The sequence below is a fragment of the Streptomyces sp. NPDC022910 genome (assembly GCF_055561075.1).
The window spans coordinates 1-51,742 of sequence record NZ_JBVHHL010000057.1 but is presented as its reverse complement, the minus strand read 5'-3'; the positions used below and the strand labels follow the sequence as shown (position 1 = coordinate 51,742).

Here is a 51,742-nt window from a genome sequence, read left to right as displayed (position 1 = left end):
CCCCCCGGGCGAAGTGCACGCCGAGTTCCAGGAATTGCAACTCACGGCATGAATTGCTCGGCCAGACCCTGTCCGAAAAACGCGAGGCCCCTCACTTGACCGTGCGGGAAAGTCTCGCGGTGATCCTGAGGGGAACCGGCAAGGTGAGTGGTGCGGGCAATGGCCTGGGCAAGGTCGAGGTACGGCTCAAGTGGGACCCGAGCCCTCTCGGGGAAACACCCCGGCATCTCGATATCATCGCCGCGACCTACTCGGCAGACGATCCCTACGGGCGGCCGGTCTATGTCGTGCACTACGACAGCCGGTCGCCGGACGGCACCATCAACATGACCCGGCACAGCCAGACCGGCATGGGTTTCGGGTTCGTCGAGGCGATGGTCCTGGAGTTCGACCGGCTGGCGCCCGTGTACGGGCGTGTGGTGGTCGGGGTGGCCATCCACCAGGACGGTACACCCCGCAGGTTCGGGGAGATCTCCCACGCCGGGGTGGTCGTTGTCCAGGGATACCAGCAGTTGCTGGCGGACGACTTCTCACAGGTCGCCGATGCCACGGCTGCGACGGTTGCCGAGTTCACCCGAAGTGCATCTGGGGTGTGGGGTATGCGCGAGATGATCCGGGGCTTCGAGAGTGACCCGGTGCTCTTCACCGCGGAGATGGGCAGTTCGCAGCGATAACCGCTGCCCAGGTCTTTCGATCAGCGGCCGGTTTCCTTACGGTTCCGGACAACACCACGGAAGGGCGCTGGTGCTCGTAAGGGGGGTGTCCGCTCATGGCAACGAGGTGGGGACGGCGCGGGACGCTCCGCAGGAGGCTGTGGCGGTGGCGGCGCAGTCCGCTTCGACGGACCAGTGATCTGATCGAGGCGTGGCTGCTACTCGTCGCGTGGGTCGTGGGCGTGCTGGGTGGCGCGACCGCGGGCATGGTGGCCGCGGTGGCCGCCGACCAGGGCTTCGAAGAGGACCGCTCCAGCCGCCGACAGGTCGTGGCGGTCCTCCTGGAGCGCGCCAGGGAAGCGGCTGCCACGCACGCGGACGTGCGCACCAACGCCAGCGCGACGGTCCGATGGACGACGCCAGACGGCCGGATGCGCACCGGCCGGGCCGCGGTGCCCGCGCACACTCCTGTAGGGACACGCGTGCGGCTATGGACCAGTGCCCGGGGGGACCTGGCGTCCCAGCCTCTGGGCCGATCGGACGCGGTGCTGAAGTCCTCTCTCATCGGCGCGGGCGCGGCCATGCTCGCGGGAGGCGCGGTCTGGGGTTTCGCACGAGCCGTACGCGCTCTTTGGGGACGGCACCGGATGAGACAGTGGGCGCTGGAGTGGGAGCGCGCCGACACCCAGCGGGGTGGTGCGACGGCATGATGCGCCAGCCTCGCCGAGCCCGGCCCCCGGTTCGGCCCGGTTCGGAAGGCCACATGGCGAAGAGCGGCATTGACAGATGACATGCCAGGCGAGCTGCGGTTCGGATGATCAGGTCAGGGGGCAGTGGAGAGCTGTTCGCGCACCCATGCGGGATCAGGGTTGGTGTGGGGCCGGCCTCCCACGACGACGGTCGGCACGGTCTCGTTGCCGTCGTTGGCTGCCCGTACTGCTGCTGCCCCGGCCGGGTCGCGCCAGATGTCGACCCAGTGCAACCGGTGAGCGGTGCGGCCCAGCCGCATGCGTAGCCGCAGGCAGTACGTGCAGCCCGGCCGCCAGTAGACGACCGGCCGGCCGTCGACCGCGCTGCGGCGTTGTGCCTCCACCGCACCGATCGGCCTCGGGAAGATCAGGGGGGAGTTCACGAAGGCGAGCATCACGAACACCAGCAGGAATGCCAAGGCTGAGCCGGGTTCCTTCCTGAGGGCCAGACCGGTCGCAACGGCTGAGCCGCACAGCACGAGCATCAGGGGCAGGAACCAAGCTCGCGTCATGGTGACGCAGGCTATCGCTGCGCAAGTGGCTGCTCGAACTGTTCCCGCGCCCTTGCGCGTTCAGACCAGTGATCGTCGAGCGTTTCGGAAACGAGTTGCAGATGCACGGGGTCGGTTGCGGAACTCAGTAGATGGCGCTGACTGTCGCTGACGATGAGCATGCGCGAGAACTCATGACGATGTGCTGCTTGCGCAATGGTGAGGTTGGACGGTTGCACGTCACACATCTGCCCATGCGACTGGCGCGCCGTCAGGAAAGTCAGCAACAGGTCAGTGTGAGTCCTCAAACACCCGGCGACAGCTGACCACACATGCGAAACGATGTAGCCTCCGAACATCGCCCTTGACCTGCAAAAAGCAGGCAGGGAGCAGAGAAATCGGGAGTTTCTACGTGTTTCGTACGATGTTCAAGTCCAAGATCCACCGCGCCACCGTCACCCAGGCCGACCTGCACTACGTCGGATCGGTGACGATTGACGCCGACCTCCTCGACGCCGCCGATCTGCTGCCCGGGGAGCTCGTCCACATCGTCGACGTCACCAACGGGTCCCGGCTGGAGACTTATGTCATCGCGGGGGAGCGGGGCTCCGGCGTCATCGGCATCAACGGGGCCGCGGCCCATCTCGTCCATCCCGGCGACCTGGTGATCATCATCAGCTACGCCCAGGTTACCGACGCCGAGGCGCGGACCCTGCGGCCGCGCGTCGTGCACGTGGACGGTGACAACCGGATCGTGGCCGTGGGTGCGGACCCGTCCGCGCCGGTACCGGGCTCCGAGCAGCAGCGCAGCCCGCAGGCCGTCACGGGCTGACCGGCGGATCGGGGCATGCCCGTGAGCGACGGCACGACCCGAGGCCCCCTCGCCCTGCTGCACACCTCACCCGTCCACGTTCCCGTCTTCGAGGCCTTGCGCGACCGGTCCCACCCTGGGCTCGAACTGACGCACCTCGTTGCCCAGGAGCTGCTGGACCGTGCCCGCGCGCAGGGTCCGGACGCCGTGGCCGACGACCTCCGGGAGCTTCTCGGCAAGGCCGTCGCGGCGGGTGCGCGCGCCGTGCTCTGCACTTGCTCGACGATCGGTGCGGTTTCCGAGCGTGTGCGCGTGGGTGTGCCTGTGCTGCGCGTGGACCGGCCGATGGCCGCCGCCGCGGTGGCGGCCGGCCCCCGCGTGGTCGTCATCGCCGCGCTGGAGAGCACTCTGGAGCCGACCGCCGCCCTGATCCGGGAGGAGGCGGCGGGGCGGGCGATCGAAGTGCGCACCCTGGTCGTCGAGGGCGCGTGGGACCGTTTCGAGGCGGGCGACGCCGACGGATACGTCCGCCTGGTGGCTGACGCCGCCGACACGGTCACCGGCGCCGACGTGATCGTCCTGGCTCAGGCGTCCATGGCCCCGGCGCGGTCCCTGGCCAGGACCGCCGTCCCGGTCCTGTCGAGCCCCGGCCCCGGGCTCGCGGCGGCGGCCGCAGCAGCGACTCGCGGCCGCGGATAGCCGGCCGTACCCGGCCAGTCATGCCCGCCTGCCTTGCCGCTCGGCGGCTGTCTCCTGTGGTGTGTGGCTCGTCGGTGGGCTGGCTGCCTCTGATGGTGTGTGGCTCGTCGGGTGGGCAGGTGGTCCCGGTGGAGTGCGGCCCGCCTCGTGCTCCGACCGTCCCCTGGGGCAATGACCCGCTCGCTCCCTGGTCGTCCCGGCGGGCCGTGACCCCCTTGGGCGCCCCGCCGTCCCGCGAGGGGGCGAGTGTCCGCTGGGGCCCCGGGTACCCGGGGGACAAGTCCATGGCCGATGTATCGAATGGCTGGAGGACACCATGACGCATCCGTTCCCCGATCCCGCACGGCCGGGACCGCCGCCCGGACCGGGACCGACGCCGGGACCGGGACCGACGCCGGGACCGGATCCGACCCCCGAACCGGGCCCCGCGCCGGGCCCGGAACCGGTACCGCCCGGACCTGAACCCGTGCCCCCCGGACCGTCTCCCACGCCGCCACCGGGGCCGATGCCGCCCGGACCGGGGCCCGACCGTCCGCAGCCCGGCCCCGAACCCGTGCCCGGCCCGGAGCCCCGGCCCACACCCGAGCCGCCCCCTTCCCCGATCCCCGAGCCGCCGGGACCGGACCCCGTTCCCCGGCCCGAACCGGGGCCTCCCCTGAAGTGAGGGCGGCTCCGGCGGGAAGGCGGACGTTCCTGCGGGAAACAGAAGAGGCCCGGCGCGGAGGAATGCCTCCACGCCGGGCCACCGTCATGCCGTACGCGCGACCGCTACGCCTTGACCTCGGACCGGTCCCCGCCCCACAGCGTGTGGAACGAGCCCTCGCCGTCCGTCCGCCGGTACGTGTGCGCCCCGAAGAAGTCACGCTGCCCCTGGGTGAGCGCGGCGGGCAGCCGCTCGGCGCGCAGGGCGTCGTAGTAGGCGAGCGCGGCGGAGAAACCGGGCGCCGGGACCCCCTGGCGGGTCGCGGCGACGAGGACCTCGCGCCAGTCGTCCTGCGCCGACGCGATCTCCTGGGCGAAGGTCTCGTCCGACAGCAGGCTCGGCAGGTCCGGGCGGGCGTCGTACGCGGCGCGGATGCGGTCCAGGAAGGCCGCGCGGATGATGCAGCCCCCGCGCCAGATGGAGGCGACCTTGCCGAGGTCGATGCTCCAGTCGTACTCATCGCTGCCCGCGGCGATCTCGTGGAAGCCCTGCGTGTAGGACACGATCTTCGATGCGTACAGCGCCTGCTCCACGCGGTCCGCGAAGGCCCCCGCCTCAGCCTCGCCCAGCGGCTCGGCCTTCGGCCCGGCCAGGCCCCGCGAGGCCTCGCGCAGCGCCGTGTGCCCGGACAGCGACCGGGCGAAGACGGCCTCCGCGATGCCCGACACCGGCACCCCGAGGTCGAGCGCGATCTGCACGGTCCAGCGGCCGGTGCCCTTCTGCTCGGCCTGGTCCTGGACCACGTCCACGAACGGCTTGCCCGTCGCCGCGTCCACGTGGGAGAGCACCTCTGCCGTGATCTCGATCAGGTACGAGTCCAGGCGGCCGGTGTTCCAGGTGCGGAAGATCTCCGCGATCTGCGCGGGGGAGTAGCCGGCGACGTCGCGCAGCAGCTGGTACGCCTCGCCGATCAGCTGCATGTCGGCGTACTCGATGCCGTTGTGGACCATCTTCACGAAGTGGCCGGCACCATCGGCCCCGACGTGCGTCACGCATGGCGCGCCGTCCTTCGCCTTCGCGGAGATCTTCTCCAGCATCGGGCCGAGGGTTTCGTACGACTCCTTCGAGCCGCCCGGCATGATGCTCGGCCCGTGCAGCGCGCCCTCCTCGCCGCCCGAGACGCCGGTGCCGACGAAGTGGATGCCCTGCTCGCGCAGCTCCTTCTCCCGGCGGCGGGTGTCCGCGAAGTGCGCGTTGCCGCCGTCGATGATCATATCGCCGGGCTCCAGGAGCGGGGCGAACTCCTCGATCACCGCGTCGGTCGGCGCACCCGCCTTCACCATGATCATCAGGCGCCGGGGCCGCTCCAGCGCCGCCACGAACTCCTCCGGAGTCTCGGTCGGGGCGAAGTCGCCCTCATGTCCGAATTCCTTCACGAGGTCGTGCGTCCGTGACGCGGTCCGGTTGTGCAGGGCGACCGTATAGCCGTTGCGGGCGAAGTTGCGGGCGAGGTTGCGGCCCATGACCGCGAGACCCGTGACGCCGATCTGGGCTGAAGTTGTCATGACGGTTGGCTCCTAAAGGTCCTGGAATCGGCGGTGCCGGTTCGGTCCTGCAGACATCCTCAAGGGGTGGTGCCGGTCGTGCTCGTCAGTATCGCCCGGTGACCATCCTGACGTGCCGGTACGGCCACCGCACATCCGCGTGTCCCGGTGAGGGGTACGCATACCGCTTCCGCCCGACTCAGCCGCCCGCGCCTGCCGGGGCAAGAAAGGGCGATCACTGGTCAGTTGGCGCGTCGGAGCGGCCGATTGCCGTCTTGTCATGGCCTGTTCGCAGCCCTTAGTTTTGCCCCTCCTGACGCATGTCGAGGGGGTCTCCATGGCCGTACGCGGCCGGCACCGCCGGTATCAGCCGACAAGGATCAACCGGGCCTCGCTCACCGTCACGGCGGGCGGCGCCGGCATCGCGATCCCGCTCATCGGCACCGGCCTCGCGCACGCGGCCGACGTGGACACCTGGAACAAGGTCGCCGCCTGCGAGGCGAGCGACAACTGGAGCATCAACACGGGCAACGGCTACTACGGCGGTCTGCAGTTCACCCAGTCCACGTGGGAGGCCTACGGGGGCACGGCGTACGCCCGGCGGGCGGATCTCGCCACCAGGGACCAGCAGATCGCCGTGGCCGAGAAGGTCCTCAAGGGCCAGGGCCCCGGCGCCTGGCCGGTCTGCTCCGTCCGGGCCGGTCTCGACCGCGGCGGCGCCACCCCCGGCCTCGACACCTCCGGCACGACGACGCGCAGCGCCAAGCGTTCCGTCCGCGACGTGAAACCGCAGACCACGCCGCAGTCGCAGGCGGGCACCGCCGAGATGTACACGGTGGTGCGCGGCGACACGCTCTCCGGCATCGCCGACACCCACCACGTCCAGGGCGGTTGGCAGCGTTTGTACGCGGCCAACCGCGGCACCGTCGGCGCCGACCCGGACCTGATCCTGCCCGGCCAGCGGTTGAACCTGCGGGCCACGTCCCCCGCACACCGGGAGCCGGCGCCGCCGCGGCCCCACAAGTCGTCCACCGGCAAGACCACTTCCGAGCGCACCGTCACCATCCACGCCATGGCCGCCCCGGTCAACGCGGCCCTGGGGACGCCGTACCACGCCGCCGGTTCGGAATGGTCGAAGGGCTATCACACGGGCGTCGACTTCCCCGTGCCCACTGGTACCTCCGTGAAGGCGGTGGCGGCCGGGCACGTTGTCAGCGCGGGCTGGGGCGGCTCCTTCGGCTACCAGGTGGTCATCCGGCACGCCGACGGCCGCTACACGCAGTACGCCCATCTGTCCGCGATCTCCGTGAAGGACGGGCAGAGCGTGGGGGCGGGCCAACGCATCGGCCGGTCGGGCTCCACGGGCAACAGCACGGGCCCGCATCTGCACTTCGAGGTGCGGACGGGGCCCGGGTTCGGCAGTGACATCGACCCGGTCGCCTATCTCCGGGCGGGCGGCGTCAGGATCTGACGCCCACGGGGACGGCGACCCAGCCGGGACTCGGCACCCGCCACGGCGGCGGGAGCCGGTGAGGCTTCGGCGCCTGCAGGTCGACGGAATGCGGCCGGGTTCCGGTGCCTGCCGTGGTGACGTCGTCGGCGGGCCGGGATGGGGCGCCTGCCGTGGCGGTGCTGAGCGGTGCGGTCGCGACCGGGCGCCAGCCATGACGGCGGGGGTCGTCCGGTCGGGCCTCGGTGCCTGTCGTGGTGGCGTCGGCACTCGATCACGACGCGGCGCCCGCGTCCGCCATGACCGCAGCGGGTTCCCCTCGGGGCCCGGGACCGTCGCGACCACGCGGTGCCGGTCAGGATTTGACGCGCGGGTTGCGCCGGTCCACGGCAGGCACCGGCACGAACGGGCCGCCGTAGAAGGGGGCGTAGGGGCAGGACGGCTCGCCGTGGGGCGTCGGCTCCCAGGCCCCGTACGTGCCTTCCTGGACCTCCTGGACCGGTGGGGGCAGGAACACGTTCTCCGCGGCCGGTACGGGCGCCTGCGCGGGCAGCGAGGCGAGCAGCTCCAGGAGCGGCTCCGGCTCCGCGAGCGTCGTGGCCGGGACGGGCTCGACGGCCTTCGGCGCACGCTGCTCGCCGCTGATCCGCTCCGTGGTCAGCAGGATCAGGCCGCCCGAGGCCACCACACCGCAGCCGAGGGCGAGCACGGTGCCCATCGTGTCGTAGCGGAAGGTCTCCCCGAACATGGTGATGCCGACCGCGGCCGCCACCACCGGGTTCACCACCGTGAGCGTGGCGAGCGGCGCCGCGAGGCCCGCGCCCCGGTAGGACGCCTGCGACAGCAGCATGCCGGCCGTCGCGAACACGCCTATCACCGCCAGACTCGGCACATCCGCCAGGGAGACGCCACCCGACCAGTCCACCGCGACCGTCTTCGTGAACACCGACGACATGCCGAACGCGACACCGGACGCGACGGCCAACAGCACACTGCGCACCGCCGGATGACGGTGCGCCGCACGGGCCGCGACCATCAGCGCCAGCACGCCCCCGGCGGTGACCAGGGCCACCATCACACGCTGGGCGCCGCTCAGGGTCTGCGCGTCGGAGGCGCCGACCAGGGACAACAGACCCGCCAGGCCCACGGTCGCCATGACGGCGCCCCGCCAGGCGGTCGCGCCGGCCCGGCGGCCGACGAACAGGGCCGCCATCGGCAGCGCGAACACGATGGTCAGCGCGCCCAGCGGCTGGACCAGGCTCAAAGGACCGTACGCGAGCGCCGCCACGTGCAGCAGCCCGCCGAGACCGTTCAGTGCGACGGCGGCCCACCAGACCGGCCGGCGCAGTGGCGCGTACGGCTGACCCGGCGAGGACACGGCGACCCGCTCCTGCACGATCGCCCCACCCGCGTACGCAACGGCGGAAACGAGCGACAGCAGCACGGACAACGCGAGGGCGCTCATCAGCGGCTCCTCTGCGTGGGGCCGGGACGGGGGGCCCGGCGCGGCGAACGGTCGGCTTCCATGGTGAACACGATGCCGCGCGAAGCTCTTCCCGTCGTCGTACCTGAGCACGCATTGGGTCATACTGCCGATGGAGTACGATCTCGTTTCTCTCCTCCCCAAGAGGGGTGACACCGGGTGCGTCCCCCCTGGTGAGAGCACCTAGGGGCCTTGGTACTACTGACCTTCGTGGACCTCGACCCCGAACTGTCCGCGCTGGATGCCCTCGGCGGCTTTTTCGTACTACGCACCGGAGCACCGCCGCGTGGCGCGCTGCCGACCCTCGCACAGGCGTACGCGCCCGTCGCATCCGACGCCCCCTCCGATATTCACGGTGATCCGCTGACTTTCCGCGTCCGCAAGGTCGCCCGGAGTCTTCGTGCGCCCGAAATCCGGGTCGCCGCCTCCATCGCCCACCAGGGCCTGGTGGCCCGGCTCTGGTCGGTCGCCGTCGGCTGCGCCGCGCTGTACGAGCGGGTGCCCGACCTCGATCCCCGGATACTGCGCTGGGATCCGGACGGCAGCGCAGCGGACGACCTGTGGCTCAGCGAAGTACGCCCGCTGTCCGTCGAGTCGCTCGACGCGGTCGTACGCGAGGGACACCTCGTCCCGCTCGCCGCCGCCCTGAGCTCGCGCCACCGCCTCTCCGCACCGCTGCTGTGGGGCAACGCGGGGTCCGCCCTCGCGGGCAGTGTGCGCATGATCGACCACTGGGCGCGGGCGTGCGGCCGTACGGACGTGGCGGAGCGGGCCCGCGCGCTGGGCGCCGCGCTGCTCGCGCACCCCGACCTGGCCGGAACCCTCGACCCGGCCACCGGCCGGCGGCGCAGCTGCTGCCTGTACTACCGGCTGCCCGGCGGCGGACTGTGCGGCGACTGCTGCTTCGACCGACCGCCGGGCCGAGGCTGATACACGGGTGGTCTTCCGCAACCGCCGTATCTGGGTGACCATGTGGGAACCAGCCGCTGAGACAGGGGGTTCCGGGTGCGTGTGGGGCTTCTGACCCGGGAGTACCCGCCGGACGTGTACGGCGGCGCGGGCGTTCATGTCGAGTTCCTGGCACGGGAGTTGCGCTCCCTCACGGACCTGGACGTGCACTGCTGGGGCGAGGGCGGGGCGGGCGGTGTCATACGTCACCGGCCGTGGCCGGTCCTCGACACCGCGAACGACGCGCTGCGTACCTTCTCCGTGGACCTTTCCATCGCCGCCGCCCTCCAGGGGCGCGAACTGGTCCACTCGCACACCTGGTACGCCAATCTCGCCGGCCACCTGGGCAAACTGCTGTACGGCATTCCGCATGTGATGACCGCCCATTCTCTGGAGCCGCTGCGTCCCTGGAAGGCGGAGCAGCTCGGCGGCGGATACGCCCTCTCCAGCTGGGCCGAGCGCACCGCGATCGAGGCCGCGGACGCCGTGATCGCCGTCTCCGGGGCCATGCGCGACGACATCATCGGCTGCTACCCGGCGCTCGACCCCGCGCGGGTCCACGTCGTGCACAACGGCATCGACGCCTCGCTGTACCAACCCGACCACGACACCGACGTCCTCGCCCGCCTCGGCCTCGACCCGGGCCGCCCGTACGTCCTGTTCGTCGGCCGTATCACCCGCCAGAAGGGCGTGCCGCATCTGCTGCGCGCGGTGCGGCACATCGATCCCGAGGCCCAGGTCGTGCTGTGTGCGGGCGCCCCCGACACGGCCGAGATCGACCGCGAGTTCCGGGACCTGTTCGAGGAGTTGAGCAGGAGCCGCGAGGGCGTGCACTGGATCCCGAAGATGCTGCCGCGTCCGGAGGTGATCCAGCTCCTCACGCACGCCGCCGTGTTCGCCTGCCCGTCGGTGTACGAACCGCTCGGCATCGTCAACCTCGAGGCCATGGCGTGCGGTACGGCCGTGGTGGCCTCGCGCACCGGCGGTATCCCCGAGGTCGTGGACGACGGTCGCACCGGTCTGCTGGTCGACGTGGGCGACGACTTCGAGGAGCACCTCGCACGCGCTCTCGACTCCGTCCTCGCCGATCCGGTGGCGGCGAAGCGCATGGGCGAGGCCGGCCGGGAGCGCGCGGTAGGGGAGTTCGGCTGGGACACGGTGGCCCGCCGCACGGTTCGCCTGTACGAGAAAGTCCTCGAACAGGGGTAGTCAATGACCAGAGTGCAGCACAACCGGGCGTAGAGGGGCGGCGGCATGCGGCGGGGTGGACCTTCGGTGCTGGGAATCGTACTGGCTGGTGGCGAGGGGAAGCGGTTGATGCCGCTGACCGCGGACCGCGCGAAACCAGCCGTGACCTTCGGCGGTACCTACCGCCTCGTCGACTTCGTCCTCTCCAACCTCGTCAACGGCGACATCCTGCGCATCTGCGTGCTCACGCAGTACAAGTCGCACTCGCTGGACCGGCACATCACCACGACGTGGCGGATGTCCAGCCTGCTCGGCAACTACATCACGCCGGTTCCGGCGCAGCAGCGCCTCGGTCCGCGCTGGTACCTGGGCAGCGCCGACGCGATCCTGCAGTCGCTGAACCTGATCTACGACGAACGGCCCGAGTACGTGGCGGTGTTCGGCGCCGACCACGTCTACCGCATGGACCCGCGCCAGATGCTCGCCCAGCACATCGACAGCGGCGCGGGTGTGACCGTCGCGGGGATACGCGTGCCGCGCGGCGAGTCCTCGTCCTTCGGGGTGATCAGCCCCGGGTCGGACGGCCAGACCGTGGAGCGCTTCCTGGAGAAGCCCGCCGATCCGCCCGGGCTGCCGGACGACCCCGAGTGCGTCTTCGCCTCGATGGGCAACTACATCTTCACCACCAAGGCGCTGATCGAGGCGCTTCAGCGGGACGCCGAGGACCCCAACTCGGTGCATGACATGGGCGGTTCGATCCTGCCCGCCCTCACCGACCGCGGCGAGGCCCAGCTGTACGACTTCAGCGCCAACCACGTGCCCGGCGAGACCAGCCGCGACCGGGGCTACTGGCGGGACGTCGGCACACTGGACGCGTACTACGAGGCGCACATGGACCTGATCGCGGAGCGACCGGCGTTCAACCTCTTCAACCGCAGCTGGCCGATCTACACCCACTCCGGCCAGCTCTCACCGGCCCGCTTCAACGCGGGCGGCATCGCCAGCGAGTCCATCATCAGCGCCGGGTGCCTGATCCGGGGGCAGGTGACGCGGTCGGTCCTGTCACCGGGTGTCGTGGTGGACCCGGGAGCGGTCGTCCAGGGTTCGGTTCTGCACGACAACGTGCACGTCGGGCGGGGCGCGATCGTACGCGGCGCCGTCCTCGACAAGAACGTCGAGGTGCCGCCGGGCGCGACGATCGGCGTCAACCCGGAGCGGGACTCGGATCTGTACACGGTGTCGAAGGGCGGGGTGATCGCGCTGGGCAAGGGGCAGCACGTGTCGTAGCCGCCCTCAGCCGGGCCGCGAGCTTTCCGGAAGGCGCGGTAGGACCTCCGCGACGGTGGACTCGCAGGATCCGGCACGGCCACCCGAATGGCGCTCGCGGCAGGCGGGGTCCACGCCAGGGCGCCTATCGTCACCGGTAAGCACAAGCCGACCGGCCCGGAAGCGCGGGCCTGCCTCGGCGCGCCGCAAACGGCACAGGGGGGCAGAAGACGAAAGCGGGTCGTGGCCATGGCCGACGCAACCGTGCACCCTCCACCACCAGGGCGCGCGCCCGGCGCCGGCCGCGCAGAGGATCCGGGCCGTCGGATGTGCGGGCCCGGCCAGGTCGATCATCGGATCGACCAACCGGTCTGCGCCCACGCCGAAACCATCCGCTTCACGAAGACACCACGACAAGCGAGTTACGACGTCGCCCCCGGGCAAGGCTGCTGCTGATCCTCGCCGCCTCACACAACTCTTCGTGCTGTGCGTCCCACAGCGTTCTCTACGCGACGCGCCCCCGGTCAACGCCTCCGGTTCCTCAGGAAACCGACATACCGCCACCACCATGTGGGACAACGATGTCGATCCTTCGGAGGTCTTCCGAGATGAGATGGACCCGGCGCCTGCGCCTCGCCGCCGCGGGCGCAGTTGCGGCCTCGGCCCTGTTCTCCCTGCCGGCCACCCACGCCGCCCAGCCGCCGGTCGGCAGGCTCACCGACCTGGTCAACCCCTTCATCGGCACCCAGAACGAAGGCAACACCTTCCCTGGCGCCGCCGTACCCTTCGGCATGGTGCAGTTCTCGCCGGACACCGGGCACAGAACCGGCTACGACTACACCCGGCACCGGATCCGCGGTTTCTCCCTGGTCCATCTCTCCGGCGTCGGCTGCGCCATCGGAGGGGACCTGCCGGTGCTGCCGACGACCGGGGACGTCACCGAGACGGACTACGCCAAGTACGCGGCCACGTTCAGCCATGACAACGAGCAGGCGAGTCCCGGCTACTACCGGGTCGGCCTCGACAGCGGAATCCAGGCCGAACTGACGGCGACCGCGCGCACCGGCGTACAGCGCTACACGTTCCCGGCCACCGCCAAGGCCAACGTGCTGCTCAACGCTGGCCAGTCGCTGCACAAGAACGTCTCCTCCAAGGTCGAGGTCCTCGACGACCGCACCGTGCGCACCCAGATCACGGGCAGCGGCTTCTGCCGTTCCACCCGGCCCTACACGGTCTACACGGTCACCCGTTTCAACCGGCCTTTCACCGCGCACGGCACGTGGTACCAGGACTCGATCACCCCGGGTGCGGCGAAGTCGTCGGGTCCCGGGCGCAACGGCGCCTACGTCACGTTCGACACGACGAAGGACCGCACGGTGGAGGCGACCACTGCGCTGTCGTACGTCGACGCGCGCGGCGCGGATGTCAATCTCGGTGCAAGGAACGCCGGTTCGTTCGCGGAGGTACGGGAGGCCGCACGGCGAGCCTGGGAGGACCGCCTCGACGACGTCCGGGTGCGGGGCGGCAGCCCCACCCTGCACACCACCTTCTACTCGTCCCTGTACCGGTCCTTCCTGGCGCCGAACATCGGCAGCGACGCCGACGGCCGCTACAGGGGCTGGGACCAGCGGATCCACCGCGCCAAGGGGTTCACGTACTACCAGAACTGGTCCCTGTGGGACACCTACCGGACCCAGTCCCAGCTCCTGTCCCTGCTCGCGCCGCGTGAGGCGCGCGACATGGCGATCTCCGTGCTCAAGATCGACGAGGAGGGCGGCTGGCTGCCCAAGTGGGGCTACGGCACGGTCGAGACGAACATCATGAGCGGTGACCCGGTCACCCCGTACCTCACTCACGCCTACCAGCAGGGACTGCTCAAGGGGTACGAGGAACGGGCCTACCGCGCGCTGAAGAAGAACGCCGACGGCGTCCCGCCCGCCGACACCATGTACGTGGGCCGGGAGGCCAACCGGGAGTACATCGCGAACGGCTTCGCGCCCTACATCAAGGGGCGCCCTTACACCAAGCCCGGCGACTCCGACTACCACCACGGCGGGTCGGTGACACTGGAGTACGCACTGTCCGACGCGATGCTCGCCCAGATGGCACGCGGCCTGGGACATCACGCGGACGCCGCCCGCTACGCCGCCCGGTCGCGGAACTACCGCAACATCTTCGACCCCTCGACCGGCTTCTTCCGTGCCCGGGACGCCTCCGGGGCCTTCGCCGGGCCGGCCGACCCGGCCAAGAGCGTGGGGTTCCACGAGGGCACGGCCTGGCAGTACCAGTGGCTCGTGCCGCAGGACCTGCGCGGCATGGTCCGCCTCATCGGCGGCGACCGGGCGGCCAACGACCGGCTCGACGCCTTCTTCGCCTACGACCGACTGCTCCAGGACCCGGCCAGGACCGCGCGCGAGGTGTGGGTGAACGGACCGTACGCCTACTACAACGCGGACAAGTACAACCCGCAGAACGAGCCCGATCTCATCGCCCCGTACACGTACCTCTCGACCGGGCAGCCGTGGAAGACGACGGACGTCGTGCACGCGGCGCTGACCCTGTTCACGGACGGACCGACCGGCATGACCGGCAACGACGACCTCGGCACGATGTCCGCCTGGAACGTGCTCTCGTCGATCGGGATCTTCCCGGTGCAGCCCGGCTACCGCACCTGGGGACTGACCACGCCCGTCTTCGACCGGGTCGACCTGGTCCTGGACCGGGCGTACTACCCGGGCGGCTCGGTGACCATCACCGCGCCCGGCACCTCCGGCAGCGAGCGGTACATCCAGGGGGTGCGCGTCAACGGAACGGCCTACGAACGGACGTACGTCACGACCGACACGTTGCGCCGTCCGAGCACGCTGGAGTTCACGGTCGGCGCGCGGCCGTCCGGGTGGGGTACGGCGCCGGATGCGGCGCCACCTGCACTGAAGTGACCTCGTGTGTCTCATGCGTCCCGCCCCTTTCAGAGGGGCGGGACTTAATCTGCTGTTAACTGAGCGTAGCTCGATCGTACTTGACCGTAATCGCCTCTCGGGGGTTGACTTTCTTGCTCCCCCATCGTCGACGCGAGGCAAGCCATTGACTTCTGACCTGCTCGCACCACTCGACCTGGCGTTCTGGAACATCGAGTCCGCCCGGCACCCGATGCACCTCGGTGCTCTCGGCGTCTTCGCATGCAACTCGCCCACCGCCGGCGCCCACGCCGCCGATCTGCTGGCGGTCCGCGCCGCCGCGGTACCCGGGCTGCGCATGCGGATCCGCGACGTCTGGCTGCCGGACGCACACCTTCGGCGCGACCTGGCCGCTGCGCGCCTTCCGCTCGCCCTGGGCGGCGCTGCCCGCGAACCGGCACCCGACTTCGATCCGCTCGACCACGTACGGCTGCACGCCCCCACCGACGACTTCCACGCGGTCGCCGGACGGCTCATGGAGCGCCCCCTGGAGCGCGGCCGGCCGCCGTGGGAGGCGCATGTGCTCCCGGGGGAGTCCGGCACGTCCTTCGCCGTGCTGTTCAAGTTCCACCACGCGCTCGCCGACGGACTGCGGGCCCTGACGCTGGCGGCCGCGGTCATGGACCCGATGGACCTGCCACAACCCCGGCCGCGCCCCCAGGAGCCCGCCCGTGGCCTCCTGCCGGACGTGCGCAGACTCCCGGCCCTCCTGCGCGGCACGCTCGCCGACGTGGGCCGCGCCCTCGACATCGGCGCCTCTGTCGCCCTGTCCACCCTCGGGATGCGCTCGTCGTCCGCGCTCGTCTCCGAGCCCAGCGGCACCCGCCGCACCGCCGGCGTCGTCGTCGACCTCGACGATGTGCACCGGGTGCGCAAATCGGCGGGCGGCACCGTCAACGACGTCCTCATCGCGGTCGTGGCGGGTGCCCTGCGCCGCTGGCTCGACGAACGCGGCGACGGAAGCGCGGGCGTCGAGCCCCGCGCCCTGATCCCCGTCTCCAACCGCCGCCCGCGTACCGCCCACCCCCAGGGCAATCGGCTCTCCGGTTATCTGATACGGCTCCCGGTGGGCGACCCGGACCCGCTGGAGCGGCTGCGGACGGTACGTACGGCCATGGATCGCAACAAGGACGCCGGGCCCAATCGGGGCGCGGGTGCCGTCGCGCTGCTGGCCGACCATGTGCCGGCGCTGGGCCACCGGCTGGGCGGGCCGCTGGTCAGCCAGGCCGCCCGGCTCTGGTTCGACATCCTGGTCACCAGCGTGCCGCTGCCCAGCCTGGGCCTGAAGCTGGGCGGCAACCCGCTCACCGAGGTCTATCCGCTCGCCCCGCTGGCCCGCGGCCAGTCCCTGGCGGTGGCGATCTCGACCTACCGCGGCCGCGTCCACTACGGGCTCGTCGCCGACGCCCGGGCGGTGCCGGACCTGGAGCGGCTGGCGCGTGCGGTGCCGGACGAGGTGGAGACGCTGCTGGCGGCGTGCCGCATCTGAGCGGCTCGCCATGGGCGAGCCAGGGCGGCCGTGAAGGCGCACGGCCGCTCTCGGAGGCCGCTGCGGCGGCGGCCACGCCTCCTCGCGCGCTGCCGCAAGCCGTGCCGTAGGCCGCTCGGACGGGCCGTCGGCCGGTCGCTCCCCGAGCCGCTGATCATCGCGGGTTTGGAGACCCGGCCCGGCGCTCCGTAAAATTCCCCGTTCGAAAGCGAGCGCGGTCGGAGCGCTGCGCGGGTGAGCGAGGAACGGCAGCGCGATGACGGTGACAGAGGACGGCCTGGCGGGCGGCGGCTCGGCGGCCAGGGACGAGATGTCGTACGGGCCCGGCATCGACCCGGACCGCCTGGCCGTCTGCCTCAGCGTGCTCGAGGAGCTCGACAAGCTGGACGTCGACCACCCCGACGCGGTCCGGGTGCGCCGCGCCACCTCGCACATCTACCGGACGGTCAAGCAGCGCCGCCGCCAGGAGCGCCGGGCCGCCAAGACCGCCCACGACAAGTCGGTCACCGAGTCCACGGCGACCGGCTCGGCGCAGCGCATCGACGACGAGACCGAGGGCATCCTGCCGTCGTCGGCCACCGAGGCAGGCCAGATCGCAGGGATACTCCAGCGCCCGCGCTCCTGCTACGTCTGCAAGAGCCGCTATGTCGAGGTCGACTACTTCTACCACCAGCTGTGCCCGAAGTGCGCCGGCGAGAACCGGGCCCGCCGCGACGCCCGCGCCGACCTCGACGGAAAACGTGCCCTGCTCACCGGCGGGCGCGCCAAGATCGGCATGTACATCGCGCTGCGCCTGCTCCGGGACGGCGCCCACACCACGATCACCACGCGCTTCCCGAACGACGCGATCCGCCGCTTCAAGGCCCAGCCCGACAGCGACGAGTGGATCCACCGGTTGAAGATCGTCGGCATCGACCTGCGCGACCCGGCCCAGGTGGTGGCCCTCGCCGACTCGGTGGCCGCCGAAGGCCCGCTGGACATCCTGATCAACAACGCGGCACAGACCGTGCGCCGCTCGCCGCAGGCCTACAGCGAACTGGTGACCGCCGAGTCCGCGCCGCTCCCGGCGGGCGCACTGCCGTCCGCCGAGGTCATCGGCTCCTTCGGCTCCGGTGCCGTGGCCGCGCTGCCCGTGGCCGGCGGCGGTGCGCTGACCGCCCAGGACATCACCGGCCTTGCTCTGGTCTCCGGATCGGCCTCCCTGGAGCGCATCGCAGCCGGTACGGCGATCGACGCCGGCGGACTCGTCCCCGACCTGCACGACACCAACAGCTGGATCCAGGCGGTGGAGGAAGTCACGCCCGTCGAACTGCTCGAGGTGCAGCTGTGCAACTCGACGGCTCCCTTCATCCTCATCAGCCGCCTGCGGGCCGCGCTGGCCGCCTCCCCGGCCCGGCGCACGTACATCGTGAACGTCTCGGCGATGGAAGGCGTCTTCAACCGCGGCTACAAGGGCGCCGGTCACCCGCACACCAACATGGCCAAGGCCGCCCTGAACATGCTCACCCGCACCAGCGCCGACGAGATGTTCGAGAAGGACCGCATCCTGATGACCGCCGTCGACACCGGCTGGATCACCGACGAGCGCCCGCACCCGGACAAGATGCGCCTGGCGGACGCGGGCTTCCACGCCCCGCTGGACCTCGTGGACGGAGCGGCCCGGGTATACGATCCGATTGTGCGCGGCGAGCAGGGCGAGGACCTGTACGGCGTCTTCCTGAAGGACTACGCGCCCGGAAAGTGGTGAGCCGGGAAGCGGTCCGGAGAGCGGCGACGTGCCACCCTTGACGCGTGGCCTGGCGCCGGCCGGGAACTCGGGCTCTCGTGAGCACCGCGCAAGGAGTGAGTTCTCATGGCCATTCCACACGAGATCGATCCACGCGCCAGCGGCGATCCCCGCAACGTCTATCCGAGTGACGAGCAGTTCTACAAGTCCGACCGTCCGTCGAACCCCGTCCTGCCGGAAGACCGGCCGCGCGGCGGTAGTCTCGCGGAACCGCTGAAGCACCGGGGACCCTGGGCCACCGCCGGCCTGATCGCCTGCATCGTCCTGTTGATCCTCGTCGGGATCGCGCTGTTCCCGTGAGCGATCGCACCGAGAAGGAGGCATCGTCACGAGCGAAGTGATGCCCGTGATGTCACATGTGACGTGGCGCGTTTGATCGCAGCCGATGATGAATGGCGTACGTCCCGGAACTCGAGGACTCCGGGACGTACGCCGCCCTGACCCGCGTCCCGCCGTCGACCAGCAGGTCGGCGCCGGTGACCCAGTCGGCCGCGTCCGACGCGAGCCACAGCACGGCCCGCGCGATGTCCTCGGGTTCGCCGATGCGGCCGAGTGGCAGTCCCGCGGCGATGGTGTCCTCGCCGCCCTCCCAGACGAAGCGGGCCATTTCCGTGCGGATGAGGCCCGGGGAGACGGAGTTGACCCGCACCTTCGGCGCAAGTTCGCCCGCGAGTTGCCGCGTGAGGTGGAGCAACGCCGCCTTGCTGGTCCCGTAGGCACCCACGTTCGGTCCGGTATGTCCGGCCCCCTCGGTGCAGATGTTGACCACGGTGCCGCCGTGCTCGCTCATCCAGGCCCGCCAGACGCACTGGACGAGGCGCAGTGGCGCTTCGACGTTGACGGTGAAGGCCTCGCGCCAGCGGTCGGGATCGGCTTCCAGCAGGGGGCCGTAGGGCTGGTTGGTCGCGGCGTTGTTGACGAGGACGTCGATCCGTCCGAACGTGCGCAGAGCGAGTTCGGTTACCTCCCGCAGATGGGCCGGATCGGCGACGCTGCCCGCGAGTCCCACAGCGCCGAGCTCCTGCGCGGCCTCTCGCACCGAGTCGGGATCACGCGCCGTGAGGCAGACTCGGGCGCCGGCCCGCGCCAGTGCCTCCGCCACGGCTCTCCCGATCCCGCGCGAGCCACCGGTGACGATGGCGACCCTGCCCTCGAGCCCGTACGGCGACGTCATGCGCGTACCGTCTCATGACGGTCCGTCAGGCAACAGACTCGGGTCAAAGACGGCGCTCGAGGGGCAGGCCAGGTTATCGGCGGCGTACAACAGTGCGAAAAATCGTTCGCCGTGCCGGCGTGTGGGTGCTTAGCCTGCCGCGCATGGGCCGGCTTCCCGCTGAATCCGTCCGTGAACAGCCGGCGCGCAGCCGTCCCCGGCATCGTTCGACCCGAGGAAGGCGGCTGACTGTGACCGTCCCCCACATCCTGCTGTCCGGCATCGTCGGATCGACCGCCTACGGGCTCGCCCACGAGGGTTCCGATGTAGACCGGCTCGGCGTGTTCGCCGCGCCCACCGAGAAACTGCACGGTCTGCACCGGCCGAAGGAGTCCCACGTCAGCACGGCCCCCGACCGTACCCTGCACGAAGCCGCGAAGTGGTGCCGGCTCGCCCTCGGCGGCAATCCGACCGCGATGGAACTCATCTGGCTGCCATCGGAGTTGTACGAGGTACGCACCCCGCTCGGCGACGAACTGACCGGCATCCGTACGTCGTTCCTGTGCGCCCAGCGGGTCCGGGACGCCTACCTCGGCTACGCCACCCAGCAGTTCAGGCGGCTCGAGGCCCGCGGCGACGGCTCCTTCTCCGCGGACATCCGCAAACGCACCGCCAAACACGCCCGCCATCTCAAGCGGTTGTGCCACCAGGGCCTGGAACTGTACGCCACCGGACATCTCCCGATCCGCGTCGAGAACCCGCAGGAGTACCACGACTTCGGCGAGCGCGTGGCGGCGGACGCCACGGCCGCGCGGTCCCTGCTCCGGTTCTACGAGAAGTCGTTCGACGACACGCGCAGTGCGCTGCCGCAGCGGCCGGACGAGGCGGCGGTCGAGTCGTGGCTGCTCCGTGTCCGCGCCCGCTTCTACGAACCGGAAGCCGCGGGTTCCCGTTGATCCGCCGGCCTTCCGGAGGCCTCTGCGCCGCTGGTGGCCAGGGCGAGGAAGGACAGCACGGCGCATGCGGCGTAGGCCGTGCCGGGCCAGGCCAGCGGTGCGGGGTACGGCACGGGATGCGGCAGGCCGTCCTCCACGCGGATCAGCAGCGGGACCAGGCGGGTGGCCGTGGTGAGGGTCCAGGCCGCCAGCGCGACGCGGCTGAGCAGCAGGCGCCGGCCCGGTCCGTGGGCCAGCCACATCATGGAAGGCAGGCACCAGACCCAGTGATGGCTCCACGAGATGGGGGACACGAGCAGTCCGTACAGCTCGGCGGTGACCAGGACGCCGAGAAGGTCCCGTCGCCGCACGGCGTTCCCCAGGGCGCACGCCGCCAGAACGGTGACCAGCACGAGGGCCGTCCCCCACGCCGCCGAGGCGAGGGCGTCGTGGCCGAGGAGTCTGCTGAGCGCGCCGCGCAGGGACTGGTTGCGCACGGACCACGACGGGCCGATGCGCTGAGTGTCCGTCACCAGGGTGAACCAGTAACGCTCCGACTCCCGCGGGGCGATCGCCCAGGCCAGCGCCGTGGCGCCGCCCACGGCGGTGAGCGCCCATGCCGCCGCCCGCCATTGCCGGGTCGCCAGCAGGTACAGGAGGCCGAAGGCCGGCGTCAGTTTCACGGCGGCCGCCAGACCGAGGGCCGTTCCCCGGACCGCCGCCGTCCGCGGCACCGCCAGTGCTGCCAGGACCAGGGCGGCAAGGAGCAGGTTGACCTGACCCTGGTCCAGGGTGTGGCGCACGGGCTCCAGCCACAGCCCGGCCGCCGTCCACAGCATGACGCGGGACTTCGCCGGGTGGCCACGAGGGTTGGGCAGGAGCCGCTCGGCGCAGTGGCAGATCACCGCCAGCGCCGCCACGGAGGTTGCCTGCCACAGGGCCAGCACGGCCGTCCAGGGCAGCTGGGACAGTGGCAGGAACACCAGGGCCGCGAACGGTGGATAGGTGAACGGCAACTCGGGAATCGGCGGGTGGGTGTGCAGCCGGTAGCCGTACAGGCCGCCGGAGAGCACCAGGGGCGATGCCTCGCGGTAGACCCGCAGATCCAACGGCTCGGGGGAGAAGAGGACGGCGGCCAGGAGATGAAGGGCCAGGGACGCGGCCAGGCACCACCCGGCGTGGCCGGTCGTCCACCTGCCGATCCCGCGGCCATGTGCCTCAGCGATTCCGTGTCGGCGGCGCACTTCGCACAGTGTGAACGGCCGGATGATCCACCGAGCCCATTACTCCGGCAGCAGCATGTCGCGCTCCGCCGAACACACCGGGAGGAGGGCGTGGGCGGCAGGCGGGCTTCTCAGTCCACGGCTCCCAACCGGGGCTGCCGGGCCGCGACGAGCTCCAGCACCGTCCGCCAGTCCTCCAGCACCCCGGCGTCCAGACCGGCCACCTTGGCCGCCTCGTCCGCCTGACGCAGAGTGACCGCGTCGTCGGCCAGCGGGTCGCGTTCGAATGCCGCCGCCTCCGCGGGTGTCATCGGACCGTCGTGCCAGGCCGCCGCGCGCCCCGGTGAAACCCCGGCCAGATAACGCTTCGCGGCCCCGTGCAGGCGTACGAGACGGGAGACCCGTTCGCCCAGCAGCGGCCGCACCGCGTCGGCCGCGTGGTCGGCGTGCCCCGCGTCGTCGCCGGGCCGGAGCAGGTGGCCGATGTCGTGCACCAGGCCGGCCACCTGGAGTTCCTTGTCCGCGGGACGACTTCGGCGCAGCAGGGCGGCGGTCTGCAGCGCGTGGTCGTGCAGATCGACCGGGGCGCCGCTGCCACGGGGGGTGTTCCGCGCGCCCCGGCAGGCGTGCAGCAGATCCATCAGCTCCTCGACGCTGCGCAGCTCCATGCGTCAGTCCTCCCGCGAGAAAAGCCGTTGCCGACCGTCAGCAGATCATGGCGACCTTGCGACTCAGCCAACGGGACTTGAACTGAGCACGGTGTGCTCAGCTCCGCACACCTGCGGTACCGGTGAGCAGTTCGACCATTGCGCCGAATGGGTGGCCGTGAAACGGGGCGATTGCCATCAAAGCGGTTGAGAACAAGGCCGAATGGGTGCCTGATGACTCAAGACAGTTACCTGGTTGTTTCAGCCCCATCGAGCGGGCGTCCGCTCATTTGGTTAATCTGGATGGTACGGACAGCCTTTGGGGTCCCACCCACACCCATGGTCCGTCCCGGGACAGCCCGGTACCACGGTCTGCTCTCGTACGCATTGCCGGCGCCACCGCGTCCGAACAGATTTCGACTCAGACCCGAGCGGACGCCGAGGGCACAGCGGCAGACTGGGCCGGTACGTCCCTAGGGTTACCCGACACATAAGGAGTGCGCGGTGACACCGGAGAAGACGAATCACGATCAGCGCCCCAAGGAACGCGGGGAGCGCGCGGGCCGACGGACGGAGAAGAAGCTCGGCAGCCTGGACGTGTGGGCCCGCTCCGCCCCCATCCGGCTGGCCGGCTATGAGGACGACCTTGCCGAACCCCACATCCTGCCGAGTGTCGACTGACCCCGCGGGGCCCGTCGTGATCGCTGACGGCATGGGCGTGCCAGACTCGCGCCCATGCTGATCAGAGAAGCCGCGGCCGACGACTGGCCGCGCATCTGGCCTTTCTGGCACCGGATCGTCGCCGCCGGCGAGACCTACACCTGGGACCCGGACACCACCGAGGCGGCGGCCCGCGCCCTGTGGATGGCGCCCGCCAAACACGTGTACGTCGCCGAGAACGACACCGGGGCCATCGTGGGCTCCGCCTACGTCACGCCCAACTACGCAGGTCCCGCCGCCCGCATCGCCAACGCGGGTTTCATGGTCGACCCGGATCACGCGGGACTGGGCATCGGGCGTGCCCTGGCCGAACACATCCTGGCCGCGGCCAAGGCCGATGGCTACCGCGGCATGGTCTTCAACGCGGTCGTCGAGACCAACCCCGCGGTGCAGCTGTGGACGGCCCTGGGTTTCACCATCCTGGGTACGGTCCCGGACGCGTACGAACACCCCAGGTTCGGCAGGGTGGGGCTGCACATCATGTACCGGGCGCTCTGAGGGCGTACCGCTCCCCGGCTGGACCGCCACCGGGCCACGGAGAGGTCACGTAGCGCGCGAGCGGACTGCTCACGGACCGTAAGCCTGTCGTGACGGGAGGCGAGTCCGATCGCGGATGTGCCGTTGCTCTTGCCCAGGCCCGTGAGGGACGTCCTGTTCACCCATCTGGCGGAAGAGGCCTGTGAGACATGTGAGACCACGCGTCCGGTCGAGGACGCGGACCGAAAGGCGCCAGCCGTCGCACGCGAGCGACTCACCGCCGAGATCCTGAACGCCACGGGCGGCAGGCCGCTGCCCTGACCCGGTCCGCGCTTCGCGGATCCGTCGAGGGGAACCCGGCCCCCATGAGCGAGTACACCGGCACACAGGAGTCGTACTGGATCGAGACGGCGCCCGGAGTCCCCCGTCCGGCCCTCACGGATGACGTCACCGTCGACGTCGCCGTGATCGGAGGCGGCATGGCGGGGCTCAGCACCGCCTGGGAAGTGGCGCGGGGCGGCCGTGGCGTCGCCGTGCTGGAGGCCGGTGGCCTCGCCGGCGGTGTCACCGGACACACGACGGCCAAGCTCACCGCACTGCACTCCCTCGTCTACCAGCGACTGCGCCGCACGCGCGGCGCCGATGGCGCCGAGCTGTACGGCCGCTCCCAGGCGGAGGCGATCCGCGCAGCGGCCGGGCTCGTGGACGAACTCGGCATCGACTGCGACTGGGAGAACGCGCCGGCGTTCACGTACGCGCTGCACCACGACCGTGTGCCGGAACTGCGCGCCGAGGCGGAGGCCGCGCGCGAGGCGGGGCTGCCCGCCGACTTCGTCACCGACACGGACCTGCCGTTCCCCGTGACAGGAGCGGTCAGGGTGAGCGACCAGGTGCAGTTCCATCCGCGCAAGTACCTCCTCGCCCTCGCCGAGGCGCTGACACGCCTGGGTGGGCAGCTCTACGAAAGCACCCGCGTGGTCGGTCTGCACGAAGGCGAGCCCTGTCGGCTGCGTACCGAGGCGGGGCACACGGTGACAGCGACGGACGTGGTCGTGGCCACGCACTATCCGATCTTCGACCGCGCGATGCTCTTCGCGCGGCTGTCCCCGCGCCGCGAGGTCGTCCTGACGGCGCCGATCGAATCCTGGCGCGCTCCCCGGGGCATGTACCTCACCCCCGAAGAGAACACGCGTTCCCTGCGGACCGCCCCCTACCGGGACGGCTCACGCCTGCTGATCCTCACCGGCGAACACTTCACCCCCGGCACCTCGGACAGTGAGGAGCGCTTCGCCCGCCTCGCCGACTGGGCCACCGATCACTTCGGGCCGCTCGACTTCACGTACCGCTGGGCCACCCAGGACAACGACTCCACGGACACGGTGCCCCTCGTCGGACCCCTGCACGCGGCGAGCCGTCACACCTATGTCGCGACGGGCTTCGGCGGCTGGGGACTCAGCGGCGGCATCATGGCGGGGCGGCTGCTCGCCGCACTGATCGACGGGCGGGAGCCGCCGTGGGCGAAGCTGTACGACCCGCGCCGTGTGGGCTCCGTGGTGCGTGAGGCACCTGCCTTCCTCAGGCATCAGGCACAGGTCGCCCAGCACTTCCTGGGAGACCGGCTGGCACCGCTGACCGGGCCGTCGGCCGACGGCGTCGCCCCGGGAGACGGCGCGGTCACGCGCGTCGGCGCCCACGCGTGTGCGGTGTACCGCGACGAGGACGGCCGACTGCACGCCCTGTCGGCACGCTGCACCCACCTGGGGTGCCTGGTCGCCTTCAACCGCACGGAACAGGCATGGGAGTGCCCCTGCCACGGCTCGCGCTTCGGCCTCGACGGACGCGTACTGCAGGGCCCGGCCACACGGCCCCTGGACCGGCGGGACATCTGACGGGCCACGCGGGCGCCAGGCGGCCCACGGCCCTCACACCTGCGTGCCGGCCCCGGCCCGGGCGCACGCGATGCACACCTCCGTGTGCGGTACCGCCAGCAGCCGGTCGCGGCCGATGACGTCGCCACAGGCCGTGCACCGGCCGAAGCCGGGCGCCCCCACCCGGGGCAGGGTGGCGAGGATCCGGTCCAGCAACGTCCGGGCGCGCTCGGCGTCCGCGCGCAGGGCCGCGAGCGCGGTCACCCTCGCGCCGACGTCGGCCGCGTCGAGGTCACAGTCCGCATAGAGCGCGGGCATCTTCGACTCGGCCGCCGAGAGCTCCTCGCGCAGCGCGTCCGCCTCGGCGGTGAGCCGGTCGGTGATCTCTCTCAGGTCGTCGGCCGACAGTTTGGTGGGCATGTTGGTGGGCATGGGTGCTCCCGGCTCGGTCGGTCGTGCATGGTCGGGGCGTCGTCAGGGATTGAGGAGGGTCTTGACCATCCCGTCCTCCTTGGCCTGGAACATCGCGTAGGCCTTGGGGCCGTCCTCGAGCGGCATGGCGTGGGTCTTGAAGGTGTCGACGCCGAGCGGATCCTCGTCGGTGAGCAGGGGGAGGATGTCCTCCACCCAGCGGCATACGTTCGCCTGGCCCATGCGCACCTGGATCTGCTTGTCGAACATCGTCAGCAGCGGCATGGGACTCGCGGCCCCGCCGTACACCCCGGAGACGGACAGGGTGCCGCCCCGGCGCACCAGGTCGATGGCCGTGTGCAGGGCCCCGAGCCGGTCCACTCCGGCGTGTTCCATCAGGGGCTGCGCCACGGCGTCGGGCAGGTGGCCGGTGACCCACTGTGCCGCCTTCGCCAGGGGCGCCCCGTGCGCCTCCATGCCCACCGCGTCGATCACGGCGTCCGGTCCCCGTCCGTCGGTGAGGTCCTGCACGGCCTCGGTCAGGTCCTTTCCGTGCCGGCGGACGTCGAAGCAGGTGACTCCGTTCGCTGCGGCGCGCTCCAGGCGCTCGTCCACCAGGTCCACGCCGATGACCAGGCCGGCGCCGCGGTGCCGGGCGACGCGGGTGGACATGTCGCCGATGGGGCCGAGCCCCAGGACCGCCACGCTTCCGCCCTCGGGAACCGCCGCGTACTCCACCGCCTGCCAGGCGGTGGGCAGGACGTCGGACAGATAGACGTAACGGTCGTCCGGCGGGCCCTCGGGCACCTTGACCGGCAGCTTGTTGCCGAACGGGACGCGCAGGAACTCCGCCTGTCCGCCCGGCACCTGCCCGTACAGCTTCGTGTACCCGAACAGGGCGGCGCCGGTTCCCCGTTCCCTGACCTGCGTCGTCTCGCACTGCGAATGCAGGCCCTGATTGCACATGAAACAGTCACGGCAGGAGATGTTGAACGGTATGACCACACGGTCGCCCGGCTTGAGCGCGTGCACCTGCGGTCCGACCTCCTCGACGATGCCCATGGGCTCATGGCCCAGGACGTCCCCCGGGTCGAGATAGGGGCCGAAGAGCTCGTAGAGATGAAGGTCCGAACCACAGATACCGGTGGACGTGATCCGCACGATGATGTCGTCGGGCTTCTCGATCCGAGGGTCGGGGACGGTCTCCACGCGGACGTCCCGACGGCCCTGCCAGGTCAGTGCTCGCATCGCTCTGCTCCTCCGCTCTCTCGTATTCCGGGATCGGCACCGGCTTTCCGAGTCCCCTCGGGCACCCGGCTCGACACACCGGTGTCCTGGTCCGGTCGACGGCCGTCACACGCGGGACGCGAAACGGTTCCCGGATGCGATGTCCCGCCAGCAGCCGGGTGACCTGCTCCAACGGCTCGTTCCGGTCTCCGTGGACACGCCGGGAGCGTCGGCGGCCGCTTCGGCCGCGTCGAGCTGTCCCCGGCGCCGGCTCAGCCGCCGATCGTCCCTGCCGTGCGGAAGGCCTCCGCCGGCATCAGCAGCACCCGGGGGTCGGCCGTGCCGTCGGTTCCCGGCTCTGCGGCCTTCGCGTCCCGCGCGCCGTACGCGTCGGCGGCCGGGTCCTGGATGCTCGGGTGATGGATTCGCCCTCCGGATCGAGCTTGCCGTGGGGTGCGCTGCGTCCGTCGGTGACGATGCCGACGACCCGCCCGTCCAGTGGCCAGGTGCGGCCCGTCTGGGAGAGCGCGGGACTGGCGTCTACGGCGACGAGCGGCACGGCCGCCTCGGGGGCGGGCAGGCCGAGGCCGCGGAGACCTGCTCGCACAGCTCGGGATCGATGGCGGCGGGTACCTGGAAGGCCCGTTGCCTGACGGCGCACGCCGCCCCGCCTTCCGTACGCTCCTGGTCCTGTCGTCCCTCACACGCCGGTGGTCCGCGCCCCGTCAGTCCTCGCCCCTGACGATGTTCCAGTCCGGGCCACGGCGCCTCCCGGGAACCGTCCGGTCGTCGACGGCCGGAACGCAGGTGCGCAGGGTGTTCTCGCGCGGGTTCCGGGACTGCGCCCACCCCGACTCGGGCGGGCGGACGACGGGCTTCTCGCTCGGGTGTGCGGTCACGACGCTTCATCTTCCTTCTGCATCCGGTGGCGGCGAGGCTCTGTCACTCCGGCCGCTCGCCGCCTGTGGGCCGAGTCCCCACCGACGGCAGTCGGAAACGGCCAGGACGGCGACTGCGGCGACGGGCTCCTCGGGTACCGGGCGGCCGAGTGCGGTGACCGGCACTGCCGGATGTGTGAAGGAAGGAAGATGGCCCACCACGTGCTCTCGCGGACGGCGTCGACCCGGAGGAGACCACGGCGGCCCGCGCGTGCAGCGACGAACTGGTCACCGTGATCCCGGACGAGGACCTCGTGGAGGGCGGCCGCCCGGCGGGCATCGTCTCCCTATGCGACCTGGCCATGGAACGCGACCCGGAGTCCGCGCTCGGCGACATCAGTGCCGCGCGGTCCAACCGCTGGCGCTGCCCCGGACTTTCAGCCCGCCGTCCGCACCTTGGGCCGGCTCGGGCCCACGTGCCCCTATCAGCTCAGGGACGCTGTGCGCTGCCAGGGCCGCAGCGCCTCCAACTGGCCTGCGACATCCAGCAGTTCCCGCTCGGAGCCGGGCCGCCCGACAAGCTGGACGGCGCAGGGTGCGCCGCTCGGAAGCGAGCCGAACGGGACCGACATCGCCGGCCAGCCCGTCAGGTTCCACGGAGGGGTCATGGGGGAGTAGTTCGTGTTGGCCAGTACATTGCGCAGCCAGCCCCGTTCGTGCCAGGGCCCCGCGGCCGGACTGCGCCGGGCGAGCGCCGGAGTGAGCAGCACGTCGTGCGCGGCGAAGAACGGCTCCAGGCTCCGGCGCAGCTGCTCGCGGCGGCCACCGGAACGCACGCCCTTCACGAAACGACGGCCCACCGCCGCGTGGACGCGCGTGCGCCGGGCCAGCCGCCGGGCGTCGAGGCCCTCGGCGTCGACGGCTGTGCCCGCCGTCCAGTGCGCCAGTGACGTCGTCCCCAGCCACCAGGGATAGGGCGGTTCGGCCGGATGGACGTCATGACCCGCCCTCGCGAGCAGAGAGGCCGCTTCACGGGCCGCGTCCGCGTAGGGCCGGCTCACGGTCACACCGAGCAGGGGGCTGCGGAGCGAGAGCGCGATGCTGCGCTTGCCGGGCCGCGGCGTGCTCGTCTCCCGGCTGTCCGCAAGTACTTCGAACATCAGCCGTGCGTCCTCGACCGTCGTCGCCAGCGGGCCGTTCTCGGACATGCCGAACCAGTCGCCGTTGCCGATGCCCGCCGGGACCGTGCCGTGGCCCGGCTTGATGGTGACGAGTCCGCAGTTGGCGGCCGGGATGCGCAGCGAGCCCATTCCGTCGTTGCCGAGCGCTATCGGCACCATGCCGGCGGCCACCGCCGCCGCGCTGCCGCCGGAGGAGCCGCCCGCCGTGCGGGAGGTGTCCCACGGATTGCGGGCGGTCCCGTGCACCCCTTCCGTGGTGCCGAAGACGCACAGCTCGGGCACGTTCGTCAGGCCCACGACGACCGCGCCGGCCGAGCGCAGCCGGGCCACCGTGACGTGGTCGTGGGCGGCTGGGGTGTCCGGGGTCGCCGCCGAGCCGTTGCGGTTGGCCTCGCCGCGTACGGCCAGATTGTCCTTGACGGCCACCGGTACGCCGGCGAGGGGCAGTTCGGCCAGATCCACGCGGTCCGCCACCTCGTCGGCCTCGGCGAGCGCCGCGTCCGCGCGCAGTCGGCGGAAGGCGCCGACGCGGCCGTCGAGCCGCTCGATCCGGGCGAGGTGTTCGGCCACCACCTCGTGGGGCGTGGCCCGCTTCTCGCGTACGGCTGCGGCGATCTCGGCGGCGGTCCGGCCGACCCAGTTGGTCACGGGCGCTCCCTGTCGGTCCTCGGCATGGTGGAGGGTGGACGTACTGGCGAGTACGAGGAGCACTGTGCCCTGCCGGGCGGCACCGCGTCGAGAGCCTGACGGTGCGTTGTCACCCGCGCCACCGGCAACCTCGCGAAGGGTCATCCGACCACTGGCTCAATTTCGGACGGCCGACGAGGTTGTGCGCAGCCTTGTCGACATCGCTCGAAGAACGGCAACTTCCTCCTCGACATCGGGCCACCCGCGGACGGCACCATCCCGGATATCATGCAGACCCGTCTGCGTGAGACCGGCCGTCGACTGCGGGCCAACGGCGAGGCGATCTAGTACTGCAACCGCACCTGTCGCGTCACCGCAGGTCAGGCGCAGTGCGGCGCTTTTCGGGCGGTGGCGATCCGACGGTGCACGGTGATAGTCGCCGCGCCGGGACCGATCGCGAACTGGCAGGTCAACGGCATCTTCATCCGATGGACTGTCAACTCCGAAATGCCCAGACGCCTACGCTGACCTGCGCTGATTCCATGAGTGCGGTTGCAGTACTAGGCCACGACCTATGGGTCACGCATGGCGCAGCTCGGCGAGGACCTGCACTTCACGGTCCGGGAGAACGAGGCGTTCTACATCACTCGCTGACGGCGCCGGGCAGCACGCTGACCGTCGAGGCGTCGATGCCGATCCGGAGCGGCGACCAGGTGACCATGCTCGGTCACGACCGGCCGTTGACCTGGACCACACGCAACGGCTCTGTGGTGATCGACGTACCGGAGGCGGCCCGCAAGGCGGGTATTTGTGGGTCTTCAAGGTGGAGCGGCACGGCTGAGGCCAGGAAGAGACGGTTCCGGCTCCAGGGGGCCGGGCCGGCGGCCCGAGGCGTCGGCGAACGTGGGTCGCCGGCGCCCTCGTCGGCGACCTCCGCAGCGGCGGGACATGACACGGTGTCATGCGCCCCGCGCCACCCCTGTGCTGTCCCGCTCGATCAGCCGCGGTACCGGCACCTGCACCATGCGCGACGGGCCGCCGTCCAGCAGCGCCAGCAGCTCCCTCGCCGCCGTGGAGCCGAACTCCACGCTGTCCCTCGACAGCGCGGACAGCCACGGCTTGACGATGCTGCACAGCGCCGAGTCCTCCCAGGCCACGACCGACAGGTCGGCCGGCACCGAGAAGCCGAGCTCGGACGCGGCGGCCACACCGGCGACGGCCATCACGTCGTTGTCGTAGACGAGGGCGGTCGGGGGAGCGGTGCCGTGCAGGACCCGGCGCGTGACGGCGGCGGCTTCGACGTCGGAGCAGTCGGTGGTCACCGACTGCACCTCCGTCAGGCCGCGCCGCTCGGCCTCCGCGCGCAGGGTGCGGATGCGGCGCTGGGTGTGCGCGAGGTCGGGCAGTCCGGCGATGTGGACGATCCGGCGATGACCGAGGGCGGTCAACTCGTCCACGACCGACTCCATCGCGCCCGCGTCGTCCGCCCACACGGTCGACAGCCCCGGGTGGCGCTCGTCCGGTGCGCCGCCGATCACCACGGCGGGCAGGCCGAGTTCGTCGAGCAGGCCGGGGCGTGGGTCCTCGGCGCGCGGGTCGACGACCAGGACGCCGTCCACCCGGTGCTCGGCCCACCAGCGCCGGTAGACCGCGCACTCGTCGGCGACGCCCTCCACCACCTGGAACAGCAGGCCGAGGTGCCGCTCCGCCAGCACCTCCTGGATTCCGGAGACGAGTTGGAGGAAGAAGGAGTCCACGCCCAGCGTGTGGGCGGGGCGGGCGAGGACGAAACCGACCGTTGCCGCGCCCTCGCCGGACAGTTGGCGCGCCGCCGTGCTCGGCCGCCAGCCCAGCTGTTCGGCGACGCGGCGCACGCGGTCGCGGGTCGCCTCGGAGACGCCCGGCCGGCCGTTGAGGGCGAGGGAGCCGTGTCACCGTGCCCACACCCCGCAGAGCACTCGCCGTTGCCGTCGTCGCCGCCGTCGTCCTGCCGCTGAGTGCCTGCGGCTCCTCGGACGACGGCGGTGGCTCGACGGACGCCTCCGGCAAGGTCGAGGGCGACATCACCTTCCAGACCTGGAACCTGCGCGCCAACTTCAAGTCCTACTTCGACGGCCTGATCGCCGGCTTCGAGAAGAAGTACCCCGGCACACACGTGAAGTGGGTCGACCAGCCCGCCGAGGGCTACGCCGACAAGATCAGCGCGGACGCGGCGGGTGGCACCCTGCCCGACGTCGTCAACGTGTCCCCGGACCTGGTCGCCCCGCTGGCCAAGGCCGGGCTCGCGCTCGACCTCGACAAGGCGGCGGCCAAGTACAAGCCGGAGTACCTGGAAGGCGCCTGGGCCAGCCATCAGATTCCGGGCATGACAGGCACGTACGCCTTCCCCTGGTACCTGAACACCGGTCCGCTGTTCTACAACAAGAGCCTTTTCAAGAAGGCCGGACTCGACCCGAACAAGCCCCCGAGGACCTACGCCGACCTCTTCGACGACGCCCTGCAGATGGCGAAACGGACAGACGGCAAGGTCGCCACCCTGGCCAACGTGCCCACCATCGAGGACTTCGGCCGCTACGGCGTCGAGCTGATGAACAAGCAGGGCACCGGATTCGCCTTCAACGATGCGAAGGGTGTCGAACTCTCACCAAGTACAAGGAGTTGCACGACGCCAAGGCGCTCGACCCCCAGGCCCTGACGGCCACCCCCGAGTCCTCGGGCAAGAAGTTCCTCACCGAGGCCGTGGCCATGAACCCGGGCAGCGCGCTGGACCTCGGCAACTTCAAGAAGCAGGCGCCCAACCTGTACAAGAACATCGGGATCACCGACCAGATCACCAGCACCGGGCACGTCAACATGTACGTCATGGGTGTGATGGTCAACTCCCGCACCAAGCACACGCCCGCCGCGGTCGCCTTCGCGCACTACGTGACCGACGCGGAGAACCAGATGTCGTTCGCCAAGAAGGTGGCCATCTTCCCGAGTACCGCCGGTTCGCTGGACGACCCGTACTTCACCAAGGAGGACGGCACGGACGAGACCCGGGTGAGGATCGCCGCCGCCACGTCCCTGAAGAACGCGGTGAACTACACGCCGGTGCTGTTCAGTGACCAGATGAAGACCGAGCTGCGCAACGAGGTCGCCAAGACGAAGCAGGGCAACCGGCGCAGCGAACACCTCCTGCAAGAGGCCGAGCTGTGGGCGGCCACCGCCGCCGTACGGTCCGGATTCCCTTACCCGTACGAGGAACTGGACCGCATCTGGAAGACCGTCCTGCTCCACCAGTTCCACGACATCCTGCCCGGCTCGTCGATCGCCTGGGTGCACCGGGAGGCACGCGCCACCTATGAGCGGATCGCCGGGGAGCTGAACGGGATCATCGCGGCGGCGCAGCGGTCGCTGGCCGGTGAGGGAGACGTGCCGCTGGTGTTCAACGCGGCCCCGCACGCCCGGGCCGGGGTACCGGCGGGAGGTGCGGGTACCCCGGTCGCCGGCGGCGAGGTGTCGCTGACATCGCGGCCGGACGGCGGCTTCGTGCTGCACAACGGCCTACTGCGGGTGGAGATCGACGCGCGGGGACTGGTCGTCTCCGCGTACGACATCGAGGCCGAGCGCGAGACCGTCGCACCGGGGCGCGCCGCCAACCTGCTCCAGCTCCACCCCGACTTCCCGAACATGTGGGACGCCTGGGACGTGGACGCGTTCTACCGCAACACGGTCACCGACCTGGTGGACGCGGAGGAGATCGTGCCCGGCGCGGACGGCACGTCGGTCCGCGTCGTACGGTCCTTCGGCGCGTCGCGCGTCACCCAGGTGCTGTCGCTCGCGCCGGGGGAGCGGCGGCTGGAGATCGACACGGAGGTCGACTGGCACGAGACGGAGAAGTTCCTGAAGCTGGCGTTCCCGCTGGACGCGCGTGCCGAACGGTACGCGTCCGAGACGCAGTTCGGGCACTTCTTCCGGCCGAAACACACCAACACGTCGTGGGAGGCCGCGAAGTTCGAGGCGTGCAACCACCGTTTCGTGCACGTGGAGGAGCGGGCTGGGGCGTGGCGGTGGTGAACGACTCGACGTACGGCCACGACGTGACCCGGACGGTGCGGGAGACGGATTCCGGCACGACCACGACCGTCCGTGTCTCCCTCCTTCGCGCCCCGCGCTTCCCGGACCCGGAGACCGATCAGGGAGTCCACCGTTTCCGGCACGCCCTGGTGCCGGGCGCGACGATCGGGGACGCGGTGCGCGAGGGCTGGCGTATCAACCTGCCGGAGCGGCGGCTGACCGGTGCCCGTGCGGTGACACCGCTGGTGACCGTCGCGGAGGAGGCGGTCGTGGTGACCGCCCTCAAGCTGGCCGACGACGGCAGCGGTGACGTCGTCGTACGGTTCCACGAGTCCCGCGGCGGCCGTACCAGGGCCACGCTCACCGCGGACTTCGACGTGGCGGCCGTGACGGCGACGGATCTGCTGGAGCGACCGCTCACCTGGGGATCCCCCTGCTCGAGCGAAGCCGAGAGCCTGGGGGAGCGGCGGCACCGCACCGCGAGGGCAACCGGGTCGCGCTGCGACTGCGCCCGTTCGAGCTGGTGACGCTGCGGCTGAAGCGGGCCTGAGCAGGGGTGGGGGCCCGCGCGCTCAGCCCGCGGACCCCCGTCCGGAGCCGCTCGCGATCCGTCGCCGGGGCCCGCCTACGACCCGAGCTGCGCCCGCAGCCACTGCTCCACCTCGCCCACGTGGGCGGCAGCCGCCGCGCGTGCCGCCTCCGGGTCGTGGGCCACGAGGGCCCGGTGGATCGCCGCGTGTTCGCGTCGGGTACGGGCGAAGGCGCCCTCCTCCTGGTAGCCCCGCCAGACGCGGGCACGGAAGGTGCGGGAGGACAGGCCCTCGAGGATCGCCGCCATGGTCTCGTTGCCCGCGGCGGCCGCGATCTCACGGTGGAAGGCGATGTCGTGCGCGAGGATCTCCTCGGGGTCGTCGGTCGCGTTCATCGCCGTCAGGTGTTTCTCCACTTCGGCAAGTTGGTCGTCGGTGATACGGGCCGCCGCCAGTGCGGTCGCCGTCGACTCCAGGATGCGCCGGACCTCGAGCAGCTCGACCAGGCGGGGCCCGCGCGAGAGGTCCGCCACCACGCCGAAGGTCTCCAGCAGGTCGCCCGCCTCCAGTTGGGTGACATAGATGCCCGAGCCGTGCCGGGCCTCCAGCACCCCGAGGACCGTGAGCGCGCGGATCGCCTCCCGCATCGAGCTGCGGGAGATGCCCAGCTGGGCCGCCAGATCGCGTTCCGTCGGCAGTCGCTGGCCGGGTTCGAGTCGGCCCTCGGCGATCATCGCCTTGATCCTCTCGATGGCGCGCTGTGTCACGGTGCCCTTCTGCGGACCCGTCTCGGCGTCACTCGTCAGGGTTTCGTCCACGCCGTCCTCCTGTCGCCACCTGGGTGCGCCGCAGTCTAACCATGGATGTGGTCCGACCACTATGGCTGAAAGCTGCGAAAAAATGCCGCACGAGGGTGTTGTGCAAGCGAAGTGGTCTGATAAATATTCGTCCCGGTCGAGCGGGACGCCCGGCCACGCACAGTCACACCCGATCGACTTCGCTCAACGAGGAGCCGTCAGATGGCCGGCAGAAACGTGCGGAACAGGCGATTCACGTCGCGGGCGGTGCGTGCGGCGGCTGCGGCCGCCTGCGCCACTCTCGTCCTTGCGGCATGCGGCAGCACCAAGGACAGCGGCGCGTCGAGCGCCGGAGGTGGCGGCACCGGCAAGGTCGGAGTGATCCTGCCCCTGCTGACCTCGCCGTTCTGGCAGTCGTACAACGACTATGTGCCCAAGATGGCGAAGTCCGAGGGCGTCGATGCCCTGGGGACCGTCAACTCCAACAGCGACCCCTCGCAGCAGATCACCGACATCAACAACGAACTCAACCAGGGCGTGAAGGGCCTGGTCGTCGCGCCGCTGGACAGCGCCGCGATCCAGGCCGGGCTCGACCAGGCCGAACGCAAGGGCGTCCCCGTGGTCGCCGTCGACGTCGCGCCCGACAAGGGCAAGGTCGCGATGGTCGTCCGGGCCAACAACGTCGCCTACGGCGAGAAGGCCTGCGACTACCTCGGTCAGCACATCACCAGCGGCAAGGTCGTGCAGATCATGGGCGACCTCGCCTCCGTCAACGGCCGGGACCGTTCCGAGGCGTTCCGCTCCTGCGTCAAGAAGAAGTACCCGAAGCTGCAGGTCCTGGAGATCCCCGCCAAGTGGGAGTCCGACACCGCGGCCTCCAAGCTCGACACGCTCCTGAACGCCAACCCCGACATCAAGGGCATCTACATGCAGGCCGGCGGCGTCTACCTCGCGCCCACCCTGCAGACCCTCAAGTCCAAGAACATGCTCAAGACGGCGGGCCAGAAGGGCCACATCGTCATCGTCTCCAACGACGGCATCCCGCAGGAGTTCGACGCCATCCGCAAGGGCGAGATCGACGCCACGGTCTCGCAGCCCGCGGACGCCTACGCCAAGTACGGCATGTACTACATCAAGGCCGCGATGCAGGGGAAGACGTTCAAGCCCGGTCCCACCGACCACGACTCCGAGATCGTCAAGCTGCCCAGCGGCATCCTCGAGGACCAGCTGCCCGCCCCCCTGGTCACCAAGGACAACGTCGACGACCCCAAGCTGTGGGGCAACACGGTCAAATGAGCACCCCACTCGTTCAGGCGCGGGACATCGTCAAACGGTACGGCCCCACCGTCGCCCTCGAGGACGGACAGCTCACCGTGCTCCCCGGCGAGTCCCACGCCCTCGTCGGCCGCAACGGCGCCGGCAAGTCCACGCTCGTCAACGTCCTCACCGGCCTCCAGGCCCCCGACGAGGGCACGGTCCTCTTCGACGGCGAGCCCGCACCGCCGCTCGCCGACCGCGACGCCTGGCGCCGCAAGGTCGCCTGCGTCTACCAGAAGCCCACGGTCGTCCCCGAGTTGACGGTCGCCGAGAACCTCTTCATCAACCGTCAACCGACCGGGCGCGGTGGACTCATCAGCTGGCGCAGGCTCAAGGCGGAGGCGGCAGAGGTCCTCGCCACCTGGGACGTGCACGTCGACCCGGATGCCCGCACCGCTGACCTCAAGGTCGAGGACCGTCAGATGGTGGAGATCGCCCGGGCCCTGAGCTTCGGCGCCCGCTTCATCGTCCTCGACGAGCCGACCGCCCAGCTCGACAACCGCGAGATCGAGCGCCTCTTCACCCGTATGCGGGCGCTCCAGGGCTCCGGCGTCACCTTCCTCTTCATCTCGCACCACCTCCAGGAGGTGTACGAGGTCTGCCAGACCGTCACGGTCCTGCGCGACGCCCGCTGGATCACCACCGCACCCGTCGCCGATCTCCCCCGCGCGGCCCTGGTGGAGGCCATGGCGGGGGAGGTCATCGCCGAGCACACGACGACCGCACGGGACGCCGTGGCCGATGGCGCGCCGGCCGCCCTCGAAGCGCACGGGCTCACCTCTGAGGCGTACGACGACATCGACCTCACCGTCCGCCACGGCGAGGTCGTCGGGCTCGCCGGGTCCAGCGGCAGCGGCAAGATCGAACTCGCCGAGACCCTCGCCGGACTGCACAGCCCGAGCGGCGGCACGGCCCGGCTCGACGGCAGACCGCTCCCGTTCGGCGACGTACAGGCCGCACTCACGGCGGGCGTCGGATGCGTACCCCGGGACCGGCACGAACAGGGCCTCGTCGCCGGGATGACCGTCGGCGACAACGCCACCATGAGCGTCCTGGGCCGCCTCGGCCGGTACGGGTTCGTCGGCACCCAGCGCAGACGCGCCTTCGCCGGCGAGCTGATCGAGCGCCTCGACATCCACGCCGAGGGCCCCGACCAGCCCGTCTCCGACCTCTCCGGAGGCAACGCGCAGAAGGTCGTCATGGCCCGCGCCCTCGCCTCCGATCCGCGACTGCTCGTCCTGATCAACCCCACCGCGGGCGTCGACGTGAAATCCAAGGAGTCGCTGCTGGCCCGGATGGACAGCGCCCGCGAGGACGGCACCGCGGTGCTCGTCGTCTCCGACGAACTCGACGACCTGCGGCGCTGCGACCGCGTCCTCGTCCTCTTCCACGGCCGGATCGTCGCCGAGCACCCGGCGGGCTGGCACGACCACGAGCTGATCGCCTCCATCGAAGGAGTGGACCATGGCTGACACCAAGGCCCCGCCGCTCACACCCGTCCCGGTGCCCGACGCCCGTTCGGCCAAGGCTGTGCTGCTCCGCCGGGCCCGCGAACTCGCGCTGCTCCCCGCGCTGTTGTTGCTGATGGTGCTGGGCGCGTTCGTCAACGACTCGTTCCTCACCGAGCGCAATATCATCTCGATCCTGGGTGCCTCCGCGGCCCTCGCGATGGTCGTGCTCGCCGAGTCGCTCGTCCTGATCACCGGCAAGTTCGACCTGTCCCTGGAGTCGGTGGTCGGCATCGCGCCGGCCGTGGGGGCCCTGCTCGTCCTGCCCGCCGCCCAGTCCGGCTGGGGCACCGAACTTCCCGCCGCGCTCGCCCTGGTCGCGATCCTCGTCGTCGGCGCGGCGATCGGTGCCTTCAATGGCATCCTCGTGGTGAAGTTCAAGCTCAACGCCTTCATCGTCACCCTCGCCATGCTGATCGTCCTGCGCGGCCTGCTGGTCGGCGCGACCAAGGGCAAGACGCTGTTCGGGATGCCCGACGCGTTCTTCACCCTGGCCACGACGACCTTCCTGCGCGTCCCGCTGTCCGTGTGGCTCGCCGCGGTCGCCTTCGCGGTCGCCGGCCTTGTCCTGCGCTACCACCGCGTCGGCCGTGCCCTGTACGCGATCGGCGGCAACGCGGACGCCGCCCGAGCGGCCGGCATCCGCGTCGAGCGCGTGATGCTCGGCGTGTTCGTCGTCGCCGGCTGCCTCGCTTCCGTCGGCGGGATCATGCAGACGGGCTACGTGGGCGCGATCAGCGCCAACCAGGGCAACAACATGATCTTCACGGTGTTCGCGGCGGCGGTCATCGGCGGTATCAGTCTCGACGGCGGCAAGGGCACCATGTTCGGCGCCCTGACCGGTGTGCTTCTCCTGGGCGTCGTACAGAACCTGCTCACCCTCGCCCAGGTGCCGTCGTTCTGGATCCAGGCCATCTACGGCGGAATCATCCTGGTCGCCCTGATGATCGCGCGTGTGACGACGGGCCGTGCCCAGGACTGACCTGTCTCGTTCTCGTACAGCGCCGTACGACGTACGACCTCGTGTACGACCTTGTGCCCCGGACCGAAAGGCCTCCCGTGTCCCCAACAGCCGCCCGTATCACCGCGGTCGACACCTTCGACATCCGTTTCCCCACCTCGCGGGAGCTCGACGGCTCCGACGCGATGAACCCGGACCCCGACTACTCGGCCGCCTATCTCGTGCTGCGCACGGACGCCGCCGACGGTCTGGAGGGCCATGGGTTCACGTTCACCATCGGGCGGGGCAACGAGGTACAGGTCGCCGCGATCGAGGCGCTGCGCGGACACGTGGTCGGACGGGACGTCGACGAGGTGTGCGACGACCCGGGATCGCTCTTCCACGACCTGATCGCCGACAGCCAACTGCGCTGGCTCGGGCCCGAGAAGGGCGTGATGCACATGGCGATCGGCGCGGTGGCCAACGCCGTGTGGGACATGGCCGCCAAGCGTGCGGGCAAGCCTTTGTGGCGGCTGCTCGCCGAGGCCGAGCCGGAATGGCTGGTCCGTCAGATCGACTTCCGCTACATCACCGACGCGCTCACGCCCGAGGAGGCACTCGACCTCCTCCGGCGCGGCAAGGAGGGTGCCGAGGTGCGCAGTGCCCGACTGCTGGCGCAGGGCTTCCCCGCCTACACGACCTCCGCGGGCTGGCTGGGCTACAGCGACGAGAAGCTCACCCGGCTGGCCGCGGAGGCCGTCGCCGACGGCTTCCGGCAGATCAAGCTGAAGGTCGGCGCGGACCTCGCCGACGACGTGCGCCGCTGCCGGGTCGCCCGCTCCGTCGTCGGCCCGGACATCCGCATCGCCATCGACGCCAACCAGCGCTGGAACGTCGACGAGGCGATCACCTGGACCAGGGCGCTCGCCGAGTTCGACCCGTACTGGATCGAGGAGCCGACCAGCCCCGACGACGTCCTCGGCCACGCGACGATCCGCAAGGCCGTGGCCCCGGTCAAGGTCGCCACCGGCGAACACGTACAGAACCGCATCGTCTTCAAACAGCTTCTGCAGGCCGGTGCGATCGACGTCCTCCAGATCGACGCGGCCCGCGTCGGGGGCGTCAACGAGAACCTGGCGATCCTGCTGCTGGCCGCCAAGTTCGGGGTGCCGGTCTGCCCGCACGCGGGCGGGGTCGGGCTGTGCGAGCTCGTCCAGCACCTCTCGATGTTCGACTTCGTCGCCCTCTCCGGCACGACCGACGACCGCGTCATCGAATACGTGGATCATCTGCACGAGCACTTCGTCGATCCGGTGGCGATCAGGGAAGGCCACTACGCGGCGCCCGGCGCGCCTGGCTACTCGGCCACGATGCGGCCCGAGTCCATCGCGCAGTACACGTTCCCCGGCGGTACCTTCTGGGCCGCCGACCTCGACGGCAAGAAGGGGCATGCGGCATGAGTGACTTCGAGGGCCTGAAGGCCTTGGTGACCGGCGGGGCCTCCGGCATCGGACGGGCCACCGCGGAGCTGTTGGCCGTGCGTGGCGCCCAGGTGGCCGTGCTGGACCTCGATCCCTCGTCGGTGGACAAGCCGCTGCTCGCGTACCGGGCCGACGTCACCGACGACGCGTCCGTCCGCGCGGCCGTGGCCGCCGCCGTGACCGACCTCGGCGGCCTGGACGTCCTGGTCAACAACGCGGGCATCGGAGCTCAGGGCACGGTCGAGGACAACGATGACGAGCAGTGGCGGCGGGTCCTCGACGTCAACGTCCTGGGCATGGTCCGTACGGCCCGCGCCGCGCTGCCTCATCTGAGGGAGTCGTCCCACGCGGCGATCGTGAACACGTGCTCGATCGCCGCGACGGCCGGGCTGCCGCAGCGCGCGCTGTACAGCGCCAGCAAGGGTGCCGTCCTCTCGCTGACCCTCGCGATGGCCGCCGACCACGTCCGCGAGGGCATCCGCGTCAACTGCGTCAATCCCGGTACGGTCGACACCCCTTGGGTCGGCCGTCTTCTGGACGCGGCCCCCGACCCGGTCGCCGAACGTGCCGCGCTCGAGGCCCGCCAGCCCACGGGCCGCCTGGTGAGCGCCTCCGAAGTCGCGGGCGCCGTCGCCTACTTGGCGAGCCCTCTGTCCGGCGCGACCACCGGCACGGCGCTCGCCGTGGACGGCGGGATGCAGGGCCTCAGGCTGCGCCCGGCGGGCCAGTGAACACCCTCGGCGGCAGCGGCGTCGGGGTCAGCGAGCTGGCCTTCGGCGCCGCCGGCATCGGCAACCTCTACTCCGAGGTGAGCGAGGAACAGGCGTACGAGGCGGTGGAGGCCGCGTGGGAGAGCGGGATCCGCTACTTCGACACCGCCCCGCACTACGGACTCGGTCTGTCCGAACGCCGCCTCGGCACGGCCCTGCGCGAGCACCCCCGCACCGCGTACACGGTCTCGACCAAGGCGGGCCGCCTGCTGGAGCCCGCGGACGCGGGCGGCGACGACCTCGCGAACGGCTTCGCCGTACCCGCCACCCACCACCGTGTCTGGGACTTCAGCGAGGACGGTGTACGGCGCAGCCTTGAGGACAGCCTCGAACGGCTCGGCCTGGACCGCGTGGACGTCGTCTACCTCCACGACCCGGACGACCATGCCGAGCAGGCATTCCGGGAGGGCTACCCGGCACTGGAGAAGCTGCGCTCCCAGGGCGTGGTGGGCGCGATCGGCGCCGGCATGAACCAGGCCGAGATGCTCACTCGGTTCGTGCGTGAGACGGACGTGGACGTGGTGCTGTGCGCGGGGCGCTACACCCTTCTCGACCAGTGTGCACTGACCGGGCTGCTGCCCGCGGCCGTCGAACGTGGTGTGTCCGTCGTCATCGGCGGCGCCTTCAACTCCGGCCTGCTGGCCGACCCACGGCCGGGCGCCACCTACAACTATGGTGCGGCGCGAGGAGAGTTGCTCGACCATGCCCTGCAAATGGAGGCCGTCGCGGGGCGGCACGGCACCACGCTGCGGGCCGCGGCGCTGGCGTTCTGCTCCGCCCACCCGGCCGTGGCGAGCGTGCTCGTCGGCGCGCGCTCGGCGGCCGAGGTGCGCGACTGTGCCGAGCAGTTCGCGGCGACCGTACCGGCCGCCTTCTGGCAGGAGCTGAAGGACGCGGACCTCCTGCCGTACCATGCCCCCGTGCCCGACGAGGAGCCGTCATGAGAGTCGCCCTGCACACCAAGGTACGCGCCGACCGTATCGAGGAGTACGAGGCCGCCCACCGCGAGGTGCCGAGGGAACTGACGGAGGCGATCCGCGCCGCCGGGGCCGCGTCCTGGACGATCTGGCGCAGCGGGACGGACCTCTTCCACGTCCTGGAGTGCGAGGACTACGGGCGGCTGCTGGCCGAGCTGGAGAAGCTGCCGGTCAACGTCGCCTGGCAGGCAAGGATGGCGGAGCTGCTCGACGTCGTGCACGACTACTCCGGTGAGGGCGCGGACGCCGGCCTCCCCGTCGTGTGGGAGCTGCCGTGACCGTGGACGCCCACCACCACGTCTGGGACCTCGCCGTCCGCGAGCAGGACTGGATCACCGGCCCCGAACTCGCGCCCCTGCGGCGGAACTTCACCGTCCAGGACCTCGAACCCGAGGCGCGCGAGGCCGGCGTCGACCGCACCGTGCTGGTGCAGACGGTCACGGTGGCTGAGGAGACACCGGAGTTCCTGGCGCTGGCGCAGGAGCACGATCTCATCGCGGGGGTCGTCGGCTGGACCGACCTCACGAGACCCGATGTGGCTGACACCCTGGCCCGGCTGCACGAGCTGCCCGGCGGCTCCTACCTGCGCGGGATCCGCCACCAGGTCCAGGGCGAGCCGGACCCCGGGTGGCTGCTGCGCGCCGAGGTGCGGCGAGGCCTGGCCGCCGTCGCGGCGGCAGGTCTGGTGTACGACCTGGTCGTCCTGCCCCACCAGCTCCCGGCGTGCGTCAGGGCGGCCGCCTCCCTGCCCCAGCTGACCTTCGTCCTGGACCACTTGGGCAAGCCGCCCATCGCCTCTGGCGTCCTCGAACCGTGGGCGTCGGACATCAGGGCGCTCGCCGCCCTGCCCAACACGGTGTGCAAGCTCTCGGGCATGGTGACCGAGGCCGACTGGAAGGCCTGGAGTCCGGCGGACCTGAGACCGTACGCCGACACCGTGCTGGACGCGTTCGGCCCCGACCGGCTGATGTTCGGATCGGACTGGCCGGTGTGCACCCTGGCCGCCACGTACGCCGACGTGTCACGCACGGCCGACGGGCTGACCCTGGACCTCGGCGACGACGAGCGGGCGCGGATCTTCGAGGGCACCGCCGCCCGCGTCTACCGCCTCTCGGCCACCGGGACGGACAGCCGTGTCGGCGGCATGAACTCGCGCACGTAGGCACGCTCCCAACAGGCCCCTGTGTCCCGCAGCTCCCGCCAGGTGGTGTACCGGTAGTGGAACAGGCGGGCCCGTACGTAGCGCGGGGGCGCGTCCGGCGGGAACGGGGATCGGCGCAGGAGCCGTAGCGTGTCGCGGTCGTTCTCCAGGAGACGTTCGACCAGGCCGCCGAACCAGGACGCCGCGTACGCCGGGGAGAGCGCCGCGAACCACATCAGCCAGTCGAGCCGCAGGTGGTAGGGCGCGTACTGGCGCGGCCAGTGCCGTGGATCGCCCGGTTTGCCCTTGAACTCGTACTCCCGCCAGTCGGAGTCCTCGCGCGGCACGTCGTCCGCCGTGCCCTCGATCACCACCTCGTACCGGATCCGGCTGACGCTGCCGAACGCGCCGTAGGTGTTGACGAGATGCAGCGGGTCGAAGGAGCGGTTCATGACCTGCTCGCGGGAGATCATGTTGCGTACGGGGTGGTAGCTGAGCGCGACCAGGCCCGCGGCGACCGCCAGGACCACGGCCTCGTACCACAGCGGCGGACCGGTCACCTTCGGGGCGGTGGTGGGGAACTCGACCGCCGACAGGGCCAGCACGATGGTGATCCAGTTCAGCCAGGCGAAGTTGCCGGACAGGACCAGCCACAGCTGGGTCACGATCATCAAGGAGGCGGCGACCGTCGCGATGGGCTGCGGGGTGAACAGCAGGACGGGGACGATCAGCTGGGTGACATGGTTGGCCGCCACCTCCACCCGGTGCAGCGGTTTCGGCAGATGGTGGAAGAACCAGCTCAGCGGGCCCGGCATCGGCTGCGTCTCGTGGTGGAAGTCCAGGCAGGTCAGCTTCCGCCAGCAGGCGTCCCCGCGGATCTTGATCAGCCCGGCGCCGAACTCCACGCGGAACAGGATCCAGCGCAGCAGGAACAGCACGACGACCGGCGGCGCCACCTCGTCGTTGCCCAGGAACACAGCCAGGAAGCCGACCTCGAGCAGCAGCGACTCCCAGCCGAACGAGTACCAGGTCTGGCCGACGTTGACGATCGACAGATACATCGCCCACGGGATCAGCCAGAGCACCATCCCCGCCCAGAGCGGCACTTGGGAGTCCAGCCCGGCGATCAGCGCCACCGACACCGCACACCCCGCCCAGGACCAGGCGGCGAAGAAGCGGTCCGAGTAGTGGAAGTGGAAGACACTGGGGCCGTATTTGAAGGGCACCCGGGCGACGTAGCGCGGCACGGGCAGCATTCCGCGCTCCCCGATCAGCGCACGGAACTGCAGGGCGGCGGTCAGAAAGGCGAAGAGGTACACGACGGCGAGGGCCCGCTGGAAGACCAGCCGGCTCATCCAGTACTCCGGGGCGACGAACCAGTCCACGGTGACCGCTCCTCTCCCTCCAGTCTGTCCCACGTACCCGGTTTCCGGTCGATGGGCCCGTGACTCTGTGTGGGACCCTGCTCCGCTTGCGTAACTCAAGTGAGTGACGCAGACAATAGTGATGAATTACCCGGAAGGAAGTGGGAGAAAGCGGTGAATGCGCCCATCAGGTTGCTGAAGGCGCTCATCAGAACCGTCAGGACGGCCATGGGAATTCTGAACGCGCCCGCCAGGGCCTTGGCAGCCACCTGCACCGCGTCGGCGGCGGCCCTGTTGTGCGCAGGCTGCGCAGGCACGGGGCTCATACGCGGCGCCCCGACCGGAGGTGAGCTTTTCCTCCAGCCGGCCGAGGCCCGCGGTCTCGATCCCTTCACCGACTCCACCGTCAGATCCGCCGCGCTTTCCCGGCCCGTCACCCGAGTGCCGCAGCCGACGGCGGACGAGGCACCCTCGGCCGCACGCTCGGTCTCGGGCGCCACGCCCGGTCTCTACACCGGCACCCGGTCGCTCGGCAGCTGTGACATCGAACGGCAGATCGCCCTCCTCACCGCCGATCGGACCAAGGCCCGCGCCTTCGCTCAGGCGTCCGGCATCGACCAGGCGTCCATACCGGCCCGCCTGCGCGGCCTCACTTCGGTCCTCCTGCGCGCCGACACCAGGGTCACCCTGCACGGCTTCCGCGACGGACGGGCCACCAGCCACCAGTCCGTCCTCGAGGCCGGAACCGCCGTCCTCGTCGACAACCGCGGCGTGCCCCGTGTGCGCTGCGCCGGCGGCAACCCGATCGACGCGCCCGCGGCCGTCAAGGGCACCCCGGCGACCCACGGCCGATCCTGGTCCGGCTACAGGCCCGCGTACGTGGTCGTGGTGACCCCGGCGCCCCGGATCATCACCAACATCACGATCATCAACATCGAGAACAAGAACACGTGGATCGAACGCCGGATCGGCGACGACGGGCAACGGGACGTCGTCGTACGGCCGCCGGCCGACGTAAAGCCGTCCCACGACGTACGGCCGCCGGGCACCGGCACGGACAGCACGCGGACGGAGCAGCCCGGGGGGCGCTCGCACGAGCCCGGGCCGACTCCGAGCGGGGGCGGCACGGCGCCGCTCGAGACGCAGCTCCCGAGCGAGCGCGACGCCCCGTCGTACGAGCAGAGCCGATCGCTGGAGGAAGCCGGGGCCGACTGCCCGACGCCGGGCGCGATCGTGACCGTCTCGCCGGCGGCGGGGGAGACCCCGGCCGAGCGCACGGACCAAGGCGCCGACTGTGCCACCGCAGCCATCGTCACCGCCCCGTCGGCGGCGTCCGGGACGGGCACACCGTCAGCGACTGCCGCCGCGCCTCCACCTGCCTCGTCGGCCGGCACCGCGTCGGCCTCCTCCACGGGCCCGGCCGCCCCTCCCTCCGCCGCGGACCCCGAGGCCCCCTTCGACCCGCCCGGCGAGGACATCGGCCCGCCGGGCCGGCCCGGGACCCCCGTCCCATCCGAGGGCGGCGGTCCGGTTCCCGACGACACGAGTACCGAGACCCCCCTGCTCGACAGTCCGGCCGGAGGCTTCGACGACTGAGGTCCGGGGCGTCCATCAGGCTCACCGAACGCTTCGCGACCTGTCTGTACGCCGAGGCCGACCTGTCCACGGGAGTGGTGCAGCTGGTCCGCGCCGGCCACCTCGACCCCCTGCTGCGGCTGTTCGACGGCACCTGCCGGCGCCTGCCCGTCGAGGGCGGACTTCCGCTCGGGCTGTCCGCCGAGTTGGGCCTCCTCGAGAATCCGGTCACCGCCTTCGAGCTGGAAAAGGGCCAGACCCTGCTGCTGTGCACCGACGGCCTGATCGAACAGCCCGGCGCCGACCTGGACGACGGCATGCGGACCCTGCGGGAGCTGGTCCGCACGGGCCCCGGCGACGTGCGCGACCTCGCCGACCTGCTGATCGCCGTGGCCGAGCAACGGGGCGGCGACGACGACGTGGCGCTGCTGCTCCTGCGGCGCGGAGGCCCGGCCCAGCGGTCCGGCGGCCGCCTCCAGCAGAACGTCGGGCCCGGCGACCCGGAGGCGCTCACCGCGGTCCGCCGGAAGATCCGCGCCGCCGCGCGCGCCTGGGGCGTCGGTGAGCGTTCCGACGAGATCGAACTGGTCGCCGACGAGCTCATCACCAACGTCCTCATCCACACCGAGGGCCCCGCCGTCCTCACCCTCCGGGTCCTCGCCGGCCACGACCGCAGGCTCCGCATGGAGGTCGAGGACTCCTCCAGCGCCCTGCCCCGCCGCCGCGAGGCGGGCGAGTGGGGGGTCTCGGGCCGCGGCCTGCTGATCGTCGACCGGCTCACGGACGTATGGGGCGTGGAGTCGCGCGGCGGCGGCGAGGTCGTGTGGTGCGAGTTCATGGTCCCGCGACGTGGCTGACACGGGCAACGGGTCGCGATGTCGGCGACCGGTGGCACTCTGGTACACATGCCGGAACTGCCCGAGGTCGAAGCGCTCAAGGATTTCCTCGCCGACCATCTCGTCGGCCACGAGGTGGTCCGGGTGCTGCCCGTCGCGATCAGCGTCCTGAAGACGTACGACCCCCCGGTCACCGCCTTCGAGGGGCGCGAGGTCACCGCCGTGCGCCGGTACGGCAAGTTCCTCGACCTGGAGGCCGACGGACTGCACTTCGTCACCCATCTGGCCCGCGCGGGCTGGCTCCAGTGGAAGGACCGCCTGCCCGACGGCGTACCCCGCCCGGGCAAGGGCCCGCTCGCCCTGCGGGTCGCGCTGGAGACGGGCGAGGGATTCGACCTGACGGAGGCGGGCACCCAGAAGCGGCTCGCCGTCTACGCCGTACGCGATCCGCAGGAGGTCCCCGGGATCGCCCGTCTGGGTCCCGACCCACTGGCCGACGACTTCGACGAGCAGCGCTTCGTGAAGCTCCTCGAGGGCGAGCGCCGCCAGATCAAGGGCGCGCTGCGAGACCAGAGCCTGATCGCCGGCGTCGGCAACGCGTACAGCGACGAGATCCTGCACGCGGCGAAGATGTCCCCGTTCAAGCTGGCCTCGTCGCTGTCGCCGGAGGAGACACGACGGTTGTACGAGGCGCTGCGCACGACGCTCATGGAGGCGGTCGAGCGCTCGCGGGGCCTGGCCGCCGGGCGCCTGAAGGCGGAGAAGAAGAGCGGCCTGAGGGTCCACGGCCGTACGGGGGAGCCCTGCCCGGTGTGCGGGGACACGATCCGCGAGGTGTCCTTCAGCGACTCCTCGCTGCAGTACTGCCCGACGTGCCAGACGGGCGGCAAGCCCCTGGCGGACCGCAGGTTGTCACGCTTGCTCAAGTAGGCCGTTGGGCGGCCCGCCGAGGCTCGAAGCCGACCGGCTCAGCGGGACTTCAGCGTGACCAGGTGCTGTCCGTCCCTGGTGCGCACCTCGAAGTGGTCGATCTGCCGGGACTGCAGCGCCGCGCCCCCGTGCGTGGTGGTCGCCTCGCCGTCGTCCGCGGGCACCATCCAGCTCGTCACCGTCTGCTCCGAGCCGTCCTTGCCCACGGCAACGAGCCGGCAGGGGTGCGGCCCGGACTTGTCCTTGACCGTCACGTCGACGTCACTGCCCCAGATACGGTCCTGTGTGGCGATCTCCGCCCATACGCCCGTGTCCGGGTCGGTCGCGCTCATGGCCGTCGCGACCGAGGACGAGCCGTGCCCGGAGACGACCGTCAGCGTCGGTCCGCCCACCGCGAACACCACGGCGGCCGCGACCGCGTACAGCCGGCGCCTGTGCCCGCTGCGGTGCTTGGTCGTCACCTCGTCCAGCAGCCGCTCCAGCAGCCGTGGGCCGGGGGCCGCGAAGGGGTGTACGACCCGTGGCGTCGCCCTCCGGTACAGCATCAGCTGCCGTGCGGCGGGGCGCAGCTCGGTCACGTGCGCCGTGCAACTCGCACACTCCATGAGGTGGTCCTCGAAGCGGAAGGCTTCCGCCTCGTCCAGCACGCCGAGCGCGTAGGCGCCGACATTGCGATGGCGTTCCAGGGACCTCATACCAAATCCTCATGCCGGTGAGCGGGGTGGGGGTGGTGCTGCTGTTGCCCACCGGTACGGACCAGACCGCCGAATCACTCAAGGCCGTTACCGAATCGCGGCCAAGACATTCGGAGCCGTCAGGCCCGCGGATTGGTCCGTCTTCAAAAAAGATGGATGGCCAGATGTCCGAGGGGGAGACCCAGCTGCCAGGCCGGCGTCCAGACCTTGGGGCCGTCGTCCTCGTCGGCCGGCGCGCCCCCGCCTGGCACGGCGTCCAGGTCGGGGGCGAGCAGCTCGGTCTCCTCCAGCCAGCGCCAGGCCGCCGAGGCCAGCTCCAGGTCCGGCGCCGGGCCGCCTGACTCGATCGCCTCGGCGGCCAGCTCGGACATCCGCTCGCACACCCAGTCCTGCCACGGCTGGTCGTACGCCGTCAGCGAAAGCCAGGTTTCCAGCTGGGAGACGACCCGGATTCCGGACAGCTCGCCGCCGGTGTCCGACAGGAAGATGGTCAGCGCCAGGGCGTCGCGCCCGGCGCGGAACTCGAACGACGTCGACGGCATGAGATCGCCGGTCCGCAGCAGTTCGTCCGCGATGTACTCCGCGTACAGCCACGCCATGGGGACGGCCAGTTCACCGCCGCCGGTGCCGTCCGTGCTCTCTTGGCCTCTGTGCAGCATCCCTTCCTGCCTTCCTCCGGTACGTGCGCGTCGCCCGAACCCGGGCCCCAGTCCGGAACACGGATGAAGCAAGCTGATTGCTCAACCATGGTCCGCAGCAAGGCGCTTTACGGAGGTTTGACTCAGCCTTCGGTTTCACCGCACGTCGGCTGCGTAGCCAGGGAGGACTCGGCGCAGGGCGCGCAGTGCGTAGTACGCGCGGGACTTCACCGTACCGGGCGGAATTCCCAGGGCCTCGGCGGCCTCCGCCACACTGGCCCCCTGGAAATACACCTGCACCAGTACTTCCCGGTGCTCGGGAGTGAGTGTCTTCACAGCCTCGCGTACATCGAGCATCGCGGTGGACCGTTCCGCGTGGTCGGCGATCACCCGTGCGTTCTCCAGTACGGCGTCCCCGACCTCGGCGGGACGCGCCTGGCGCGCCCGGCGCGCGTCGATGGCGAGCCGCCGGCCGACGGTGAGCAGCCAGGGGCGCACGGAGTCGAAATCATGCGCGCGGAGCGCTTCGGGGTGTTGCCAGGCGCGTACGAACGTCTCCTGCACCAGATCCTCGGCGCGCTGGCGGTCGCCGTCCGAGAGCCTGAGCAGCAGGGCGAAGAGGGGGCGGCCGTGCTCGCGCTGCAGCTCGGCCAGCTCGTGCTCGGCGGTCGTCCCGGTGCGGGTGGTGGTTCCGGCCGTCATGGGCGTATGGCAACGCTCCCCACGCCACCACGACAGGGCCGGAACCGGGCTGTGCGGTGGGCGGTCGCTGTTCGTCGGTGAACGGTGCGGCGAGCGGTCGACCGGGAAGCCTCCTCGACCGACGGCGCCTCACACCGAGTTGACAACCTTGGCCAGCTCCGACCGCTTGTACGAGTACCCGAAATAGACGATCTGACCGATCGCGAACCACACAGCGAACCGCACCCACGTCTGCCACTGCAGAAACGTGATCAGCCAGATCGAGAAGACCATGCCCAGTGCCGGTACGAAGGGCATCCAGGGCGTGCGGAAGGTGCGCGGCAGTTCCGGCTGCCGGTAGCGCAGCACGATCACCGCCGTGCACACCACGACGAACGCCAACAGGATCCCGATGTTGGTCAGTTCGGCCGCCTCGGAGATCGGCAGGAACCCGGCGATGAGAGCGGAGGCCACCCCGACGATCCAGGTGACGCGCGTAGGGACGTGACGCGTGGGATGTGTCTTCGCGAACCACTCCGGCAGCAGTCCGTCCCGGGACATCGCGAACCACACCCGGGTGACGCCCAGCATGAACGTGAACATCACTGTGAGGATGCCGATGATGGCGCCGGCCGCGATCACATCCGCCAGACCGCTGAGGCCCGCCGCCTTGAACGCGCTGGAGAAGCCGCTCTCCGGATCGATGTGCTTGTAGTTCTGCATGCCCGTCAGTACCAGACACGCCGCCACGTACAGGACCATGGAGATCCCCAGCGAGTACAGGATCGCCCTCGGCATGTGGCGCTGCGCGTCCTTGGACTCCTCGGCCGCCGTCGACATGGCGTCGTACCCGAAGACCGCGAAGAAGACGGTCGCCGCACCGGTGAACGCACCGCTGACGCCGTAGGGGAAGAAGGGCCGGTAGTTGGCGGTGCCGATATGGAAGACGCCGACGGCGATCACGAGCAGGACGACGAGGATCTTCAGGGCCACCACCGTCGTCTCGAAGCGCGCCGCGTTGCGGATCCCGAGGTTCAGCAGCCACGCGATCAACAGGCACAGGACGACGGCGAACAGGTCGACCCGGTGCCCGGCGCCCGTGCCGGGCGCGCCCAGCATCCACGCCGGCAGGTGCGCGCCCGTCTCACCGACCAGGAAGCCGAAGTAGCCGGAGATGCCGATCGCGACCACCGCCACGATCGCCGTGTACTCCAGCAGCAGGTCCCAGCCGATGAACCAGCCCGCGTACTCGCCGAGCACCGCGTAGCCGTAGGTGTACGCCGACCCCGCCTTCGGGATGAGACCCGCGAACTCGGCGTACGACAGCGCGGCGGCAGCGCTCGCCACGCCCGCGATCAGGAACGACACGAGAACAGCGGGTCCCGCCGTGCCGTTGGCGACGGTGCCGGCCAGGGTGAAGATGCCGGCGCCGATGATTCCGCCCACGCCGATCGCGGTCAGCTGCCACAGGCCGAGCGAACGGTCGAGCCGTGTGCCCTCGTGGACTTCCGTGTGTTCGATGTGCTCGATCGGTTTGCGGCGGAGAATCCCCTCACCCATTTTGAGCCTGGCCATGAGCCTCACCTCTTCGCAGACGGCAATGGGCTGACGGCGGCTCATGATGGCGCAGGGGCGACGGGTACGGAAGACGGCACGGCGCCCGCCGTGGCCACGCACTGGCCGCCGTCTTCGAGGTGCGCACGGCCGGTACCGCTCCCGGTGGTGCCTCTACGGCACGACCGTGACCGGCCAGCGCCCGGCCTTCACCAGCCGGATCGCCACCGAGCCGATGATGCGATGGCCCGCCTGCTCGGAGGCGCCCACCACGACCGCGTCCGCCTTCAGCTCGTCGGCCGCCTTGACCAGCCCGTTGTAGGGGTCGCCGCGGAAGGTGTGGAACTCCCCTCGAGTTTCGCCGTTTTCGCAGGGTCACTCTGGCGGTTGTAGGTGCTGGTGTTTGGGTCCTGTGGTCTTGGCGGCGGCCATAGGGTGAGGCTGT

At 70.8% G+C, this 51,742-nt stretch carries 45 protein-coding genes and 6 pseudogenes; 32 read left to right on the top strand and 19 right to left on the bottom strand.

Annotation, left to right across the window (positions count from 1 at the left end; all coding sequences use genetic code 11):
- The first annotated feature begins 119 nt into the window (after positions 1-119).
- Together ACZ3TS_RS34635 and ACZ3TS_RS34630 are read left to right on the top strand one after the other, a co-directional pair.
- A complete protein-coding gene (locus ACZ3TS_RS34635; RefSeq protein ID WP_467625767.1) occupies positions 120-674 on the top strand; it encodes a TerD family protein in 555 nt (184 codons plus the stop codon).
- Between the two features lie 95 nt (positions 675-769).
- Positions 770-1,363 carry an Rv1733c family protein gene (locus tag ACZ3TS_RS34630; protein ID WP_467625766.1) on the top strand — a complete coding sequence of 198 codons (594 nt, stop codon included), beginning with the start codon at positions 770-772 and terminating at the stop codon, positions 1,361-1,363.
- 113 nt (positions 1,364-1,476) lie between these two features.
- Here ACZ3TS_RS34630 and ACZ3TS_RS34625 read toward each other — a convergent pair whose 3' ends face one another.
- Both ACZ3TS_RS34625 and ACZ3TS_RS34620 read right to left on the bottom strand, forming a co-directional pair.
- On the bottom strand, positions 1,477-1,914 hold the full coding sequence (locus ACZ3TS_RS34625; RefSeq protein ID WP_467625764.1) for a glutaredoxin domain-containing protein: 438 nt from the start codon (positions 1,912-1,914) through the stop codon (positions 1,477-1,479).
- An 11-nt stretch (positions 1,915-1,925) separates the two neighbouring features.
- Entirely contained in the window at positions 1,926-2,180 is a 255-nt protein-coding gene (locus tag ACZ3TS_RS34620; RefSeq protein ID WP_467625763.1) for a hypothetical protein, read from the bottom strand.
- A gap of 125 nt (positions 2,181-2,305) precedes the next feature.
- Between ACZ3TS_RS34620 and panD the strand changes: the two genes are divergently transcribed.
- Together panD and ACZ3TS_RS34610 are read left to right on the top strand one after the other, a co-directional pair.
- Positions 2,306-2,725: an aspartate 1-decarboxylase gene (gene panD, locus ACZ3TS_RS34615; protein WP_467625762.1), complete on the top strand. Its 420-nt coding sequence runs from the start codon at positions 2,306-2,308 to the stop codon at positions 2,723-2,725.
- Between the two features lie 15 nt (positions 2,726-2,740).
- Positions 2,741-3,403: an aspartate/glutamate racemase family protein gene (locus tag ACZ3TS_RS34610; protein ID WP_467625760.1), complete on the top strand. Its 663-nt coding sequence runs from the start codon at positions 2,741-2,743 to the stop codon at positions 3,401-3,403.
- A 768-nt stretch (positions 3,404-4,171) separates the two neighbouring features.
- On the opposite strand, the gene gndA is transcribed toward ACZ3TS_RS34610, so the two are convergent.
- Positions 4,172-5,611 (bottom strand): NADP-dependent phosphogluconate dehydrogenase, encoded by a 1,440-nt coding sequence (gene gndA / locus ACZ3TS_RS34605; protein WP_467625759.1) that lies wholly within the window; start codon positions 5,609-5,611, stop codon positions 4,172-4,174.
- A 316-nt stretch (positions 5,612-5,927) separates the two neighbouring features.
- Here gndA and ACZ3TS_RS34600 point away from each other — a divergent pair, with 316 nt between their 5' ends.
- Positions 5,928-7,061 carry a transglycosylase family protein gene (locus tag ACZ3TS_RS34600; protein WP_467625758.1) on the top strand — a complete coding sequence of 378 codons (1,134 nt, stop codon included), beginning with the start codon at positions 5,928-5,930 and terminating at the stop codon, positions 7,059-7,061.
- Positions 7,062-7,395: 334 nt separating this feature from the next.
- Here ACZ3TS_RS34600 and ACZ3TS_RS34595 read toward each other — a convergent pair whose 3' ends face one another.
- Positions 7,396-8,505: a DMT family transporter gene (locus ACZ3TS_RS34595; RefSeq protein WP_467625756.1), complete on the bottom strand. Its 1,110-nt coding sequence runs from the start codon at positions 8,503-8,505 to the stop codon at positions 7,396-7,398.
- A gap of 210 nt (positions 8,506-8,715) precedes the next feature.
- Here ACZ3TS_RS34595 and ACZ3TS_RS34590 point away from each other — a divergent pair, with 210 nt between their 5' ends.
- From ACZ3TS_RS34590 to ACZ3TS_RS34560, 7 genes are all read left to right on the top strand, one after another.
- Complete coding sequence (locus ACZ3TS_RS34590) at positions 8,716-9,453, top strand: (2Fe-2S)-binding protein (RefSeq protein ID WP_467625755.1); 738 nt, start codon at positions 8,716-8,718, stop codon at positions 9,451-9,453.
- Positions 9,454-9,528: 75 nt separating this feature from the next.
- A complete protein-coding gene (gene glgA, locus ACZ3TS_RS34585) occupies positions 9,529-10,680 on the top strand; it encodes a glycogen synthase (protein ID WP_467625753.1) in 1,152 nt (383 codons plus the stop codon).
- Positions 10,681-10,725: 45 nt separating this feature from the next.
- Positions 10,726-11,946 carry a glucose-1-phosphate adenylyltransferase gene (glgC, locus tag ACZ3TS_RS34580; protein WP_467625752.1) on the top strand — a complete coding sequence of 407 codons (1,221 nt, stop codon included), beginning with the start codon at positions 10,726-10,728 and terminating at the stop codon, positions 11,944-11,946.
- Positions 11,947-12,533: 587 nt separating this feature from the next.
- Positions 12,534-14,864: a GH92 family glycosyl hydrolase gene (locus ACZ3TS_RS34575; RefSeq protein WP_467625750.1), complete on the top strand. Its 2,331-nt coding sequence runs from the start codon at positions 12,534-12,536 to the stop codon at positions 14,862-14,864.
- Between the two features lie 145 nt (positions 14,865-15,009).
- Entirely contained in the window at positions 15,010-16,371 is a 1,362-nt protein-coding gene (locus ACZ3TS_RS34570) for a wax ester/triacylglycerol synthase family O-acyltransferase (RefSeq protein ID WP_467625749.1), read from the top strand.
- Positions 16,372-16,627: 256 nt separating this feature from the next.
- Complete coding sequence (locus ACZ3TS_RS34565; protein WP_467625747.1) at positions 16,628-18,118, top strand: SDR family NAD(P)-dependent oxidoreductase; 1,491 nt, start codon at positions 16,628-16,630, stop codon at positions 18,116-18,118.
- 105 nt (positions 18,119-18,223) lie between these two features.
- Positions 18,224-18,457 carry a hypothetical protein gene (locus tag ACZ3TS_RS34560; protein ID WP_467625746.1) on the top strand — a complete coding sequence of 78 codons (234 nt, stop codon included), beginning with the start codon at positions 18,224-18,226 and terminating at the stop codon, positions 18,455-18,457.
- Between the two features lie 52 nt (positions 18,458-18,509).
- Here ACZ3TS_RS34560 and ACZ3TS_RS34555 read toward each other — a convergent pair whose 3' ends face one another.
- A complete protein-coding gene (locus tag ACZ3TS_RS34555) occupies positions 18,510-19,331 on the bottom strand; it encodes an SDR family oxidoreductase (RefSeq protein ID WP_467625745.1) in 822 nt (273 codons plus the stop codon).
- Between the two features lie 230 nt (positions 19,332-19,561).
- Here ACZ3TS_RS34555 and ACZ3TS_RS34550 point away from each other — a divergent pair, with 230 nt between their 5' ends.
- Positions 19,562-20,266 (top strand): nucleotidyltransferase domain-containing protein, encoded by a 705-nt coding sequence (locus tag ACZ3TS_RS34550; protein ID WP_467625743.1) that lies wholly within the window; start codon positions 19,562-19,564, stop codon positions 20,264-20,266.
- On the opposite strand, the gene ACZ3TS_RS34545 is transcribed toward ACZ3TS_RS34550, so the two are convergent.
- Together ACZ3TS_RS34545 and ACZ3TS_RS34540 are read right to left on the bottom strand one after the other, a co-directional pair.
- Positions 20,236-21,489 (bottom strand): glycosyltransferase 87 family protein, encoded by a 1,254-nt coding sequence (locus tag ACZ3TS_RS34545; protein WP_467625742.1) that lies wholly within the window; start codon positions 21,487-21,489, stop codon positions 20,236-20,238. The two genes, ACZ3TS_RS34550 and ACZ3TS_RS34545, sit on opposite strands and share 31 nt — an antisense overlap.
- A 110-nt stretch (positions 21,490-21,599) precedes the next feature.
- Positions 21,600-22,136, bottom strand: coding sequence for an HD domain-containing protein (locus ACZ3TS_RS34540; protein ID WP_467625740.1), 537 nt, complete (start codon positions 22,134-22,136; stop codon positions 21,600-21,602).
- A 483-nt stretch (positions 22,137-22,619) separates the two neighbouring features.
- Between ACZ3TS_RS34540 and ACZ3TS_RS34535 the strand changes: the two genes are divergently transcribed.
- The 3 genes from ACZ3TS_RS34535 (at position 22,620) to ACZ3TS_RS34525 (ending at position 25,201) form a co-directional block, all read left to right on the top strand.
- Positions 22,620-22,796 carry a hypothetical protein gene (locus ACZ3TS_RS34535; RefSeq protein WP_467625739.1) on the top strand — a complete coding sequence of 59 codons (177 nt, stop codon included), beginning with the start codon at positions 22,620-22,622 and terminating at the stop codon, positions 22,794-22,796.
- A 54-nt stretch (positions 22,797-22,850) separates the two neighbouring features.
- Positions 22,851-23,333: a GNAT family N-acetyltransferase gene (locus ACZ3TS_RS34530; RefSeq protein ID WP_467625738.1), complete on the top strand. Its 483-nt coding sequence runs from the start codon at positions 22,851-22,853 to the stop codon at positions 23,331-23,333.
- 344 nt (positions 23,334-23,677) lie between these two features.
- Positions 23,678-25,201 (top strand): FAD-dependent oxidoreductase, encoded by a 1,524-nt coding sequence (locus ACZ3TS_RS34525; protein ID WP_467625737.1) that lies wholly within the window; start codon positions 23,678-23,680, stop codon positions 25,199-25,201.
- Between the two features lie 33 nt (positions 25,202-25,234).
- Here the strand turns inward: ACZ3TS_RS34525 and ACZ3TS_RS34520 are convergent, their stop codons facing one another.
- The 3 genes from ACZ3TS_RS34520 to ACZ3TS_RS34510 form a co-directional block, all read right to left on the bottom strand.
- Positions 25,235-25,612 (bottom strand): TraR/DksA family transcriptional regulator, encoded by a 378-nt coding sequence (locus ACZ3TS_RS34520; RefSeq protein WP_467625736.1) that lies wholly within the window; start codon positions 25,610-25,612, stop codon positions 25,235-25,237.
- A 42-nt stretch (positions 25,613-25,654) separates the two neighbouring features.
- The gene (locus ACZ3TS_RS34515) at positions 25,655-26,839 is read right to left on the bottom strand and encodes an alcohol dehydrogenase catalytic domain-containing protein (protein ID WP_467625734.1); all 1,185 of its coding nucleotides are present in this window, start codon (positions 26,837-26,839) and stop codon (positions 25,655-25,657) included.
- A gap of 704 nt (positions 26,840-27,543) precedes the next feature.
- On the bottom strand, positions 27,544-27,717 hold the full coding sequence (locus tag ACZ3TS_RS34510; RefSeq protein WP_467625733.1) for a hypothetical protein: 174 nt from the start codon (positions 27,715-27,717) through the stop codon (positions 27,544-27,546).
- A 200-nt stretch (positions 27,718-27,917) separates the two neighbouring features.
- On the opposite strand from ACZ3TS_RS34510, the pseudogene ACZ3TS_RS34505 reads away from it, so the two are divergent.
- A pseudogene (locus tag ACZ3TS_RS34505) lies at positions 27,918-28,112 on the top strand (CBS domain-containing protein); the annotation flags it as partial.
- A gap of 69 nt (positions 28,113-28,181) precedes the next feature.
- Here ACZ3TS_RS34505 and ACZ3TS_RS34500 read toward each other — a convergent pair.
- Positions 28,182-29,525: an amidase gene (locus ACZ3TS_RS34500; RefSeq protein ID WP_467625732.1), complete on the bottom strand. Its 1,344-nt coding sequence runs from the start codon at positions 29,523-29,525 to the stop codon at positions 28,182-28,184.
- A gap of 159 nt (positions 29,526-29,684) precedes the next feature.
- Between ACZ3TS_RS34500 and ACZ3TS_RS34495 the strand changes: the two genes are divergently transcribed.
- Complete coding sequence (locus ACZ3TS_RS34495) at positions 29,685-29,852, top strand: alpha-L-fucosidase (protein WP_467625770.1); 168 nt, start codon at positions 29,685-29,687, stop codon at positions 29,850-29,852.
- 611 nt (positions 29,853-30,463) lie between these two features.
- Here the strand turns inward: ACZ3TS_RS34495 and ACZ3TS_RS34490 are convergent.
- A pseudogene (locus tag ACZ3TS_RS34490) lies at positions 30,464-31,429 on the bottom strand (LacI family DNA-binding transcriptional regulator); the annotation flags it as partial.
- 11 nt (positions 31,430-31,440) lie between these two features.
- On the opposite strand from ACZ3TS_RS34490, the pseudogene ACZ3TS_RS34485 reads away from it, so the two are divergent.
- From ACZ3TS_RS34485 to ACZ3TS_RS34475, 3 genes and pseudogenes are all read left to right on the top strand, one after another.
- A pseudogene (locus ACZ3TS_RS34485) lies at positions 31,441-32,693 on the top strand (ABC transporter substrate-binding protein); the annotation flags it as partial.
- A pseudogene (locus tag ACZ3TS_RS34480) lies at positions 32,682-33,595 on the top strand (glycoside hydrolase family 38 C-terminal domain-containing protein); the annotation flags it as partial. The pseudogenes ACZ3TS_RS34485 and ACZ3TS_RS34480, both read left to right, overlap by 12 nt.
- The gene (locus ACZ3TS_RS34475; protein WP_467625769.1) at positions 33,587-34,090 is read left to right on the top strand and encodes a glycosyl hydrolase-related protein; all 504 of its coding nucleotides are present in this window, start codon (positions 33,587-33,589) and stop codon (positions 34,088-34,090) included. The pseudogene ACZ3TS_RS34480 and the gene ACZ3TS_RS34475, both read left to right, overlap by 9 nt.
- 98 nt (positions 34,091-34,188) lie before the next feature.
- Here ACZ3TS_RS34475 and ACZ3TS_RS34470 read toward each other — a convergent pair whose 3' ends face one another.
- Entirely contained in the window at positions 34,189-34,911 is a 723-nt protein-coding gene (locus tag ACZ3TS_RS34470) for a FadR/GntR family transcriptional regulator (protein ID WP_467625731.1), read from the bottom strand.
- Between the two features lie 201 nt (positions 34,912-35,112).
- Here ACZ3TS_RS34470 and ACZ3TS_RS34465 point away from each other — a divergent pair, with 201 nt between their 5' ends.
- The 8 genes from ACZ3TS_RS34465 to ACZ3TS_RS34430 all read left to right on the top strand — a co-directional run bounded on the left by ACZ3TS_RS34465 (position 35,113) and on the right by ACZ3TS_RS34430 (position 43,045).
- The gene (locus tag ACZ3TS_RS34465) at positions 35,113-36,186 is read left to right on the top strand and encodes a sugar ABC transporter substrate-binding protein (RefSeq protein ID WP_467625729.1); all 1,074 of its coding nucleotides are present in this window, start codon (positions 35,113-35,115) and stop codon (positions 36,184-36,186) included.
- Complete coding sequence (locus ACZ3TS_RS34460) at positions 36,183-37,679, top strand: sugar ABC transporter ATP-binding protein (protein WP_467625728.1); 1,497 nt, start codon at positions 36,183-36,185, stop codon at positions 37,677-37,679. Before ACZ3TS_RS34465 ends, ACZ3TS_RS34460 begins: the two co-directional genes overlap by 4 nt.
- A complete protein-coding gene (locus ACZ3TS_RS34455) occupies positions 37,672-38,697 on the top strand; it encodes an ABC transporter permease (protein ID WP_467625726.1) in 1,026 nt (341 codons plus the stop codon). Before ACZ3TS_RS34460 ends, ACZ3TS_RS34455 begins: the two co-directional genes overlap by 8 nt.
- A 77-nt stretch (positions 38,698-38,774) precedes the next feature.
- The gene (locus ACZ3TS_RS34450; RefSeq protein ID WP_467625725.1) at positions 38,775-40,115 is read left to right on the top strand and encodes an L-fuconate dehydratase; all 1,341 of its coding nucleotides are present in this window, start codon (positions 38,775-38,777) and stop codon (positions 40,113-40,115) included.
- Entirely contained in the window at positions 40,112-40,867 is a 756-nt protein-coding gene (locus ACZ3TS_RS34445) for an SDR family NAD(P)-dependent oxidoreductase (protein WP_467625723.1), read from the top strand. The genes ACZ3TS_RS34450 and ACZ3TS_RS34445 overlap by 4 nt, the downstream gene beginning before the upstream one ends.
- Positions 40,864-41,850 carry an aldo/keto reductase gene (locus tag ACZ3TS_RS34440; RefSeq protein ID WP_467625722.1) on the top strand — a complete coding sequence of 329 codons (987 nt, stop codon included), beginning with the start codon at positions 40,864-40,866 and terminating at the stop codon, positions 41,848-41,850. The genes ACZ3TS_RS34445 and ACZ3TS_RS34440 overlap by 4 nt, the downstream gene beginning before the upstream one ends.
- Positions 41,847-42,161 carry an L-rhamnose mutarotase gene (locus ACZ3TS_RS34435; RefSeq protein WP_467625720.1) on the top strand — a complete coding sequence of 105 codons (315 nt, stop codon included), beginning with the start codon at positions 41,847-41,849 and terminating at the stop codon, positions 42,159-42,161. The genes ACZ3TS_RS34440 and ACZ3TS_RS34435 overlap by 4 nt, the downstream gene beginning before the upstream one ends.
- A complete protein-coding gene (locus ACZ3TS_RS34430) occupies positions 42,158-43,045 on the top strand; it encodes an amidohydrolase family protein (RefSeq protein ID WP_467625719.1) in 888 nt (295 codons plus the stop codon). The genes ACZ3TS_RS34435 and ACZ3TS_RS34430 overlap by 4 nt, the downstream gene beginning before the upstream one ends.
- Here the strand turns inward: ACZ3TS_RS34430 and ACZ3TS_RS34425 are convergent.
- A complete protein-coding gene (locus ACZ3TS_RS34425) occupies positions 42,985-44,409 on the bottom strand; it encodes a lipase maturation factor family protein (protein ID WP_467625718.1) in 1,425 nt (474 codons plus the stop codon). The two genes, ACZ3TS_RS34430 and ACZ3TS_RS34425, sit on opposite strands and share 61 nt — an antisense overlap.
- A gap of 207 nt (positions 44,410-44,616) precedes the next feature.
- Here ACZ3TS_RS34425 and ACZ3TS_RS34420 point away from each other — a divergent pair, with 207 nt between their 5' ends.
- The 3 genes and pseudogenes from ACZ3TS_RS34420 to ACZ3TS_RS34410 all read left to right on the top strand — a co-directional run bounded on the left by ACZ3TS_RS34420 (position 44,617) and on the right by ACZ3TS_RS34410 (position 47,729).
- Positions 44,617-45,984, top strand: coding sequence for a DUF6777 domain-containing protein (locus ACZ3TS_RS34420; protein ID WP_467625716.1), 1,368 nt, complete (start codon positions 44,617-44,619; stop codon positions 45,982-45,984).
- 23 nt (positions 45,985-46,007) lie between these two features.
- Positions 46,008-46,820: pseudogene (locus ACZ3TS_RS34415) on the top strand (SpoIIE family protein phosphatase); the annotation flags it as partial.
- Between the two features lie 48 nt (positions 46,821-46,868).
- A complete protein-coding gene (locus ACZ3TS_RS34410; protein WP_467625715.1) occupies positions 46,869-47,729 on the top strand; it encodes an Fpg/Nei family DNA glycosylase in 861 nt (286 codons plus the stop codon).
- Between the two features lie 38 nt (positions 47,730-47,767).
- Here the strand turns inward: ACZ3TS_RS34410 and ACZ3TS_RS34405 are convergent, their stop codons facing one another.
- The 5 genes and pseudogenes from ACZ3TS_RS34405 to ACZ3TS_RS34385 all read right to left on the bottom strand — a co-directional run.
- Positions 47,768-48,424: a zf-HC2 domain-containing protein gene (locus ACZ3TS_RS34405; RefSeq protein ID WP_467625713.1), complete on the bottom strand. Its 657-nt coding sequence runs from the start codon at positions 48,422-48,424 to the stop codon at positions 47,768-47,770.
- A gap of 143 nt (positions 48,425-48,567) precedes the next feature.
- Positions 48,568-49,083: a hypothetical protein gene (locus tag ACZ3TS_RS34400; RefSeq protein ID WP_467625711.1), complete on the bottom strand. Its 516-nt coding sequence runs from the start codon at positions 49,081-49,083 to the stop codon at positions 48,568-48,570.
- Positions 49,084-49,218: 135 nt separating this feature from the next.
- On the bottom strand, positions 49,219-49,764 hold the full coding sequence (locus ACZ3TS_RS34395; protein WP_467625710.1) for a sigma-70 family RNA polymerase sigma factor: 546 nt from the start codon (positions 49,762-49,764) through the stop codon (positions 49,219-49,221).
- Between the two features lie 129 nt (positions 49,765-49,893).
- Entirely contained in the window at positions 49,894-51,318 is a 1,425-nt protein-coding gene (locus ACZ3TS_RS34390; protein ID WP_467625708.1) for an amino acid permease, read from the bottom strand.
- A gap of 153 nt (positions 51,319-51,471) precedes the next feature.
- Positions 51,472-51,657, bottom strand: a pseudogene (locus ACZ3TS_RS34385) (universal stress protein); the annotation flags it as partial.
- Between the last annotated feature and the right edge of the window lie 85 nt (positions 51,658-51,742).

Bases quoted from the DNA above. Each gene is read 5' to 3' on its own strand.
- ACZ3TS_RS34525 (WP_467625737.1), top strand. From the start codon at position 23,678: ATGAGCGAGTACACCGGCACACAGGAGTCGTACTGGATCGAGACGGCG.
- glgC (WP_467625752.1), top strand. From the start codon at position 10,726: ATGCGGCGGGGTGGACCTTCGGTGCTGGGAATCGTACTGGCTGGTGGC.
- ACZ3TS_RS34400 (WP_467625711.1), bottom strand. From the start codon at position 49,083: ATGCTGCACAGAGGCCAAGAGAGCACGGACGGCACCGGCGGCGGTGAA.
- ACZ3TS_RS34455 (WP_467625726.1), top strand. From the start codon at position 37,672: ATGGCTGACACCAAGGCCCCGCCGCTCACACCCGTCCCGGTGCCCGAC.
- ACZ3TS_RS34630 (WP_467625766.1), top strand. From the start codon at position 770: ATGGCAACGAGGTGGGGACGGCGCGGGACGCTCCGCAGGAGGCTGTGG.
- ACZ3TS_RS34540 (WP_467625740.1), bottom strand. From the start codon at position 22,136: ATGGAGCTGCGCAGCGTCGAGGAGCTGATGGATCTGCTGCACGCCTGC.
- ACZ3TS_RS34600 (WP_467625758.1), top strand. From the start codon at position 5,928: ATGGCCGTACGCGGCCGGCACCGCCGGTATCAGCCGACAAGGATCAAC.
- ACZ3TS_RS34410 (WP_467625715.1), top strand. From the start codon at position 46,869: ATGCCGGAACTGCCCGAGGTCGAAGCGCTCAAGGATTTCCTCGCCGAC.
- ACZ3TS_RS34530 (WP_467625738.1), top strand. From the start codon at position 22,851: ATGCTGATCAGAGAAGCCGCGGCCGACGACTGGCCGCGCATCTGGCCT.
- ACZ3TS_RS34520 (WP_467625736.1), bottom strand. From the start codon at position 25,612: ATGCCCACCAACATGCCCACCAAACTGTCGGCCGACGACCTGAGAGAG.
- ACZ3TS_RS34435 (WP_467625720.1), top strand. From the start codon at position 41,847: ATGAGAGTCGCCCTGCACACCAAGGTACGCGCCGACCGTATCGAGGAG.
- ACZ3TS_RS34575 (WP_467625750.1), top strand. From the start codon at position 12,534: ATGAGATGGACCCGGCGCCTGCGCCTCGCCGCCGCGGGCGCAGTTGCG.
- ACZ3TS_RS34565 (WP_467625747.1), top strand. From the start codon at position 16,628: ATGACGGTGACAGAGGACGGCCTGGCGGGCGGCGGCTCGGCGGCCAGG.
- ACZ3TS_RS34405 (WP_467625713.1), bottom strand. From the start codon at position 48,424: ATGAGGTCCCTGGAACGCCATCGCAATGTCGGCGCCTACGCGCTCGGC.
- ACZ3TS_RS34625 (WP_467625764.1), bottom strand. From the start codon at position 1,914: ATGACGCGAGCTTGGTTCCTGCCCCTGATGCTCGTGCTGTGCGGCTCA.
- ACZ3TS_RS34515 (WP_467625734.1), bottom strand. From the start codon at position 26,839: ATGCGAGCACTGACCTGGCAGGGCCGTCGGGACGTCCGCGTGGAGACC.
- ACZ3TS_RS34610 (WP_467625760.1), top strand. From the start codon at position 2,741: ATGCCCGTGAGCGACGGCACGACCCGAGGCCCCCTCGCCCTGCTGCAC.
- ACZ3TS_RS34395 (WP_467625710.1), bottom strand. From the start codon at position 49,764: ATGACGGCCGGAACCACCACCCGCACCGGGACGACCGCCGAGCACGAG.
- ACZ3TS_RS34560 (WP_467625746.1), top strand. From the start codon at position 18,224: ATGGCCATTCCACACGAGATCGATCCACGCGCCAGCGGCGATCCCCGC.
- ACZ3TS_RS34445 (WP_467625723.1), top strand. From the start codon at position 40,112: ATGAGTGACTTCGAGGGCCTGAAGGCCTTGGTGACCGGCGGGGCCTCC.
- ACZ3TS_RS34595 (WP_467625756.1), bottom strand. From the start codon at position 8,505: ATGAGCGCCCTCGCGTTGTCCGTGCTGCTGTCGCTCGTTTCCGCCGTT.
- ACZ3TS_RS34460 (WP_467625728.1), top strand. From the start codon at position 36,183: ATGAGCACCCCACTCGTTCAGGCGCGGGACATCGTCAAACGGTACGGC.
- ACZ3TS_RS34420 (WP_467625716.1), top strand. From the start codon at position 44,617: ATGGGAATTCTGAACGCGCCCGCCAGGGCCTTGGCAGCCACCTGCACC.
- gndA (WP_467625759.1), bottom strand. From the start codon at position 5,611: ATGACAACTTCAGCCCAGATCGGCGTCACGGGTCTCGCGGTCATGGGC.
- ACZ3TS_RS34465 (WP_467625729.1), top strand. From the start codon at position 35,113: ATGGCCGGCAGAAACGTGCGGAACAGGCGATTCACGTCGCGGGCGGTG.
- ACZ3TS_RS34390 (WP_467625708.1), bottom strand. From the start codon at position 51,318: ATGGCCAGGCTCAAAATGGGTGAGGGGATTCTCCGCCGCAAACCGATC.
- ACZ3TS_RS34555 (WP_467625745.1), bottom strand. From the start codon at position 19,331: ATGACGTCGCCGTACGGGCTCGAGGGCAGGGTCGCCATCGTCACCGGT.